General features: G+C 57.2%; 51 protein-coding genes and 2 tRNA genes (2 of these 53 only partly in view). 25 read left to right on the top strand and 28 right to left on the bottom strand.

Going from position 1 to position 57,671, the window contains the following annotated elements; genetic code table 11:
* The 9 genes from AC2FFP_RS04225 to iscR all read right to left on the bottom strand — a co-directional run.
* Positions 1 to 69, bottom strand: a tRNA-Arg gene (locus AC2FFP_RS04225) (it extends 8 nt beyond the left edge of the window).
* 66 nt (positions 70 to 135) lie between these two features.
* Positions 136 to 1,356 carry a cysteine desulfurase gene (locus tag AC2FFP_RS04220; RefSeq protein ID WP_496764836.1) on the bottom strand — a complete coding sequence of 407 codons (1,221 nt, stop codon included), beginning with the start codon at positions 1,354 to 1,356 and terminating at the stop codon, positions 136 to 138.
* A gap of 13 nt (positions 1,357 to 1,369) precedes the next feature.
* Positions 1,370 to 1,936, bottom strand: a complete 567-nt coding sequence (locus tag AC2FFP_RS04215; protein WP_496764834.1) for a Yip1 family protein — start codon at positions 1,934 to 1,936, stop codon at positions 1,370 to 1,372.
* Positions 1,933 to 2,418, bottom strand: a complete 486-nt coding sequence (locus AC2FFP_RS04210) for a YIP1 family protein (RefSeq protein WP_058271673.1) — start codon at positions 2,416 to 2,418, stop codon at positions 1,933 to 1,935. The genes AC2FFP_RS04215 and AC2FFP_RS04210 overlap by 4 nt, the downstream gene beginning before the upstream one ends.
* Positions 2,418 to 3,698 (bottom strand): SufB/SufD family protein, encoded by a 1,281-nt coding sequence (locus tag AC2FFP_RS04205; protein ID WP_496764832.1) that lies wholly within the window; start codon positions 3,696 to 3,698, stop codon positions 2,418 to 2,420. Before AC2FFP_RS04205 ends, AC2FFP_RS04210 begins: the two co-directional genes overlap by 1 nt.
* Positions 3,698 to 4,453, bottom strand: a complete 756-nt coding sequence (gene sufC, locus AC2FFP_RS04200) for a Fe-S cluster assembly ATPase SufC (RefSeq protein WP_113790584.1) — start codon at positions 4,451 to 4,453, stop codon at positions 3,698 to 3,700. Before sufC ends, AC2FFP_RS04205 begins: the two co-directional genes overlap by 1 nt.
* Positions 4,454 to 4,523: 70 nt before the next feature.
* Positions 4,524 to 6,044, bottom strand: a complete 1,521-nt coding sequence (gene sufB / locus AC2FFP_RS04195; protein ID WP_058271676.1) for a Fe-S cluster assembly protein SufB — start codon at positions 6,042 to 6,044, stop codon at positions 4,524 to 4,526.
* 17 nt (positions 6,045 to 6,061) lie between these two features.
* Positions 6,062 to 7,105, bottom strand: coding sequence for a cysteine desulfurase family protein (locus AC2FFP_RS04190; RefSeq protein WP_496880755.1), 1,044 nt, complete (start codon positions 7,103 to 7,105; stop codon positions 6,062 to 6,064).
* A 60-nt stretch (positions 7,106 to 7,165) separates the two neighbouring features.
* Complete coding sequence (gene iscR, locus AC2FFP_RS04185) at positions 7,166 to 7,624, bottom strand: Fe-S cluster assembly transcriptional regulator IscR (RefSeq protein ID WP_496843811.1); 459 nt, start codon at positions 7,622 to 7,624, stop codon at positions 7,166 to 7,168.
* A gap of 177 nt (positions 7,625 to 7,801) precedes the next feature.
* Between iscR and AC2FFP_RS04180 the strand changes: the two genes are divergently transcribed.
* The 6 genes from AC2FFP_RS04180 (at position 7,802) to AC2FFP_RS04155 (ending at position 13,676) form a co-directional block, all read left to right on the top strand.
* Positions 7,802 to 8,455, top strand: coding sequence for an alpha/beta hydrolase (locus AC2FFP_RS04180; RefSeq protein ID WP_058271679.1), 654 nt, complete (start codon positions 7,802 to 7,804; stop codon positions 8,453 to 8,455).
* On the top strand, positions 8,455 to 8,700 hold the full coding sequence (locus AC2FFP_RS04175; RefSeq protein WP_058271680.1) for a hypothetical protein: 246 nt from the start codon (positions 8,455 to 8,457) through the stop codon (positions 8,698 to 8,700). Before AC2FFP_RS04180 ends, AC2FFP_RS04175 begins: the two co-directional genes overlap by 1 nt.
* Positions 8,697 to 9,854 (top strand): HD domain-containing protein, encoded by a 1,158-nt coding sequence (locus AC2FFP_RS04170; protein ID WP_496880754.1) that lies wholly within the window; start codon positions 8,697 to 8,699, stop codon positions 9,852 to 9,854. The genes AC2FFP_RS04175 and AC2FFP_RS04170 overlap by 4 nt, the downstream gene beginning before the upstream one ends.
* 390 nt (positions 9,855 to 10,244) lie before the next feature.
* Positions 10,245 to 10,580, top strand: coding sequence for a DMT family transporter (locus AC2FFP_RS04165; RefSeq protein WP_496880753.1), 336 nt, complete (start codon positions 10,245 to 10,247; stop codon positions 10,578 to 10,580).
* Positions 10,581 to 10,656: 76 nt separating this feature from the next.
* Positions 10,657 to 12,474 carry a translational GTPase TypA gene (gene typA, locus AC2FFP_RS04160; protein WP_282168284.1) on the top strand — a complete coding sequence of 606 codons (1,818 nt, stop codon included), beginning with the start codon at positions 10,657 to 10,659 and terminating at the stop codon, positions 12,472 to 12,474.
* 437 nt (positions 12,475 to 12,911) lie between these two features.
* Positions 12,912 to 13,676, top strand: coding sequence for a hypothetical protein (locus tag AC2FFP_RS04155; protein ID WP_496880752.1), 765 nt, complete (start codon positions 12,912 to 12,914; stop codon positions 13,674 to 13,676).
* 145 nt (positions 13,677 to 13,821) lie between these two features.
* Here the strand turns inward: AC2FFP_RS04155 and AC2FFP_RS04150 are convergent, their stop codons facing one another.
* The 4 genes from AC2FFP_RS04150 to recA form a co-directional block, all read right to left on the bottom strand.
* Complete coding sequence (locus tag AC2FFP_RS04150; RefSeq protein WP_496727097.1) at positions 13,822 to 14,445, bottom strand: transglutaminase-like cysteine peptidase; 624 nt, start codon at positions 14,443 to 14,445, stop codon at positions 13,822 to 13,824.
* 366 nt (positions 14,446 to 14,811) lie between these two features.
* Entirely contained in the window at positions 14,812 to 15,099 is a 288-nt protein-coding gene (locus AC2FFP_RS04145) for a DUF1330 domain-containing protein (protein ID WP_472723800.1), read from the bottom strand.
* A gap of 1 nt (position 15,100) precedes the next feature.
* Positions 15,101 to 17,770: an alanine--tRNA ligase gene (gene alaS, locus AC2FFP_RS04140; protein ID WP_496880751.1), complete on the bottom strand. Its 2,670-nt coding sequence runs from the start codon at positions 17,768 to 17,770 to the stop codon at positions 15,101 to 15,103.
* Between the two features lie 245 nt (positions 17,771 to 18,015).
* On the bottom strand, positions 18,016 to 19,083 hold the full coding sequence (gene recA / locus AC2FFP_RS04135; RefSeq protein WP_108858591.1) for a recombinase RecA: 1,068 nt from the start codon (positions 19,081 to 19,083) through the stop codon (positions 18,016 to 18,018).
* Positions 19,084 to 19,275: 192 nt separating this feature from the next.
* On the opposite strand from recA, the gene AC2FFP_RS04130 reads away from it, so the two are divergent.
* Positions 19,276 to 19,869 (top strand): sulfotransferase family 2 domain-containing protein, encoded by a 594-nt coding sequence (locus tag AC2FFP_RS04130; protein WP_496880750.1) that lies wholly within the window; start codon positions 19,276 to 19,278, stop codon positions 19,867 to 19,869.
* Here the strand turns inward: AC2FFP_RS04130 and AC2FFP_RS04125 are convergent, their stop codons facing one another.
* The 3 genes from AC2FFP_RS04125 to guaB all read right to left on the bottom strand — a co-directional run bounded on the left by AC2FFP_RS04125 (position 19,870) and on the right by guaB (position 24,958).
* Positions 19,870 to 22,164: an ATP-binding protein gene (locus AC2FFP_RS04125; protein WP_496880749.1), complete on the bottom strand. Its 2,295-nt coding sequence runs from the start codon at positions 22,162 to 22,164 to the stop codon at positions 19,870 to 19,872. It abuts the gene before it with no gap.
* A gap of 89 nt (positions 22,165 to 22,253) precedes the next feature.
* Positions 22,254 to 23,426, bottom strand: a complete 1,173-nt coding sequence (locus AC2FFP_RS04120; RefSeq protein WP_496843802.1) for an RsmB/NOP family class I SAM-dependent RNA methyltransferase — start codon at positions 23,424 to 23,426, stop codon at positions 22,254 to 22,256.
* An 83-nt stretch (positions 23,427 to 23,509) separates the two neighbouring features.
* Entirely contained in the window at positions 23,510 to 24,958 is a 1,449-nt protein-coding gene (gene guaB, locus AC2FFP_RS04115; RefSeq protein WP_496764808.1) for an IMP dehydrogenase, read from the bottom strand.
* 217 nt (positions 24,959 to 25,175) lie between these two features.
* Here guaB and AC2FFP_RS04110 point away from each other — a divergent pair, with 217 nt between their 5' ends.
* Together AC2FFP_RS04110 and AC2FFP_RS04105 are read left to right on the top strand one after the other, a co-directional pair.
* Positions 25,176 to 27,218, top strand: coding sequence for an ASKHA domain-containing protein (locus AC2FFP_RS04110; protein ID WP_496843801.1), 2,043 nt, complete (start codon positions 25,176 to 25,178; stop codon positions 27,216 to 27,218).
* Between the two features lie 23 nt (positions 27,219 to 27,241).
* Complete coding sequence (locus AC2FFP_RS04105) at positions 27,242 to 28,099, top strand: class I SAM-dependent methyltransferase (RefSeq protein WP_496880748.1); 858 nt, start codon at positions 27,242 to 27,244, stop codon at positions 28,097 to 28,099.
* 66 nt (positions 28,100 to 28,165) lie between these two features.
* Here the strand turns inward: AC2FFP_RS04105 and AC2FFP_RS04100 are convergent.
* The 4 genes from AC2FFP_RS04100 to AC2FFP_RS04085 form a co-directional block, all read right to left on the bottom strand.
* Positions 28,166 to 28,239 (bottom strand) — tRNA-Gly (locus AC2FFP_RS04100).
* A 387-nt stretch (positions 28,240 to 28,626) separates the two neighbouring features.
* A complete protein-coding gene (locus AC2FFP_RS04095) occupies positions 28,627 to 29,688 on the bottom strand; it encodes a methyltetrahydrofolate cobalamin methyltransferase (protein WP_058271694.1) in 1,062 nt (353 codons plus the stop codon).
* A gap of 9 nt (positions 29,689 to 29,697) precedes the next feature.
* A complete protein-coding gene (locus AC2FFP_RS04090; protein WP_496764802.1) occupies positions 29,698 to 30,624 on the bottom strand; it encodes a methylenetetrahydrofolate reductase in 927 nt (308 codons plus the stop codon).
* Between the two features lie 26 nt (positions 30,625 to 30,650).
* Positions 30,651 to 30,947 carry a virulence factor gene (locus tag AC2FFP_RS04085; RefSeq protein ID WP_496764798.1) on the bottom strand — a complete coding sequence of 99 codons (297 nt, stop codon included), beginning with the start codon at positions 30,945 to 30,947 and terminating at the stop codon, positions 30,651 to 30,653.
* Between the two features lie 241 nt (positions 30,948 to 31,188).
* On the opposite strand from AC2FFP_RS04085, the gene AC2FFP_RS04080 reads away from it, so the two are divergent.
* Complete coding sequence (locus AC2FFP_RS04080; protein WP_108858582.1) at positions 31,189 to 32,301, top strand: Ppx/GppA phosphatase family protein; 1,113 nt, start codon at positions 31,189 to 31,191, stop codon at positions 32,299 to 32,301.
* Positions 32,301 to 33,017: an RlmE family RNA methyltransferase gene (locus tag AC2FFP_RS04075; RefSeq protein ID WP_058271698.1), complete on the top strand. Its 717-nt coding sequence runs from the start codon at positions 32,301 to 32,303 to the stop codon at positions 33,015 to 33,017. Before AC2FFP_RS04080 ends, AC2FFP_RS04075 begins: the two co-directional genes overlap by 1 nt.
* Position 33,018: 1 nt before the next feature.
* On the opposite strand, the gene AC2FFP_RS04070 is transcribed toward AC2FFP_RS04075, so the two are convergent.
* From AC2FFP_RS04070 to AC2FFP_RS04060, 3 genes are all read right to left on the bottom strand, one after another.
* Positions 33,019 to 33,207, bottom strand: a complete 189-nt coding sequence (locus tag AC2FFP_RS04070; RefSeq protein WP_058277992.1) for a hypothetical protein — start codon at positions 33,205 to 33,207, stop codon at positions 33,019 to 33,021.
* 97 nt (positions 33,208 to 33,304) lie between these two features.
* Positions 33,305 to 35,206 carry a multiheme c-type cytochrome gene (locus AC2FFP_RS04065; RefSeq protein WP_496880747.1) on the bottom strand — a complete coding sequence of 634 codons (1,902 nt, stop codon included), beginning with the start codon at positions 35,204 to 35,206 and terminating at the stop codon, positions 33,305 to 33,307.
* Positions 35,203 to 36,069 (bottom strand): YihY/virulence factor BrkB family protein, encoded by an 867-nt coding sequence (locus AC2FFP_RS04060; protein WP_496764791.1) that lies wholly within the window; start codon positions 36,067 to 36,069, stop codon positions 35,203 to 35,205. The genes AC2FFP_RS04065 and AC2FFP_RS04060 overlap by 4 nt, the downstream gene beginning before the upstream one ends.
* A gap of 178 nt (positions 36,070 to 36,247) precedes the next feature.
* Here AC2FFP_RS04060 and AC2FFP_RS04055 point away from each other — a divergent pair, with 178 nt between their 5' ends.
* The 8 genes from AC2FFP_RS04055 (at position 36,248) to AC2FFP_RS04020 (ending at position 44,674) form a co-directional block, all read left to right on the top strand.
* Positions 36,248 to 37,333, top strand: coding sequence for an AI-2E family transporter (locus AC2FFP_RS04055; protein WP_496727108.1), 1,086 nt, complete (start codon positions 36,248 to 36,250; stop codon positions 37,331 to 37,333).
* A 3-nt stretch (positions 37,334 to 37,336) separates the two neighbouring features.
* Positions 37,337 to 38,449 carry an acetoin utilization protein AcuC gene (locus tag AC2FFP_RS04050; RefSeq protein WP_496880746.1) on the top strand — a complete coding sequence of 371 codons (1,113 nt, stop codon included), beginning with the start codon at positions 37,337 to 37,339 and terminating at the stop codon, positions 38,447 to 38,449.
* A gap of 107 nt (positions 38,450 to 38,556) precedes the next feature.
* Positions 38,557 to 39,534, top strand: a complete 978-nt coding sequence (locus AC2FFP_RS04045; protein WP_496727110.1) for an AAA family ATPase — start codon at positions 38,557 to 38,559, stop codon at positions 39,532 to 39,534.
* Between the two features lie 17 nt (positions 39,535 to 39,551).
* Positions 39,552 to 40,499, top strand: coding sequence for a DUF58 domain-containing protein (locus tag AC2FFP_RS04040; protein ID WP_496880745.1), 948 nt, complete (start codon positions 39,552 to 39,554; stop codon positions 40,497 to 40,499).
* Positions 40,496 to 40,969, top strand: coding sequence for a DUF4381 domain-containing protein (locus AC2FFP_RS04035; RefSeq protein ID WP_496764781.1), 474 nt, complete (start codon positions 40,496 to 40,498; stop codon positions 40,967 to 40,969). Before AC2FFP_RS04040 ends, AC2FFP_RS04035 begins: the two co-directional genes overlap by 4 nt.
* A 227-nt stretch (positions 40,970 to 41,196) precedes the next feature.
* Positions 41,197 to 41,952, top strand: coding sequence for a VWA domain-containing protein (locus tag AC2FFP_RS04030; RefSeq protein ID WP_496843796.1), 756 nt, complete (start codon positions 41,197 to 41,199; stop codon positions 41,950 to 41,952).
* The gene (locus tag AC2FFP_RS04025) at positions 41,949 to 43,454 is read left to right on the top strand and encodes a VWA domain-containing protein (protein WP_496880744.1); all 1,506 of its coding nucleotides are present in this window, start codon (positions 41,949 to 41,951) and stop codon (positions 43,452 to 43,454) included. Before AC2FFP_RS04030 ends, AC2FFP_RS04025 begins: the two co-directional genes overlap by 4 nt.
* Positions 43,451 to 44,674: a hypothetical protein gene (locus AC2FFP_RS04020; protein ID WP_496880743.1), complete on the top strand. Its 1,224-nt coding sequence runs from the start codon at positions 43,451 to 43,453 to the stop codon at positions 44,672 to 44,674. The genes AC2FFP_RS04025 and AC2FFP_RS04020 overlap by 4 nt, the downstream gene beginning before the upstream one ends.
* 2 nt (positions 44,675 to 44,676) lie before the next feature.
* Here the strand turns inward: AC2FFP_RS04020 and AC2FFP_RS04015 are convergent, their stop codons facing one another.
* Entirely contained in the window at positions 44,677 to 45,330 is a 654-nt protein-coding gene (locus AC2FFP_RS04015; protein WP_496880742.1) for a Crp/Fnr family transcriptional regulator, read from the bottom strand.
* 221 nt (positions 45,331 to 45,551) lie between these two features.
* On the opposite strand from AC2FFP_RS04015, the gene AC2FFP_RS04010 reads away from it, so the two are divergent.
* The 3 genes from AC2FFP_RS04010 to cls all read left to right on the top strand — a co-directional run bounded on the left by AC2FFP_RS04010 (position 45,552) and on the right by cls (position 49,647).
* Positions 45,552 to 47,162, top strand: coding sequence for an arylsulfatase (locus AC2FFP_RS04010; protein WP_496780021.1), 1,611 nt, complete (start codon positions 45,552 to 45,554; stop codon positions 47,160 to 47,162).
* Positions 47,163 to 47,235: 73 nt separating this feature from the next.
* On the top strand, positions 47,236 to 48,210 hold the full coding sequence (locus tag AC2FFP_RS04005; protein ID WP_496764765.1) for an HAD family hydrolase: 975 nt from the start codon (positions 47,236 to 47,238) through the stop codon (positions 48,208 to 48,210).
* A 24-nt stretch (positions 48,211 to 48,234) separates the two neighbouring features.
* Positions 48,235 to 49,647: a cardiolipin synthase gene (gene cls / locus AC2FFP_RS04000; protein ID WP_496880741.1), complete on the top strand. Its 1,413-nt coding sequence runs from the start codon at positions 48,235 to 48,237 to the stop codon at positions 49,645 to 49,647.
* Here cls and AC2FFP_RS03995 read toward each other — a convergent pair.
* Complete coding sequence (locus AC2FFP_RS03995) at positions 49,644 to 50,078, bottom strand: ion channel (protein WP_109311846.1); 435 nt, start codon at positions 50,076 to 50,078, stop codon at positions 49,644 to 49,646. The genes cls and AC2FFP_RS03995 overlap by 4 nt on opposite strands.
* A 170-nt stretch (positions 50,079 to 50,248) precedes the next feature.
* Here AC2FFP_RS03995 and AC2FFP_RS03990 point away from each other — a divergent pair, with 170 nt between their 5' ends.
* From AC2FFP_RS03990 to AC2FFP_RS03980, 3 genes are read left to right on the top strand one after another with little or no spacing between them, the layout of a single operon-like run.
* The gene (locus tag AC2FFP_RS03990; protein WP_496764761.1) at positions 50,249 to 50,896 is read left to right on the top strand and encodes an ABC transporter ATP-binding protein; all 648 of its coding nucleotides are present in this window, start codon (positions 50,249 to 50,251) and stop codon (positions 50,894 to 50,896) included.
* A complete protein-coding gene (locus AC2FFP_RS03985) occupies positions 50,893 to 53,307 on the top strand; it encodes an FtsX-like permease family protein (RefSeq protein ID WP_496764759.1) in 2,415 nt (804 codons plus the stop codon). Before AC2FFP_RS03990 ends, AC2FFP_RS03985 begins: the two co-directional genes overlap by 4 nt.
* A complete protein-coding gene (locus AC2FFP_RS03980; RefSeq protein WP_496880740.1) occupies positions 53,297 to 54,337 on the top strand; it encodes a lipocalin-like domain-containing protein in 1,041 nt (346 codons plus the stop codon). Before AC2FFP_RS03985 ends, AC2FFP_RS03980 begins: the two co-directional genes overlap by 11 nt.
* Before the next feature lie 14 nt (positions 54,338 to 54,351).
* Here AC2FFP_RS03980 and AC2FFP_RS03975 read toward each other — a convergent pair whose 3' ends face one another.
* The 3 genes from AC2FFP_RS03975 to AC2FFP_RS03965 all read right to left on the bottom strand — a co-directional run.
* Positions 54,352 to 54,783: a universal stress protein gene (locus tag AC2FFP_RS03975; RefSeq protein ID WP_058271716.1), complete on the bottom strand. Its 432-nt coding sequence runs from the start codon at positions 54,781 to 54,783 to the stop codon at positions 54,352 to 54,354.
* Positions 54,780 to 57,389: a TRAP transporter permease gene (locus AC2FFP_RS03970; protein ID WP_496880739.1), complete on the bottom strand. Its 2,610-nt coding sequence runs from the start codon at positions 57,387 to 57,389 to the stop codon at positions 54,780 to 54,782. Before AC2FFP_RS03970 ends, AC2FFP_RS03975 begins: the two co-directional genes overlap by 4 nt.
* Positions 57,390 to 57,491: 102 nt before the next feature.
* Positions 57,492 to 57,671, bottom strand: the 3' end of a protein-coding gene (locus tag AC2FFP_RS03965) for a TAXI family TRAP transporter solute-binding subunit (protein WP_496880738.1). The gene runs 789 nt beyond the window's last position; 180 of the gene's 969 nt are visible here — the last part of the coding sequence; its start codon lies beyond the right edge, outside the window; the stop codon is at positions 57,492 to 57,494.

Here is a 57,671-nt window from a genome sequence, read left to right as displayed (position 1 = left end):
CTGAGAGGATTCGAACCTCTGGCCTCTGCCTTCGGAGGGCAGCGCTCTATCCAGCTGAGCTACAGGTGCCTTGGCCGTTAGCTAACCTTGTTCCGATCCGGGTGCAACTGCAAATCTTTCCGGATCGGCCAGGTTTCACGCAAACAAATCATGTGCCAATTCCAGCGCGTCGATCAGTATGTCGACCTCGTCCGTGGTGTTGTACAGACCAAAGCTTGCGCGGCAAGTCGCCGTGACACCGTAGAAATCCATGAGCGGACCAGCGCAGTGGTGCCCGGCACGAACAGCCACGCCTTTCTTGTCCAGAATGGTCGAGACATCATGTGCGTGCCCGGCCCCGTCCATCGTAAAGCTGAAGATCGCGGCCTTGTCCGGGCGTGTGCCCTGAACCTGCAACCAATTCAGACCGGTCAGTTTCTGCATAGCATAGTCGCGCAACCTGGCCTCATGAGCGGCGATATTTTCCATCCCCAGATCCATCATGTAATCCAGCGCAACACCCAGACCGATGGTTTGGACAATACCGGGCGTTCCGGCCTCAAACTTCATTGGCGGGTCGTTGTAGATCACCTGGTCCTTGCTGACCTCTTTGATCATGTCGCCGCCACCGATAAAGGGGCGCATCTCGGCCATGCGTTCGGATTTTATGTAAATCGCACCCGACCCCGAAGGGCCATAAAGCTTGTGGCCAGTAATTGCATAGAAATCGCATCCGATATCAGCGACATTGACAGGCATGTGCACGGCACCCTGGCTGCCATCGACCAACACCGGTACGCCTTTTGCGTGCGCGCCTTCTGTGATCGCTTTGACATCGACCACCGTGCCCAACACGTTCGAACATTGGGTCACTGCAACCAGCTTGGTCTTGGGACCGATCGCGTCGATCACGGCCTGCGGGTCAAGGCCACCGTCAGCGTCCACGTCGACCCATTTCAGGACGACGCCCTGACGTTCGCGCAGGAAATGCCAGGGAACGATATTGGCGTGGTGTTCCATCACGCTCAGCACGATCTCATCCCCGGCCTGCATGCGCGGCATGGCCCAGCCATAGGCGACCAGATTGATGCCTTCGGTCGTGCCTGAGTTCAAGACAATTTCATCCTCGTCCGCCGCGCCCAGAAAACGGGCGATGGTTCCGCGAACGGATTCGTATTTTTCGGTCGCCAGATTGGACAGGTAATGCAGGCCGCGGTGAACATTCGCGTATTCTTCGGAATATGCCCGTGTCACCGCATCAATCACGACCTGCGGTTTCTGCGCCGATGCGCCATTGTCCAGATAGGTCAACGGCTTGCCGTTCACTTCCCGAGACAGGATTGGAAAGTCTGAGCGGATTTTCTGCACGTCATACATGGTCTTTTATTCCCTATACGGGGCCGCCGGGCGTTAATGCGAGGACAAAGGGCACTGCAATCAAGGCAGATAACACGATGACCCCGAAGGATTTAGCAAGCGAACCGAACTGATGCGCTTCATTCAGAAAATGGAGCGTGACGTAAAGGCTGATAATCGCCGTGGCCAGCAAAAACATAAGCATCAAAAACGGCAGCACGATGGTGATGACCAGCGTGATCACCATCGCAGCGATCTGAAGGTATTGCAGCCAGATCGTCAGCGTCAGAATGTCATCGAATGTTGCACGGCCACCCAGTAACCGCCCCACGAACAGGAATGCCCCGACGCTGAGCAACATGGCGCCCGCAGATCGGACCAGACCCAGGAACACAGGCGTAGGTGGGGGTACGGATTCACCACTGGGGACGGGAATCAAGTGATCAATACCCAGTTGCACAAGGCCATTCAGCACCACAGCCAAAAAGAAAGCCAGCCATAGGAATTCACGCCCAGGCCGCATGTCCAAAAGGCGTCGGGCCGCTTGGGCGGGGTGTGTCAGGGTCAAGATCGCAAGATCGACAAAGCCAGTGGGATTCATTCTTGCCGCCTTTGCGCTTGACTGAGACCTGCCAGCCAGAACCACAGGAAAACTGCGAACCAGACGATCCCGACGAGTGTCAGGGCCGGGCCAGATCCTATGAAACCACCGACCAAACCATTCAACAAAACCAGAGGTGTTGAGGACAATAGCGCCCAGAACAGAGCCAATCTAGCGCCATAGGACGTCCCCTGACCGCCGACCAATCGGGCCGCGCCGTATGAGACAAATGCCAGCAGGTAGAAAAACAGAGGCAGAATAATGACGGTGCCCATCAAGGCACCGCCCATCAACATATCCAGTTCAAGCCCTTCGATATGCGCGCGTCGCGCAAGGCTGGGCAATTGCGCGATGAATGCCACGACGCAGAACGCCATGACAAACATCAACGCCCTGTCCTCGCGCGGGCCAAGGTCAAGAAGCCGCCGCACGACACGACCCGGCCCCCGATAAGTGGCCACGATATCCGAGGTCAAAGGCATCAGATGTGTCGCGACAGCCAGCCTTCAAGGCGGTTCACGATGGCCTCTGCCAATGCCTCATCTTCGATCTCATCGACGGCTTCGGCCAAAAATGCCAGTGTCAGCATATTGGTGGCGTCCTTAACCGAAACCCCACGCGAACGCAGGTAGAACAGCGCCGTCTCATCAATCGCACCCGAGGTCGAGCCATGTGAACACGCAACATCATCGGCATAGATCTCAAGTTCGGGCTTGGCGAGGAACTGGCTGTCATCATCCAGCAGCAAGGACTGGCTGATCTGATATCCATCAGTCTTCTGTGCGCCTTCTTTGACCAGGATCTTACCCTGGAACACGCCGGTCGCGCCGTTGCGCAGAACTTTCTTAAAGACCTGGCGGCTTTCGCAGTTCACTGCGTCATGGGTAACGAAAACCGTGTCGTCATGGTGAAAATCACCATCACCTACGCAGGCGCCTGCCACATGAGCAATAGCGTCGTCGCCGGTCAGTTCGATCACCTGTTCGTTACGTGTCAAAACTCCATTCACTGTCAGCGTGAAGGATTTAAAGACAGATTTCTGTCCCAGCCGCGTGAACATGTGTGTCGCGGCGCGACGTTCATGGTCCCTGCCCTGCGCGCGCACGTGATGCAATGTACCGCCATCGGCGATGTCGATCTCGATGCATTTGTTGAACCGCGACGCCGCAGGACCGTTTTCCAGAACCGTCACTTCAGCGCCGCTTTCGACACGGATGATGTGATGCAGCATGGCGTCCGAGGTCTCGGATGCATGGCGATAGATCAGGCTGATCGGCTTGGTCGGTTTGCCGGTGACGTGGATCGCAACGCCATCTGCGGCAAAGGCGGTATTCAAAGCAGCCAACGGCCGCTGAACCGGGGATTGCCCGCGCGATTCCAGAACGCCGTACAACTCTTTGGCCCAGTGAATATCCTTACAGCAGATATCTTCGATCCGGTCGATATTGACACCTTCCAGTTCCAGATCATCCGAGTCTTCAGCGCTGAACACACCGTCGATGAACACGATCTTCAACCGGTCGAGATTGCCAAACAGCAGCGGTTCGTCCGAGTGGAACAAAGCGGCATGCGGCTGTTCGGCCGAAATCAGCGTGTCGGGGCGCGTGTACTTCCAATATTCGTCGCGCCGACCCGGCAGACCCATTTCCAACACACGAGCCAGCGCGTCCTCGCGTGCGGCACGGGTGCACCCGGCATCGGGCATGGTCAGCGTGGCCAGCCGTGCCTCGGTCGCGGTTTGCTTTACTTCGGGCAAAGCCATCAGTTCACCTCGGCCAGGATGTCGGCATAACCGTTGTTTTCAACTTCCAATGCCAGTTCGGGACCGCCGGTTTTAACGATTCGACCGTCTGCCATTATGTGCACGACATCGGGTTTGATGTGGTCCAACAGGCGCTGATAGTGGGTGATGACCAGGAAACCACGGCCTTCATCACGCAACGCGTTCACGCCTTCGGCCACCAGTTTCATCGCATCGACGTCCAGACCCGAATCCGTTTCGTCAAGAATGCACATCTTGGGTTCCAGCATCGCCATCTGCAGGATTTCGTTACGCTTCTTCTCACCACCCGAGAAGCCGACGTTCACAGGGCGCTTCAGCATATCCGCGTCGATTTTCAGCGATTTCGCCTTGGCCCGAACTTCCTTCAGGAAATCAGCAGCTGACAATTCGTCTTCGCCGCGCGCCTTGCGCTGAGCGTTCACGGCCGTGCGCAGGAAGGTCATGTTACCAACGCCCGGGATTTCCACAGGGTACTGGAATGCCAAAAAGATACCCGCCGCAGCGCGCTCTTCCGGCTCCATCTCCAAAAGGTCCTCACCTTCCAGCGTGGCAGAGCCTTCGGTCACTTCGTACCCATCGCGGCCCGACAGCACATAGCTGAGTGTCGACTTGCCCGAGCCGTTCGGCCCCATGATCGCATGCACCTTTCCGGCCTCGACGGTCAGGTCGACACCTTTAAGGATTTGCTTTTCTTCTTCCTCAAGTTTCACGTGCAGGTTTTTGATTTCCAGCATTTTTTGTCCTTTTGCGTACCGCAAGGGGCCATCCGGCCCCGATATGTTCTGAATTCAGAGAAATGCGGGGTTAACCCACTGATCCTTCAAGGCTGATGGCCACCAGCTGCTGCGCTTCCATGGCAAACTCCATCGGCAACGCCTGCAGGACGTCCTTGCAGAACCCGTTGACGACCAGGGCCACGGCCTCTTCCTCGTCCATGCCGCGCTGACGGCAGTAGAACAGTTGATCGTCATCCACTTTGGATGTCGTCGCCTCATGCTCCACGCGCGATGAATTGTTGCGAACCTCGATATACGGCACCGTGTGAGCCCCGCATTTATCACCGATCAGCAAGCTGTCGCACTGGGTATAGTTGCGGCTGTCCTTCGCCTTCGGGTGCATCGAAACCAGACCACGATAGGTGTTCTGCGCTTTACCCGCGCTGATCCCTTTGGACACGATGCGCGACTTGGTGTTCTTGCCCAGATGCACCATTTTGGTGCCGGTATCAGCTTGCTGCATGTTGTTGGTAATGGCGATCGAGTAAAACTCACCCTGGCTTTCATCACCGCGCAGGATGCAGGACGGGTACTTCCAGGTCACGGCGGATCCGGTTTCCACTTGGGTCCACATCACCTTGGACCGGTCACCCCGGCAATCAGCGCGCTTGGTCACGAAGTTATAGATACCGCCTTTGCCGTTTTCATCCCCGGGGAACCAGTTTTGAACGGTCGAGTATTTCACCTCGGCATCTTCTTCGATGATGATCTCAACAACGGCGGCGTGCAGCTGAGCTGTATCGCGCTGCGGTGCGGTGCAGCCTTCCAGATACGAAACGTAAGAACCTTTGTCCGCGATAATCAGCGTGCGTTCAAACTGACCCGTATTTTCCGCGTTGATGCGGAAATAGGTGCTCAGCTCCATCGGGCAGCGTACACCTGGCGGGATGTAGACAAACGAGCCATCCGAGAACACGGCCGAGTTCAGCGTGGCGTAAAAGTTGTCCGAGACGGGGACCACTGTGCCAAGGTATTTTTTGACCAGTTCAGGGTGTTCCCTGATCGCCTCTGAGATCGAACAGAAGATCACACCGTGTTTGGCCAGTTCGTCCTGAAAGGTCGTGCCAACCGAAACCGAGTCGAACACCGCATCCACGGCCACCTTGCGACCCTCGGCGGGCATATCCTCGGCACCTTCAACGCCGGCCAGAATCATCTGTTCTTTCAGCGGGATACCCAGCTTTTCGTAAGTAGCCAGCAGCTTTGGATCGACCTCGTCCAGCGACTTCGGCTTCTCCTCCATCGACTTGGGACGGGCATAGTAATACTGGTCCTGGAAATCGATCTTGGGATAGTGGACCATAGCCCAGTTCGGCTCATCCATCTTGGTCCAGCGTTCGAAGGCCGCCAGACGCCATTCGGTCATCCATTCGGGCTCTTCATTCTTTTCCGAGATCAGCCGGACGATATCCGGGTTCACGCCCTTGGGCGCGTACTCCATCTCGATATCGGTATCCCAACCGTATTTGTAGGTACTGACCTCGCGTACCGCATCCACGGTTTCCTGATCGACACCCTCTTTTACCTGGGTCTGGTCCAAAGCGGCCATATGACACCTCCGTCAGATCACGCAGCGCGCGCGCGATGCTTCTTTTCTTTTTCAAGCCACGTTTCGGCGAAACGCAGCACATCTTCTTCAGTGGTCAAAGGTCCCAGAGACACGCGGATCGCGCTTGCTGCTGTGACCTCATCAAAACCCATCGCGGTCAGCACCGCGCTTGCCCGGACCTTGCCGCCGGAACAGGCAGAACCTGCACTGATAGCGAAGCCTGCCAGATCCATCTGCATGACCTGCGTTTCGCCCTTCCAGCCGGGGGTTGCGAAACACGAGGTATTCGGAAGGCGGTCCTGACCTTTCCCGACAAAAATAGTAGATTTAGAACCAGCCTCAAGGGCATTTTCTAGAATATTTCTAAATTCACGAACCTGTTCCCAGATACCATTTGAAAGATCCCGCGCCGCAGCTTCAGCTGCCGCCCCGAACCCCGCGATTCCAATGACATTTTCGGTACCTGACCGACGACCCATCTCTTGCCCACCGCCTTTGATCATTGCAGGCAGTTCGGTGCCACGTTTCATCACCACCGCGCCAATCCCTTTCGGGCCGCCCAGCTTGTGGGCCGAAATCAGCGCCATCTGGACGCCCAGCCAGTTAAAGGCCACCGGCAACTTGCCAAAGGCCTGTGTCGCATCCGTCACGGCCAATCCGTTTGGCAAAGATTGGACAATCCCCGTCTCGGAATTCGCCAATTGCAGGGTCGACTGCTCGGGGTTTGACACATCCACCTGACCGGATTGCGACGTGAGCAAGTCTTCGTTGATCCATGATCTGATCGCGTCATGCTCAATCGCGGACCCGTGCAAATCACGATTGCCCAATGTCAGCGCGGCCCCTTCGGTCGAACCTGATGTAAATACAACGTCTGCCCCATCCGCACCAAATGCGGCTGCAACCTGCGCCCTTGCCCGTTCGATCAGAGCCTTGGCCGCGCGGCCTTCGGCGTGAACGGATGAGGGGTTCCCGCACAAATCCATCGCTGCCACCATGGCCTCACGCGCCTCGGGGCGCAGCGGTGTTGTTGCGTTATGATCCAGATAAATACGATTCATGGATACATCTTTTCGTCGTCGCAAAGCGGGGAAGAAACCCAAGAGGCAAACAGCATTAGATTACTCATCAACGATGGAAAACAGACTGGGAACTGCCGGGCACGGTGCCAGATCGTTCTTGATTACATCTGACAAGCACGTCTGGTGCAAAAAGACGTAGACGTGCGCACTAAGACCTTCCCAAAGACGGTTGGTCAATGACTGCGCCCGGCTGCCCGAGGATGCCCCAGATGCACCAGCACCTTTTTGCAGCGCGTCCACGGTTTCATCCACCGCCGCCAGAACTTCGACCACCCGAATCTCGGAAGCAGGCCGCGCCAAACGATACCCGCCGCCCGGTCCACGTACGGACGAAACCAGTTCGGCCCGGCGCAATTTGACGAAAAGCTGTTCAAGATAAGGAAGCGAGACATCCTGACGTTCGGAAATTTCGCTAAGCGTCACCAAGCGGTCCGAGGGCTGTAGAGCAATATCAGCCAGTGCAACCATCGCGTAACGACCCTTTGTCGAAAGCTTCATTGTCTTTCCCTCGTGGCAGGTTATTAGCGAAAACATTGACGCCGCCGCCGCCAGTGCGTATCTCCGACAGGCAGCGCCTTGCGCAAAGCATCATAATTAGAACCGTTCTAAAGTGCCTTACGATTACCGTCAAGTATATCATGGCATCAGGAAGAAAAAGACAGGACCAAAGCACACATGCCCGAGGTGATTTTTCCCGGACCCGAAGGCCGCCTGGAAGGCCGCTACCACCCGCAAAAGGAAAAAGACGCACCGATTGCCATCGTGCTGCACCCGCATCCACAATTCGGCGGGACCATGAACAACAAGGTGGTCTATAATCTGCACTATGCGTTTTACAACATGGGCTTTACCGTGTTGCGCTTTAACTTCCGCGGCGTGGGCCGCAGCCAAGGCGAATACGATCAGGGCATCGGTGAGCTGAGCGATGCAGCGTCAGCGCTGGACTATCTGCAGTCGATGAACAACAACTCCAAGCACTGCTGGGTTGCCGGTTTCTCGTTTGGTGCCTGGATCGGAATGCAGCTGCTGATGCGCCGCCCCGAAATTACGGGCTTTATCAGCGTGTCGCCCCCAGCCAACATGTATGACTTCTCGTTCCTGGCGCCCTGCCCGTCCTCTGGCCTGATCATCAACGGCTCTTCCGACCGTGTGGCCCCGCCCGCCGACACAACGTCGCTGGTCAACAAGCTGCACGAACAAAAGGGCATCACCATCACCCATAACGAGGTTGAGGGTGCTGATCACTTCTTCCAGGACCGTCACATGGACACGCTGATCACCGATGTCAGTGACTATGTGAAGCGTCGCCTGACCGAGAACACGCGCTAATGTCGAATACCATCACAACACTTGCGGCCAAACTGGCCGAGGACACAATGAAGGTGATGGACGAAACCGGCAATGATCGTTTCTTTGTCGAGGTGGGAGAGCTTTTGGGCGCCTCCTCCCAGACCTTGGAAGAGGCCTTTTTGACCGAAATGCGTGTACGCATTGCTGAACGCAAAGCGCGCAAGTTTGTCATCGACGCACTGACCAAACATCGATCCCAGGTGAAAGCGATTGAAAAGAAATGACTGAAAGACTGTCCGCGCAACTTGAATTCCTGAAACGCGCGGACAGGCTGAAGTCGGTCGATCGCGCCAATGCGCTCCTGGATCGGTCCCGCCCTGAAAACTCTGCAGAACACAGCTGGCACCTGGCCTTATGGGCATTGACGATGGAGCCGCTGGCGGGTGACGACGTTAACATTAACCGCGTCATACGCATGCTGCTGTTGCACGATCTGGTCGAGATCATCGTCGGCGATCACCCCATTCACCTGGAAACCGATTGGAACGCCGTGGAACGCGCCGAGCGCGCGGCGGCGGACGAGTTGTTTAGTCTCTTGCCGGACGATCAGACGTCTGCGTTTCAAGCCCTGTGGGAAGAGTTCGAGGCCGACACGACGCCGGACGCGAAATTCGCCAAGTATCTGGACCGATGCCAACCGCTGTTTCAAGTCTTGTGTTCGCCAACCCCCAACCCGGATCATGTTGAAGTAGCGCGGGAAAACCTCTGCAGTGGTCGCGCCGCGTATTTGGCACTGGAATTCCCCCAAGCACACGCTCTGGCCAGCGCCATGCTGCACGCGCAGTCAACGCCCGAAACTGCGTTTTCTGAACGGCTGGCTTTTCTGATTGAGGCAGACCGCCTGAAGTCCGTTTACCGCGCCTCGCGCCTGTTGTCTGACGATCGGTTTGAGAACTCGGCCGAACATTCCTGGCACATCATGCTGTTTGCTTGGGTTTTGGCGGAATACGCGCAGCCCGGTGTATCGCTGGACCAAGTCCTGAAAATGCTTCTACTGCATGACATCGTCGAAATTGATGCCGGAGATCATCCCATCCACGGACAAGTCGACCACGCCGCACAAGAAGCCGAGGAAAAGGCAGCAGCCGACAGGTTGTTCGGGTTGTTGCCCGAGGCACCGCAACACGCCTTCCGGACGCTATGGGAGGAGTTCGAGGCGGCCGAGACGCCAGACGCGCGATTTGCCAAGGCGATCGATCGGTTTCAAACCCCGATCGGAAACCTTGAAACAGGTGGCGGATCCTGGGTCGATTACAACGTGACCTTTGCCCAGATCGAACGCCGTGTGGGAACGCCGATCAATCGCGGCGCACCAGCGCTTTGGTCATGGTTGCGACCGCAACTGAGCACGTATTTTTCAGAAAACACTGTCGGTTGAGCCAATAGAAAAAGGGGCACAAAGGCCCCTTTTCCAATCGTTCCGGCAGGCACTTAAACCTTAAAACTTTCAAACCGCTCAACACCACTGGCTGCGTTTATGTCGACGGACCCCCCGCCCGCAAGCCACCCAAGCGCCACTATGAATGCCGAAGCAACGATCACGGATATCGCAAATTTCGTCATTGAAAACTCATAAAAGAAAACTAAAAACCACCCATTTCATATCAGAATTTTTCTCTTTGAAATAGTATGGTTATCCTGACCTCTTGGGTGGGCAACGCCGGTGCTTCCGGCACCGAACTTTTCCCGATATCCATTCAAATTCCCCTTGTCGGGAATTGGGAATTTGTGGTCAACCTCCCCAACTGCAACTGAATCGAGACCTGCCGTGCCCAAAGCCTATCTCATCCTATTGCTGGCGGTTTTCGCCGAAACAATTGGCACAACGGCGCTGCAGGCCAGCCAGCAGTTCAGCCGGTTTTGGCCCTCTGTTTTGGTTGTCATGGGTTACGGAGTTGCATTTTACCTGCTGGGCCTCACCCTTAAATTTATGCCGGTCGGCATCGTCTATGCCATTTGGTCAGGCTTGGGGATCGTTCTGATCGCCATCATAGGCTTCATTGTTTTTGGTCAGCGCCTGGACTGGCCTGCGGTGCTCGGTTTGGCGATGATATTGGCCGGAATCCTGATCATTCACTTGTTTTCCAGCACAGCGGGCCACTGACGACCGGTTAGGGCTGGCCTATTCGGTCAATCCGCGTTATGCGCGCGGCAACTTCCCGTTCAAAGGCTGACCTCTCATGGACCTGCGCAATATCGCAATCATCGCTCACGTGGACCACGGTAAAACGACCCTGGTGGATGAGCTGCTCAAACAATCCGGTGCGTTCCGGGAAAACCAGGCGGTGGCCGAACGCGCCATGGATAGCAATGATCTGGAGCGCGAACGCGGCATCACCATCCTTGCCAAAGCGACCTCGGTCGAATGGAAAGGCACCCGGGTCAACATCGTTGACACCCCCGGCCACGCCGATTTCGGTGGCGAGGTTGAGCGGATCCTCAGCATGGTCGACGGTGTTGTCCTGTTGGTGGACGCCGCCGAAGGCCCGATGCCGCAGACCAAATTCGTGACGTCCAAGGCGTTGGCGCTGGGCCTGCGTCCCATCGTAGTGCTGAACAAGGTCGACAAACCCGACGCTGAACCCGACCGTGCACTTGATGAATGCTTTGACTTGTTCGCCAACCTCGGCGCTGACGACGATCAGCTGGATTTTCCTGCCATGTATGCCTCAGGCCGTTCTGGCTGGGCAGATATGGAGCTGGACGGGCCGCGCAAGGACCTGACCGCCTTGTTCGATCTGATCGTCGATCACGTCCCTGCCCCAAAACAGGTCGAAAACAAAGAAGAACCCTTCCGCATGCTGGCCACGACGCTGGGCAGCGATCCGTTCATCGGTCGCATCCTGACCGGTCGTGTGGAAAGCGGCACTTTGAAAGCCGGCGACAACCTCAAGGCGCTGAGCCGCGATGGCACGCTGATCGAAAACTTCCGCGCCTCGAAAATTCTGGCGTTCCGCGGACTGGCCCAACAGCCAATCGATGTCGCCGAAGCCGGTGACATCGTCACCATTGCAGGCATGAGCAAGGCAACCGTGGCCGACTCGTTGGTTTCGCCCCAGGTTGACGAAGCCCTGCCCGCACAGCCCATCGACCCGCCGACCATCACCGTGACCTTCGGCATCAACGACTCGCCGCTCGCCGGTCGGGACGGCAAAAAAGTTCAGTCGCGTGTTATCCGCGACCGCCTAATGAAAGAGGCCGAGTCGAACGTCGCGATCCGCATTTCCGACACACCCGGCGGCGATGCCTTTGAGGTCGCTGGCCGTGGCGAATTGCAGATGGGCGTTCTGATCGAGAACATGCGCCGTGAAGGGTTTGAGCTCAGCATCTCGCGTCCACAGGTTCTGTTCCGCGAAGAAGATGGTCAGCGCATGGAGCCCATCGAAGAAGTCACCATTGACGTCGACGATGAATATTCAGGCTCGGTGATCGAAAAGATCACTGGCGCGCGCAAAGGTGAACTGGCCGAAATGCGCCCGGCCGGCGCGGGCAAGACCCGTATTATCGCGCATGTACCGTCGCGCGGATTGATCGGATATCACGGCGAGTTCCTGACCGACACACGCGGCACCGGTGTTCTGAACCGTGTGTTCCACGGCTGGGCGGCCCACAAAGGCCCGATCCCGGGTCGTCGTGCGGGGGTTCTGATCTCGATGGAAAACGGACAGGCCGTGGCTTATGCGCTGTGGAACCTGGAAGAGCGCGGCCGGATGTTCGTTGCCCCGCAAACCGACGTGTATCAGGGCATGGTCATCGGCGAACACTCACGCGATAACGACCTTGAGGTGAACCCGCTCAAAGGCAAGAAACTGACCAACGTGCGCGCCAGCGGTTCCGATGACGCCGTGCGCCTGACACCTCATATCCAGTATTCTCTGGAAGAGGCGATTGCCTATATCGATGATGACGAACTGGTTGAGGTCACTCCAAACGCCATTCGACTGCGCAAGCGTTATCTTGACCCGCACGAGCGGAAACGGATGGCAAGATCGGCCTGAACCGGTCTGTGACATTGTTTACATAATCTAAACAATGTGCCGTTCGTGGCAGAATTAATTCTAGAATTACCATCTAAATCAAAAGAAAGCCCGTCTTACTGACGGGCTTTTTCTTAAGTTTTTCATACAGTTTCACCAATAGGTTGCAAATCTACTGGGGTTTATCGCTGTTACTCGACCAACAATTGAGGCAAAGTACGGATGTATTTTTGTCCAAACTGTGGCACAATTACTTTGTTAATAGGTGTTGGTAATGAGTTTAAAGGAGTAGCGCTATGCGCGTAAGATCCCGATTATATTCGTTTGTATTTTTATCCGCGACATTCCCACTGATGGCAACAAGCGCGGCTCATGCAGCTGAAGTTTGCAAAGTCAAAACAGCCCGGCAATCTGTATCCACCGAAACGCTTTGTAGTTGCAAAGTCGTCGACAAGCGGATGCTGCGCTACATTCAGCGCCGGGCCGACTTTGAGGATATCTTGGCCCGCACATCGCAAGCCTGTCCTCTGTTCGCAGCGATTTTGACTGATATCCCGACGGCAACCGTTGCAAGGAACCGCACCAGCGACGGCGATGACAGAAGCTCTTCAAGTGGTAACAACGGTTCGTCCGAAAGCAGCGGCGGTGCCGGAGTATCCGGCACAAGTGGTGAATCCGGCGATGGTGGTGATGGCGGCAGCGGCAATGGCGGCGGAAGCAATGGCGGCGGCAACGGTGGTAGCAACGACGGTGGCAACGGTGGCGGTAATTCCGGCAGCGGTGACGGCAACGGCGACAGCAATGGCGGCGAAAACTCCGGCAGCGGTGATGGCAATGGCGGTAGCAACGGCGGCGGTAACTCCGGCAGCGGCGACGGCAACGGCGGCAGTAATGGCGGCGGAAACTCCAGCAGCGGCGATGGTAACGGTGGCAGCAATGGCGGCGGTAACTCCGACAGCGGCAGCGGTAATGGCGGCAGCAATGACGGTGGAAACTCCAATAGCGGCGACGGCAATGGCGGCGGCAATGGCGACGGCAACGATGGCGGTGGCAGCGACGGAAGCGGTGGCGGTGCCGGTGGTGGCGGTGCCGATGGCAGCGGTGGCGGCGACGGCGGCGGTGGCAGCGACGGCAGCGGCGGTGGAGCCGGTGGCGGTGGCAGCGACGGAAGCGGCGGCGGTGCCGGTGGCGGCGGCGCCGATGGCAGCGGCGGCACACTCTGACGCGATCAACCGCAAAGCAGCCTGAAATTTTTGGCGACGCCTTGAAAAACGCCGAAAACGTCTCGACGTTCGGCCTGACAAACAAAGGGGCGACTATCGTGTCGCCCCTTTTGCCATGCATAGCCTGATAGATCAGTCGATATTTTTAACTTCTTCCGTACACACCAACCCAATGGCTGGGTTTCGCCGGATCCTGCATCCGAAGGAACAAATACCGCGTGGCCGACCAGGGTTTGATCCGGTTGGTCAAATTGTCCAGCACCAAATCGCCCTGAGCGGAGCGATAGACAAGAACTGCATGTGCATTTCGGCGCGTATCCAACACTGTCGCAATCAGCAATTTGTTTGGATCAACGCCTGCCCTGATCAGATCTCTTTTCTTCAAAAGAGCAAAATCCTCGCAATCCCCGCCGCGCGTTGTCGGCAAAGCCCACCGCTCGGTGGTGCGGTATTGCGTCTGATCCGTAACCGCGCGCGTCGTTGCGTTGACCTGACGGTTGATCCGCTCAATGATCTGCATTTCCTGTTGGGACGTCATGCGTACTGACGTCTTGCTTGAGCACGCCCAAGCGTACTGTCGGCACAACTGCTGCGCACCGGAAGGCGGAGGGGACGCCGCAAGAGTACGGATGAAGTTGCCCTCGCTCGCATCCGCCTGAGACGCGAAAACCGCGGCCCCGTAAACCAAAGCAGCAATCCCCACTGCCCGACCTGAAAATGTCTTCAACCGCCCGAGAGCGGCCTTGAGTCCGATATCTTCCGATTTCATGCCCGTACCTCGATCCCTGTCTACGCAACGATTGACGACAAGCAGGACCGTATTCGATTAGAAAAACCTAATGGTAAACGGTAGCGCTTGTACAATCTTTGGCGAAAGTGAAGGGGAAAAAAGGCGGAAATTCGTCACTCAATATGACCATTTCGCGCAGGAATTGAGAAAAAAGCGCCACAATCTAGGCGGGAAGATACCTAATAACTCTCATTCCAATAAAATAAGATACTGGAATCACGAAGATTCCGATTGGGTGGAAAACTGCCACAATACGGTTCACTTCACTTGTGAACAGTTCGGCTGAATTTCGCCCATGAATGGATCTGATTGGCAGAAAACCCGCGGATCAGACTTGGCTTATTCTTATTCGGTAATTTCTACAACCACCAGTTCACGCTCACTTGCGCCGCGCGCGTGGTCCAGGGCCTGCTGGTACTCCGGTGAATTATAGCACTCGACCGCGGCCTCGACGGACGGAAACTTGGCGACCACATTGCGCGGACGCTCTTTGCCTTCCAGTTGGACATAACGTGCAGCGCGGGCAATAAACGCCCCGCCGTGCTTGGCAATCGCAGGCCCTGCGAGTTCTGCGTATTTCGCATATGCGTCCGCATCCGTCACGGTGACGTGAGCAATCCAGAGTGCTGCCATCTTATCCTCCCAAAACCTGTTCTGCGGCCTTGATCGCCGCATCTGCGTTCGACGCGTCCTTGCCACCGCCCTGCGCCATGTCGGGGCGTCCACCGCCGCCCTTGCCGCCCAGTTCTGAGACGGCCGCACGAACCAGATCGACTGCCGAAACCTTGTCGGTCAGATCGGCCGTCACACCGGCCGCAACAGCAGCCTTACCGCCCGCATCCGCGATCAGCAGAACGGCGCCGGACCCCAGACGGCTTTTGTGCTCATCAATCAACGCCGGCAAGTCCTTGCCCGATACGCCGTTCAGCGCCTGCGCAAGGAAAGCGACCCCGTTCACCTCACGCGCTTCGCCGCCACTCTGCCCGGCCCCGCCGGCCATGGCCAGATCGCGGCGCAGCTGCGCCACTTCGTTTTGCAGCGATTTGCGTTCGTCCAACAGTGCTTTGACGCGGCCAACAACGTCATCTGGCTGCGCCTTGAGTTCTGATGCGATCTGACCCAGACGCTGATCCTGCTGGGACAGATGCCGCAGCGCCTCGTCACCGGTCAGAGCCTCGATCCGGCGTACGCCCGCGCTGCTGGCGCTGTCGCCCAGAACCACAAAAGTACCGATGTCACCAGTCTGACGTACATGGGTGCCGCCGCACAGTTCAATCGACCAGGTCTCGCCATCCTGACCTTTACCGGTCGGAGCTTTGCCCATGGACACGACACGGACTTCGTCGCCGTATTTCTCGCCAAACAGCGCCTGTGCACCCAGTTCGCGCGCATCATCAGGGGTCATGATCCGCGTTTCGACAGTCGAGTTCTGACGGATGAAGTCATTTACATCGCGTTCGACCTTTTGGATCTCATCCGCACTCAGCGCCTTGGAATGGCTGAAGTCAAACCTCAACCGGTCAGCCGCGTTCAGCGAGCCGCGCTGTGCAACATGATCGCCCAACGTTTCACGCAACGCCTCGTGGAGCAGGTGCGTGGCCGAGTGGTTTGCGCGAATTGCCGTGCGCCGCGCATGGTCGACCTCAAGCTCGACCGCGTCACCTTTGGACAAAGCGCCCTGATCAACGGTCACTTTGTGGGCATAGATTTTGCCATCAGCGAATTTTCTGGTGTCTTCGACCCGCGCCATGTCATCGCGTTCTTCCAAACGCCGGATTTCACCAGTATCACCGATCTGACCGCCAGCTTCGCCATAGAACGGTGTCTGGTTGACAATCACCCAGCCAGATCCGCCTTTTTCAATTGTGTCGACCAACGCACCGTCAACCACCAACGCAGCAACCTGCCCTTCGGCCTTTTCCGTGTCATAGCCCAGAAAATCCGTAGCCCCGGCAGTATCCAGCACATCAAACCACACTGCCTGATCTGCAGCTTCACCCGAACCAGCCCATGCCGCACGGGCCTTGGCTTTTTGTTCGGCCATGGCCGCGTCGAACCCGTCCGTGTCCACGGAACGACCCTTTTCACGCAGGGCGTCCTGCGTCAGGTCCAGCGGAAACCCATACGTGTCGTACAATTTGAATGCCGCATCACCCGGAAGTGCCGCGCCCTCGGGCAAGCCTGCAACTTCATCATCCAGGAGTTTCAGACCACGATCGAGGGTTTGCTTGAACCGCGTTTCCTCCAACAGGAGCGTCTCTTCGATCAATGGCTGCGCCTGTCCCAACTCAGTGTATTGCGCGCCCATCAGCTGCACCAGACTTGGCACCAGCTGATACATAACCGGATCTTTCGCCCCCAGAAGATGCGCATGACGCATTGCGCGACGCATGATCCGGCGCAGCACATAGCCACGCCCGTCATTGGACGGCATCACGCCATCAGCGATCAGGAAGGAAGTCGCGCGCAGGTGGTCCGCAATTACCCGGTGGTGCACATTCTGGTCGCCATAGGGGTCAACCCCGGTGGCATGAGCAGACGCTTCGATCAATGTCTTGAACAGGTCGGTGTCATAGTTGTCATGGCTGCCCTGCAGCAGCGCGCCAATCCGTTCCAGCCCCATGCCGGTGTCGATCGACTGCATGTCGAGTTCGACCATCGAGCCGTCTTCGAACTGCTCGTTCTGCATGAAAACGATGTTCCAGATTTCGATGAACCGATCGCCGTCTTCGTCGGGCGATCCCGGAGGGCCACCCCAGATGTGATCGCCATGGTCGTAGAAAATTTCGGTACAAGGTCCACATGGACCAGTTGGACCCATCTGCCAGAAATTGTCGCTGGTGGCGATGCGGATAATCCGGTCTTCGGGAACGCCGACCTTTTTCCAGATCTCGAACGCCTCGTCATCCGTGTGATACACCGTTGCCAACAAGCGGTTCTTGTCGATGCCGAATTCCTTGGTGATCAACTCCCACGCAAACGGGATCGCCTCGTGTTTGAAGTAATTGCCGAAGGAAAAGTTTCCCAGCATTTCAAAGAATGTGTGGTGCCGCGCGGTATAGCCAACGTTATCGAGGTCATTGTGCTTACCGCCGGCGCGCACGCATTTCTGTGCCGTCGTGGCGCGCTGATAATCACGGGTTTCAACACCGGTGAACAGGTTCTTGAACTGCACCATGCCCGAGTTCACGAACATCAAAGTCGGGTCATTGCGCGGAACCAGCGGGCTGGACGCGACAATTTCATGCCCCTGTTTGGCAAAATAATTCAGAAAGGTTGAGCGGATTTCGTTCAGCGTGGGCATATGGCTCTCTCGGCGCGCAATCTCAGTGTTCTGAAATGGTTTATCCCCGTACCCAAGGATAGTCCACAAAGATAAATCGGCCTTGATTTTGAAGGGCTAGAAAACCCCTCAACAAGATCCGTACACACCAATAATGCAAGATCACCGTTTACAGAACGGGTTAAGGCGGCCACGCGGACCGCCTTGTTTCGAGTATTCTCAATTCATGCAAAACCGGGGGATTTTTGCGGCCCCCAATTGGGCTGTTACGCCTCGAGGATGTCATCTTCCTCGGCAGAACCGGGTGGCATGTCGAACTCCAGGCCGTGCGCGGCCCGAATCTTGTCTTCGATATCCAGCGCAATGCGGCTGTTGTCGCGCAGGTATTGTTTGGCATTCTCACGCCCCTGCCCGATCCGTTCGTCGCCATAGCTGAACCACGAGCCCGATTTCTCGACCACTCCAGCCTTGACGCCGAGATCCAGCAACTCACCCATCTTGCTGATGCCTTCGCCATACATGATGTCGAATTCCACTTGCTTGAAGGGCGGCGCCACCTTGTTCTTGACCACCTTGACGCGCGTCTGGTTGCCGACAACCTCATCACGATCTTTGATCGCGCCAATCCGGCGAATATCCAAACGAACCGAGCTGTAGAATTTCAGCGCGTTACCACCGGTCGTGGTTTCGGGGCTACCGAACATTACGCCGATCTTCATCCGGATTTGGTTGATAAAGATCACCATGCAATTCGAGCGGCTGATCGAGCCCGTCAGTTTACGCATCGCCTGGCTCATCAATCGGGCCTGCACGCCAACGCTGCTGTCGCCCATGTCGCCTTCGAGCTCCGATTTCGGCGTCAAAGCCGCAACTGAGTCGACGACAACCATGTTCACCGCGCCCGAACGAACAAGCGTGTCGGTGATCTCTAGCGCCTGTTCACCTGTGTCAGGCTGCGAGATCAGAAGCTCATCCAGATCAACACCCAGTTTGCGGGCATATTGAGGATCCAACGCGTGTTCGGCATCCACGAATGCGCACACACCACCGCGTTTTTGCTGTTCTGCAATGCAATGCAGCGTCAGCGTGGTCTTACCCGAGCTTTCCGGGCCATAAATCTCAACAATCCGACCCATCGGCAGACCACCAATACCCAGCGCGATATCCAGGCCCAAAGACCCGGTCGAGCTTGCATCAATGTCCTGCTTGGCATCCTCGCCCAGCTTCATGATCGAGCCCTTGCCGAACTGCCGTTCGATTTGCGCCAGCGCGCTATCAAGCGCCTTTTGCTTGTCTGCGTTTTTCTTGTCGCTCATTGTCAGAAGATCCGCCATTGTCCTGTCGCCTTCTCTTTTGTCACACCCATGATCGGGCGGCAATCACTGCTTTGTTCGCCTCTTGTTCCTTATGGGACCAAAAAGAGAACATTTCAACTAAAACTTACAATACTTACTGTTCGGCAATTGTGTTAAAGAGTCGTTTACGCCAATCTGCGACTACAAAATCAAGCTGCGAAGGGCGAATAAATGCTTGTTTTCTATAAAGAACGCCTTGCGTTTCTGGCAGTTCCAAAAACAGGCAGCACGGCCTATCACACCGCCCTAAGTGCGCGGGCCGACTTTGTCGTCACCGGCCCGCCCGAATTGAAACATGCGCCTGTTCGCCGCTATGATAGGTTTTTTCAGAACATTTTTCGCAAAATGTATGACACCGAAATGGAAATCATGGCCGTCGTGCGCGAACCTATCGACTGGCTCGGCAGTTGGTACAAATACCGCAGCCGGGACGACCGCATCGGGCACCCGCATTCAACCCGCGACCTGAGCTTTGATGATTTTGTTCAGGGTTACATGCAAAACCACCGCCCGGAATTTGCAGATGTCGGCAGTCAAAGCCAGTTTTTCCGCACCCGTAACAACGGTTTCGGTGCGATGCATGTTTTTAAATACGAAAATCAAGACAAGATCCTGAACTTTCTGCAGGACCGGTTGAACATGGAAATCACCCTGCAGCGCGAGAATGTCTCACCAAAGCGCGACCTATTCTTGTCGCCGGAAACGGAAAAGAAGTTCCGCAAACACCACGCCGCCGAATTTTCCTGCCACGAAACGGCGCTTTAGTCAGTTTAGTTGGTTAAACACAGCCTGGGTCAACTGCGTCAGAGAGAACGGCTTGGGCAAAAAGGTGGAATTCGCAACCTCGGGGCCTGAATCACCAAAGGCGCCTTCGGTATAGCCAGACATAAAGATCACCCGCACGTTCGGTCGGGTCTCCATCGCTTTGCGCACCCAGGTTGGCCCGTCCATGCCGGGCATGACCACGTCTGTCACGAAAGCATCCACATGCACCGACCCATCCTCCAGCAGGTGCAGCGCCTCTTCGGCGGATCCGGCTTCGAGCACGGTGTAGCCCTTCAATCGCAATGCACGTGTGGCAAAGGCCCGAACCGGGGCCTCATCCTCGACCAGCAGAACTACGCCTTCACCCTGCCGGGACGTTGGGTTTTCCGGAAGGCTGGCGATGTCCTGGTCAATTTTCTGCGGTGCGGTTGAAACCGGCAGATACACGGTAAATTCGGTTCCCTTGCCCTGAATGCTATCGACAAAGATGAACCCTCCGGTCTGCTTGACGATGCCGTAGACCGTCGACAATCCAAGACCGGTCCCCTCACCGGTGCGCTTGGTCGTATAGAATGGCTCAAACACTTTTTGCAGCTTGTCTGCGGGAATGCCTGTGCCGCTGTCGATCACTTTCACGGTGACGTATTCGCCGGGTTGAACCGTTGCACGATCCCGCCGGAACGGTTCAGTCAGAGAAATAACCTCAGTCTCGATGCGCACCTCGCCACCTTCGGGCATCGCGTCCCGTGCGTTCACAACCAGGTTCATAAACACCTGTTCGAGCTGCCTTTTGTCTGCGCGCACAGGCTTCAGCACGGGATCATGGCTTAACGTCAGGCGAACCTTTTCGCCCACCAAGCGGTTCAAAAGATGGATCAGGTCGGAAATTGTGTCGCGCAGGTCCAGAACCTCGGGCTGCAAAGTCTGCTTTCGCGAGAATGCAAGAAGTTGACTGACCAACGCCGCGGCCCGGTTGGCGTTCTGGTTGATCTGAACCAGGTCACCATAGTTCGGATCATTCTGATCATGCCGCAGCAGCAATAGATCGCAATGCCCCGAAATCGCAGTCAGAAGGTTGTTAAAATCATGAGCCACGCCGCCCGCCAATTGCCCGACAGCCTGCATCTTTTGCCCCTGCACGAACTGAGCTTCCAGTGTCTTCAACTCGGTCGCATCATTCAGGACGGCGATCAGACAAGTCTGTCCCTTGCACGTCACTCCGTTCAGTGTGACCTGCACGAAAACTTCTTTGTCCTGACGTGACAGGCGAAGAAATTCCGACCGGGGAACGGCATTCTCTTCGGTCGCGGTGCGGGTCAACCAATCCAGGATGGGATAGCCGAGCCCGTGCATGATTTCGGCCACATTCGACTTGCCCGGCTGGATCTCTCCGATCAGCTTGATCGCCATCCGGTTCGCATCCAGAATTTCGCCTTCGGGTGACAGACACATCACCGGCACTGGCAACTCAGCGAACGGGGCATCGCCCCCGGATGGACCCGCAGATTTCATCGGCAACAAAAGCAGATCGCGCACAGTGCCCGAGCGGGACAGCTCAGACACGGTCACAGGCACCCGCCCGTCCGAAGTTTCAGCCAGCGAGATTTCACCCGGTTGCGGGATGTCATTGGGAAATATCTTACCCATAACGTCGGGCCTGTGACCGATCATGGCCTCTGCCATTCCATTCACGCGCAGAATTGCCCCATTGCGACCCTCTGTCAGCACTGGAACAGGGGCGTCATCCCATTGCCCGCCTTCAATTAGATGAAACCGCCAGCAGAACACATCCTGCCCCACGCTGAAAACCGAGATCGGGATTGTCGAGCCAACGGTCACGATATCTTCGCGGGCGCGTTCGTGGATTTCTGCGATGGATTGCAGGCGCAGCAGGATCGCTGCGGGGTTAGCGAATTTGGATTTCAGGCAATGCTGCAATCGCGCACCCGGAAAAGCATTTATCTGCGCCCTTGCCCGCGTGTTCGCGCTCAGAATATCGCCATTTGCGTTGGCGATCACCGTCGGACACAAGTCCTGTTCGGTGAAGACGGCCATCACTTCTGCCGAATTGCGTGCCGTCCGTTCGGCCGTGAACCCCCGAAAAACAACAAGAAGACCGGCGGATAACAGCGAGACGCCAGCAACAACAAGCCCCGTATTCCAGGCGGTCGGTAACACGTCTGTCAACGGTGTTACGCTCAGCAATGTGCCCAGAACAACGAGCGGTACAAGGCGCGAGAAGGCCGGCGTTTTTCGCGAGGTCGGTTCAGAAAAGATCTCTGCAGTGTCGGACATTAACAACTCAGGTCAAAAGGCTTTGTCACACTCAGCCCGAATTTGGTTAACGCCTCCTTAAGGACAGCGGAAACTTCTACCCAAGGTTGTTATTCAATGACGTGATATCGCGTCAAGTGCGACGTAAAGAACCCGTCTACACCGTGTGTCACAAGCCACGACTTTCGCAGCGTTTCGGTCCAGTCGGGATTCAGTTTCAGAAATCCGTCGACAATATCGCCGTTTTCGTCATCCAACATGGAACAGGTTGCATAGGTCAAAATTCCACCCGGTCCAACCAGTTGAGCGGCGGAATTCAGGATGTCGGACTGAAGTACATTTAGCGCGTGCAACCCCTTTTCCGACAGTGACCATTTACCTGCCGGGGCACGCCGCCACGAGCCGCTGCCCGAGCATGGCGCATCCGTCAGGACAATATCGAACGGCGCCTGACGGGCCACATCTTCCGGCTGCAGGCAGGTAACACGCACACCGGCCCGTTTCGTCCGCGTCGGCAGATCGCGCATGCGCCCTACGTTCACATCATGCGCAAAGACCTCGACACCCGAATGGGCCGCCAGAGCCAAGGACTTGCCGCCACCGCCTGCGCAATAATCCAGAACACGCAGACCTGGCTGGAGATCGAGCGCTGCGACCACGGCTTGGCTGGCTGCGTCCTGCAATTCAACCAGACCTTCGGAATAAGCGCGGCTTTGGGCAATTTTCCGGGCCCCTTCAGTGACCTCTAGGGCGGTTTCACACGCCGGATGGTCCTGCGCGCTGATCCCATCAACGGTCAAAGCAGCAATCGCACCAGCACGATCGGTTTTGGCAAGATTAGCACGCAAATGAACAGGTGCACGGGTTTGCAATACCTGTGCCGCCGCCTCTGCCTGATCCCCGAGCGACGTTTGAAAGCGCGGCCAGAGCCATTCGGGGATGTCGCACCGCTCGGCATCCGAGCTGAACGCGCGCGGTGCATCGGCGGCGGTTAACGGCTCTGGCGTATATCGTTCGCCTGTAAACAGCGCCTCTGGATCACCGCCGGTTGACCGGATCGAACCGATCATCAACCCGCGCCCGGTTTCTGCCCCGCCCAAGGCCGAGAAGGACCGTTTGCAACGCAGCGCTTCGAAAACGTGATCGCGCACGGCGGCCCGGTCTTTCGAGCCCGCAAACCGGCTGCGGCGCGCCCATCCTGTCAAAGCCTTTTCAACCGGTGCCCCTGCGAGGATATCATCAAGGATTTCAATCGAAGCCTGAACACGCGCTGCTGGGGTCATAAGATATTTCCGATTTCTCTGCCAAACCCAAAAAACGCAAAACGGCGCCCGCGTTGGAGCGCCGTGCTGCAAACTCTGTTGCGTCACATTACCCGGTAGTTCGGGCTTTCACGCGTGATCTGAACGTCATGCACATGGCTTTCTTTCAGGCCAGCGCCGGTGATTTTGACGAAGTTACAGTTCTTGCGCATTTCTTCGACCGTTGCACAGCCGGTATAACCCATCGCCGCGCGCAGGCCGCCGACCAGCTGGTGAACTACTGCACTGGCCGATCCCTTGTAGGGCACCTGCCCTTCGATCCCTTCGGGAACCAGCTTGTCGCTGGCCGCGTCTTTCTGGAAATAGCGATCCGCCGACCCGCGTGCCATGGCGCCAAGGCTGCCCATACCACGATAGGATTTGAACGAACGGCCCTGGTACAGGATCACCTCACCCGGGCTTTCATCCGTTCCCGCGATCATCGAGCCAACCATTGCACAGGACGCGCCTGCGGCAATGGCCTTGGCGAAATCGCCTGAGAATTTGATGCCACCATCGGCGATGACCGGAACATCTCCGGCAGCCGTCGCGCAGTCCATGATCGCTGTCAATTGGGGTACGCCGACGCCTGCAACCATCCGGGTTGTGCAGATGGAGCCCGGCCCTATGCCAACCTTGATTGCATCCGCACCGGCATCGATAAGCGCCTTGGTGGCCTCGCTCGTCGCTACATTGCCCGCAATGATCTGGACCTCGTTTGAGAGTGTCTTGACCCGCCGCACCGCGTCCAGAACGCCCTGCGAATGCCCATGAGCAGTGTCGACCACGATGATATCAACGCCCGAATCCACCAACTGTTCGGACCGTTCGAAACCAGAATCACCAACAGAAGTCGCCGCAGCGACCCGCAGGCGTCCCAGCCGGTCCTTACAGGCGGTCGGGTTCAGCACGGCTTGCTCGGTATCTTTCAGGGTCAGCAGGCCTGTAAGCTTGCCCTCACCATCGACCACCAGCAGTTTTTCGATCCGGCGGGCTTTCATAAGGCTCTTGGCCTCTTCCAGATCTGCAGGTTCCTGCAGCATCGCCAAATTGTCCGATGTCATCATCACGTGAACCGGCGTCTCGTCCGAGGTCGCAAAGCGCATGTCGCGATTGGTCAGGATACCCACGACGCGCCCGCTTTCATCGACGACCGGGAAGCCGGTAAAGTTATAGCGCTGCACCAGCGCCTTCGCGTCCGCCAGCGTTTGGTTCACGCTCAGCGTGACCGGGTTGTACACGATGCCCGACTCAAATCGCTTCACGCGACGAATCTCTCGGGCTTGCTCTTCGACCGTTAGGTTCTTGTGAACAACGCCGATACCGCCTGCCTGCGCCATTGCGATGGCCATGCGCGCCTCGGTCACCGTGTCCATGGCCGAGCTGAGCAGCGGGATGTTCATCGTGATTTCACGCGTCACACGCGTGGTCGTATCCGCCGTCGCCGGCAGCACCGACGAGGACGCCGGAACCAAAAGAACATCGTCAAAGGTAAGTGCCTCACGAATCTGCATCTGTTAACCCCATGCAAAAGCCCGTTTGGCGGTGACCCTATTACATGGATTTAACCTAAGGAAAAGCCCCTGACCTAAACTAGTTTGTCGTTGCGGGCAGATGCCGCAGCAAAAAACGACGCTAGACGTACAAAACGTGCCGCTGATTGGCCTTTCACTTTGCGCACAAACCCATATCTTGCGCGACATACGCGCGAATACAAAAGGCAGGCCAAACATGACCACCGACCCCCTTGTCGTCTTTACCCCGTCGGGCAAACGCGGGCATTTCCCCGTGGGTACTCCGGTTCTGACCGCTGCACGGCAGTTGGGTGTTGATCTGGATTCGGTCTGTGGCGGTCGCGGGATTTGCTCGAAGTGTCAAATCACGCCCAGCTATGGCGAGTTTCCCAAGCACGGCGTGTCCGTCTCCGAAGGCGCATTGAGTGAATGGAACGCGGTCGAACAGCGCTATGACGACAAGCGCGGTCTGAAGCCGGGTCGTCGCCTGGGATGTCAGGCGACAGTCCAAGGCGACGTTGTGATCGACGTCCCACCCGAAAGCCAGGTCCACCGTCAGGTTGTCCGCAAAGCCGCCGCGGCGCGTGCCATCACAATGGATCCGGCGACACGGCTGTATTTCGTTGTGGTAGAAGAGCCGGACATGCATTCGCCCACTGGTGATCTGGAACGGCTTGAACGCGCCCTGCGCGAGCAGTGGAACATTGAGGCCGTCACCGCTGACCTGTCCCTGATGTCCAAACTGCAACCCGTTCTGCGCAAAGGCAAATGGGAAGTCACGGTCGCCGTTCACAAAGGCCACAAGGACGAGGTCGCCCGCGTGGTCGAAATCTGGCCCGGTCTGCACGAACATGGGCTGTACGGACTGGCCATCGACCTCGGCTCAACCACAATCGCGGCCCACCTTACCGATCTGGAAACAGGTGAGGTCAAGGCGTCTTCCGGCCTGATGAACCCGCAGATCCGCTTTGGCGAAGACCTTATGAGCCGAGTTTCCTATTCGATGATGAACCCCGGCGGTGATAAGGAGATGACCAAAGCCGTGCGTGAGGCGATCAACGATTTGACCACCTCAATTTCTAAGGAAGCCGGGATTAGTTCCGAACTGATCGTGGAAACGGTGTTCGTCTGCAACCCGGTGATGCACCACCTGCTGCTGGGACTGGACCCGGTTGAGTTGGGTCAGGCCCCCTTTGCGCTGGCGACATCGGAAAGCATGTCCCTGCCCGCGCGGGAGATGGACCTCACAAATATGAACCCGCGCGCTCAGGTTTATATCCTGCCCTGCATTGCGGGCCATGTCGGCGCCGACTGCGCCGCGGTGGCACTGTCAGAAGAACCGGGAAAGTCCGAAGACCTTGTGCTGATCGTGGACGTGGGCACAAACGCAGAAATCTTGCTCGGCAACACCAGCCGCGTTCTGGCCTGCTCTTCGCCCACAGGTCCGGCGTTCGAAGGCGCCCAGATCAGCTCCGGCCAACGCGCAGCACCCGGCGCCATTGAGCGTATCGAAATTGATCCGGTCACCAAAGAACCCCGTTTCCGCGTGATCGGGTCCGAGAAATGGTCCGATGAAGAAGGCTTTGATCAAGAGATTGCCACAAGCGGCATCACAGGCATCTGTGGCTCGGGCATCATCGAAGCGGTCGCCGAGATGCGTATTGCCGGGCTATTGGACGAAAGCGGGCTGATCGGGTCTGCAGAACAGACCGGCACCACCCGTTGCGTCCCCGAAGGCCGCACCCACGCCTATCTGATCCACGACGCCAGCGCCAAGGGCGGTCCGCGCATCACGGTCACGCAGGGCGATATCCGCGCCATCCAACTGGCCAAATCCGCGCTCTATGCCGGTGCACGCCTGTTGATGGATGAAATGAACGTCGACACGGTGGACCGCGTTGTGCTGGCCGGGGCGTTCGGCGCACATATTTCGACCAAGCACGCGATGGTTCTGGGTATGATCCCCGATGCGCCCTTGAACAAAGTCTCAAGTGCAGGCAACGCGGCTGGCACCGGCGCGCGGATTGCCTTGTGCAACATTGGTGCCCGGTCCGAGATTGAGCGTGTCGTGCGTGAGATCACCAAGGTCGAAACGGCCATTGAGCCGAAATTTCAGGACCATTTCGTTGCCGCCAATGCCATCCCGCACAAGACGGATCCGTTCCCGGAATTGTCGCAAGTGGTCACTCTGCCCTCGCCCTCCTTCAATGCCGGTGGTGGAGAAGAAGGCTCTGGTCGCAGACGCCGCAGACGGTCATAGTCACTCCTGACAAAGGGGGCGGCATGCAAATCGCAAACGAGGAACAGGCTGAATATTGGGGGAAATCCCCGTCCGGAGCCAAATGGCTGACCTATGAGGACCAGCTGGATCAACTGATGGCCCCGGTCCTTGATCTGGTGCTAGAACGTGCCGGATTAAAACCCGGCATGCGTGTTCTGGATATCGGCTGCGGTACGGGCGCAAGCGCGATCGCCGCCGCACATGCCGTGGGGCCAGATGGCCATGTTCTGGCTGCCGATGTCTCGCAGCCATTTCTGAACCGCACATCGGCACGGGCATCCGATGCCGGATCGCAAAACATCACGTTCCAGTTCGCCGACGCCCAGACCTACGCCTTTGAAGCAGCAGACCGAGACGCCATGATCTCGCGATTTGGGGTCATGTTTTTTGAGGATACGGTTGCCGCCTTTACCAACATTACCCGCGCGCTTAAACCCGGCGGCACGATGACCTTTGCCGCCTGGGGGCCATTGCCCGAAAACCCATGGTTCAGAATGCCCCATATCGCGGCCACGGAACGGCTGGGCACGCCGCCCAAGGTCGACCGGAATGCACCGGGCCCCTTGGCGTTTCATGATCGTGAGCGTGTTACCGGGTTGCTGGAAAAGGCAGGTCTAAGCAATATTCGCGCCGATTCTGTTAACCTGATGTTGGACTTTCAAGGCTCTTTGCTGGATTGCGCCGCCCTATGCACCCGCGTTGGCCCCGCCGCCCGTGTTATTACCCATTTCGACGGTAACCCCGACGACGTGACTGCGATCCAACACGCCGTCGCCGAAGCGTTTCACCCCTTTGCCAAAAATGGTGCGGTGCACATCCCGGCTGATATCAACCTATTTCAGGCGCGTCGCCCGGAGTAAATGACCACAGACACAACCACACCCAAAGCGCTGATTTCTAAGCTTTTCCGATGACAAATTGAGTTCTGGAGCGGGTAGCGGGAATCGAACCCGCGCGTTCAGCTTGGGAAGCTGACAGGCTACCATTACATCATACCCGCCGCGTTTTTCACCGATATCACCAGAGGCTTATCGACTTCAAGAACCCATCATCGGAAAAGCGGCACCGCCTTGTTCCGTCCTGACACACCCCATCCTTCGAACAGGACATCGCACCTGGTTCCGTGAAATAGAAATATCTTCTGCCTCAACGCCAGTTGCGCTTGCAGATCGACCAGCTCCACGAAGTATTCTTTTTTTCCAAACGCTTGCTTAAGTCAGAGTCTGCCTGTGTTGGGCGACGATGTTGGCTCATCTTCGTACGTGACGGGTATCGCGATATCGCCACTAATCTAGCGATCTTGTCAGGTTCCGGCGGCGATCAGCACCAATACGAAAAAAGGCCGGACACATGGTCCGGCCTTTGTTCACTGGAACAAGTGATTGGATCAGGCGCGACGACGACGCCCGCCACCACGACGGCCACCTACAGCGCCCGCTGCGCCGGCCTCTTCCGGGGATTTGTTGAACCGAATCCACTCGCCACCATGCGGGTCATTATTGGTCAGCAGGTTGGCGGCACGGATGGCTTCCATTTCCTTACCGGCGCGCGGTTTGGTCGAACCCAGACCGAACAGCTGACAGAAGGTTTCGTCATCCATGTCCGCAGGCAGAATGATCCCCTTGGCTTCGACCTCGGCCTTTTTCTCGGCCAGCTTTTTGGGACCCACAGGCAGCGCCACCGGGTTCATGATTGCCGACGTCATGCCTGCGCCCATTGCCATCGGCAGGAACGCATTGTTGATGCCGTGGCGGTTTGGCAGACCAAAGGACACGTTCGAAGCACCACAAGTGGTGTTAACGCCCAGTTCTTCGCGCAGGCGACGGACTAGCGCAAAGACCTGCTGACCAGCGGTTGCCATCGCGCCGATGGGCATCACCAGCGGGTCAACTACGATGTCATGCGCCGGGATGCCGAAATCGGCGGCCCGCTCAACAATCTTCTTGGCCACTTCGAAGCGCACATCGGGATCTTCGGAAATACCGGTGTCATCGTTCGAGATCGCAACAACCGGCACGTTGTATTTTTTGACCAGCGGCAGAACCAGTTCCAGACGATCTTCTTCGCCGGTGACCGAGTTCAGCAACGGGCGGCCCTCGGCAGCTTCAAGACCAGCTTCCAGTGCGCCGGGAACGGACGAGTCGACACATAGCGGAACGTCAACCAGACCCTGCACCAGCTCGACGATCTTACGCATCAGTGGCGGTTCGGTCTCGTTCGGGTTGGGGTTCGAGTTGTAGACAACGCCCGCATTGATATCCAGAACGGTCGCACCGGCCGCAACCTGCGCAATGGCGTCCTTTTCAACGGTTGAGAAATCGCCGGCTTCCAGCTCGGCCGCCAGTTTCTTACGGCCCGTCGGATTGATCCGCTCACCGATCACGCAGAACGGTTCGTCAAAGCCCAGAACGGCAGTTTTTGTTTTTGATTCTACGACTGTACGCGTCATGTCCGTTCCTTAGGAGTTTACAGGCTTTGCCGAAGCGCCGCCGTTATTGATGGCCCAGTTGGCGTTGGTCTTGATGCCGCCAAGCGGGAAGAAGTGTACATTGGTGATGTTGAAATCCGGGTTGGCCGCTTTGTGGTTGGCCAGTTCGGTGATCACATCGGTCGGCTCATAAGGCAGCAGCAGCTTCGACACATCCATCGCACGCTTTTGCAGGACCTTCAGCGACGGGCCAACACCGCAGGCGATGGCGAATTTGATTAGGGTCTGCAGCTTGGCCGGACCCGCGATACCAATATGGATCGGAATATCAATACCAGCTTCTTTCAGACTGTCGGCCCATTCGATGATCGGTTTGGCTTCAAACGCAAACTGCGTTGCCAGCGCCATTTCGGCATTCGTGGTTTCGCTGAATTTCTGCTTCCAGCGCAGGGCGTCGTCGACATTCTTCGTCGAGCCGTCGGGGTCGATGTCCTTGTTGCCCTCGGGGTGACCTGCGACGTGCAGGCGCTTGAAACCCGCCTTGTCGAACAAACCGCTTTCCAGCAACTGCATCGAGCTGTCGAAATCGCCGTGCGGGTTGGTAACACCACCGGCCAGCAGCAATGCCTGATCAACGCCCGCCTCGCCCTGATACATGGAAATCCAGTTTTCCAGCGTGGCGGCGTCCTTGATGATCCGCGCAGGGAAGTGCGGCATCACCGGATAACCTTCGTCAGCGATCCGCTTGGCGGTCTTGACCATATCCTCGATCGGAGTGCCTTCGATATGGGCGATGTAAACGCGCGTGCCTTCGGGCAGCAACGCGCGGAAATCTTCGACCTTTTCGACGGTGCGCGGCATCACCTCGATCGAATAGCCTTGCAAAAAGGCTTCGACGGTCGGGTTTACAGGGCCGTTTTCGACCGCATCACGTTTCTTGAAGTTCAGCAAAGCCATTGCGGCCTCCCATAGATGTCTCGGGCTCAAGCCCAACCGTCATTGGAGATCAGGGCTTTGATGCGGTCCTGATCGTATTCCGTTTCCAAACGCGTGGCTTCGGCCTCGGCAATCTCGGACGGGTCGCCGTCGACTGCAAAGGGGGCCGCCTTGCGCCATTCGGCCAGATAGGCATCGCTGTCCTTGGCGTTCACCTTCATGGCCGCGCGGTCGATGGCTTGTTCGAACCGTTCCTCTAATTGCCGCTTAGCGCCACGACGGCCTTTGCCGACGATGACTTGGGCGGGAATATCGCGCCAGTAAACAATGGTGACGTCAGGCATTGCGTTTGATTCCTCCTAACCAGATGGACCGGTTCTAAACGTCTATGTGGGGGCAAGTCGGTCGATTTTCGACACAAGGCGCATTTTCAGCGACGTTTTTGCCCGCGATGGGATACCAGGGTTGTAACGAAGACTGAACCAAACGCGCATATCAAAATTCTCATCACTTTAATGAGCGTCTTGCACGACGCACACGCCCGACCTATGGTCGGGGTAACTCGAAAATCGGAGGGCGTTTAATATGGCGCCCAAGCGTCCCAAAGGTGCGGGCGCGTTCCCGAAGGCGGTCGAAAGCCCCGCGCCGGCAAGACCCGATCCAGATGCGTTATATGCGGCGCTGGATTTGGGGACAAATAGTTGCCGCATGTTGATAGCCCAGCCCAAGGGCAGTGGGTTTCATGTGGTAGACAGTTTTTCCAAATCCGTGCAGTTGGGCGCGGGTTTGGAACGGACCGGACGTTTGTCTCGGTCTTCGATGGCGCGCACCATTCAGGCGCTGCGCATCTGTCAGCAAAAGCTGAAACGCAACAAGGTCAGGCGCATGCGTCTGGTCGCGACCGAGGCGTGCAGGCGTGCCAAAAACTCACGCGAATTTATCCGACAGGTCAAACGCGAAACCGGACTGACGCTTGAGATCATCCAGCCCGAGGAAGAGGCACGCTTGGCCGTGATCTCTTGTGCACCTCTGGTATCCACCAAGACCGAGCAGTTGCTGGTCGTGGATATTGGTGGCGGATCAACCGAACTGGTGTGGATCGACATCTCATCCGTACCGCGCCGGGACCGCCCCGCCGCGATCATGCGGCTGCACCATGGGTTTCACACGACTGACAGCCCCTTCCCTGCGGCAAAAGTCGTCGACTGGATCAGCGTACCCCTGGGTGTTGCAACCCTGCGCGATCAGTTCAACGACGTCGAAGATGACTCCGCTCGCTTTGCCCTGATGAGCTGGTTTTTCGAAGAAAACCTTGCCGATTTCGCACCTTACAAGGACGAGCAAGCCCGCCTCGGGTTCCAGATCGTCGGTACCAGTGGCACGGTTACAACCGTTGCGGCTTCTCACCTTGGACTCAAGCGCTATGACCGGACCAAGGTCGATGGTTTGCGCATGACCAGCGATCAGATTGACAAAGTCATACGAGGGTATCTAGAACTCGGCCCTCAGGGTCGCCGACGTGATCCCCGGATTGGGGATGACCGGCAGGCGCTGATCATGTCCGGCTCGGCCATTTTGCAGGCGCTGTTAAGATGCTGGCCCACCGATCGCCTTTCAGTGGCAGACCGGGGGCTGCGCGAAGGCCTGCTTTATGCGCAGATGAGTGCGGACGGCGTACTGGAAGACGGACCGTTCTGATGGCGAAGACACCAAGTGGCAAAAACAACTCGGGGCGCGGGCAGCGTGACCTGAAGGTCAAGGTAAAGACTGCACGCGGGCGTAAGCTCAGCTCGACCCGTTGGCTCGAGCGGCAGCTGAACGACCCCTATGTGAAACGTGCGCAGGTCGAAGGGTACCGTGGGCGCGCAGCGTTTAAGATATTGGAGCTGGACGAAAAGTACCGGTTCCTCGTGCCGGGTGCACGTGTCGTCGACCTTGGCTGTGCGCCGGGTGGATGGTTGCAAGTCGCGGTCAAACGAGTGAATGCGCTGGGCGAACGTTCCGGCAAACGGATAGGCACAGTTCTGGGTGTCGACCTGCAAGAGGTCGAACCGGTCGCAGGTGCCGAGGCACATGTGCTGGACTTCATGGAAGACGATGCCGACGACAAGGTCAAAGAGTGGCTGGGCGGCAAGGCTGACGTGGTGATGTCGGACATGGCCGCGTCGTCATCTGGGCACAAGCAAACCGACCACATGCGCATCATGGCTCTGTGCGAAACGGCGGCCTATTTCGCCTTTGACGTACTGGAAGAAGGCGGCACGTTTGTTGCCAAGGTTCTGGCCGGTGGCGCCGAAGGCGATCTGCAAAAGCTGCTGAAGCAGAAATTCGACAAGGTTGCGAATGTGAAACCACCCGCGTCGCGTTCGGACAGTTCCGAGAAGTTCGTTGTCGCAACCGGGTTCCGGGGCTAGATCAGTCGTCCAGCGAAATCCGATCCTCTGTCAGCACCTGTTCGCGCAGTGAAGCGGCGGCAATACCTTGTATCAACAACGCTTCGCCGTGATTGATGTATTCCGGTGGTCGGGCCCGCAATTCCTCGATCCGTTGCGACAAAGCCAGTGGCTTTTTCAGCTTGGACGTGTGGACCGGTTTGAGAAACATGTGTCACCTATAAGCTGGGGCAATTCTTGCCTCAGCTTGATCGGTAACTATGAAATTTGCCGGGAAAATGACGGAAACCGGGCCAAGCCGTGCCGTTTCAGCGGCCCAGTTGTTGTTTCAACTGCAAAAGGTTCGGGTCCTCTGGGATGATCCCTAACCCCTGCTCCAGAACATCGCGTGCGGCCTGAGGCCCACGATTGATCTGCGCCAGTTGCACCAGCATTGGCCAGGCTTCGGCGCGTTGCGGGTCCAGCGCAACGACCTCTTGAAACGCCCGCTCGGCAGCTGGAGCATTGCGGAACGTCAGGGCCATACCGCCAAGCACGAGATGCGTTTCAGGAAAATCCAGACGGTTGGAAATCGCCGACTGCCACTCGGACATGCCCTGCCCCGACAATTGCTGTTGTTCCGCAGTCAGGGCCTGCGGCGGAATGTTCAGAAACTCTTTTGCCGCCGAAATGCGGACGTTTCGCAACGGGTCGGACAGCAGCGGCTCAAGCCGTTGGATTTGATCGGGCAAGCTGGCCTGACGCTGCAACGGCGCTGCGTTTGCGCGAACCAGAGCGTCCTCGTCCTCCAAAAGCCCAGCCGTTCTGGCCGCTATATCAACGGACCCAAAAGGTTGAAGCAGATAGGTGGCCGTGGCGCGCACGATACCGGGTTGATCACGGTCGGTCGCAATGTCCAGAAGTTCCTCCGGCCCATCCGCGCGACCCAACGCTTCCGCCTGAAAGGCCGTCCCGAAATGCGGCTTTCGATGCGCGCTGTCGGGGAACCAGCCTTCGATCTGCTGGGCGGCCCATGTCTGATCCTGATCCGAATGGCAATCGGTGCAGGCGTCCTGCCCAAGCCCCAAATCGGGACGAGGAACACGGAAACTGTGATCGCGCCTACCGTCGACACCCATATAGACACGCTCGATCATATGGCAGGACTTGCACTGCGCACCCTCGCTATTCGCTGGGTGATTGTGATGTTCCGGCACATCGTACTCTTTGGCAGCCAGAGTTGGAAACTTGGGATTCGCGGCAGGCGAGTGACACTGCGTACACACCCCGTTTCCATCTGCCCTCAGACTTGCGCTATGCGGCTCGTGACAATCCATGCAACCTACGCCGCGGTCATACATCTTGGATTGCAGGAACGAGCCATAAACATAGACTTCATCCAAAATCTGACCGTCCGGGTGGTACAGCCCGGGACGCAGGACTGCCAGATTATACGCGTCATGATAAGGCGTTCCGGGCAGCGGATTGCCGTCTCCATGCGCCTCACGGCGGGAATGACAGCCGGCACATTGCTGGATCTCAGCCTCGGTCTGCCCTTTACCCCAATCCATCAGGAACCCGGTATCGCCCAGACCCTGCGGCAGACTTTGTCCCCCGACCCAATCGATATGCGCAGAACCCGGGCCATGGCAGCTTTCGCACCCTACCCCGATCTCGGCCTGAACCGAGTCGTATGTTCTGGTTTCAGCGTTGTACTTTTTCTCAAAACCGGTCGCGTGACATTCCGCACACCGCGCATTCCAGTTCTTGTAAGGTCCGGTCCAGTGCAACCCGTCATCAGGGGGTAAATCCTGATCGGGATAGAGGTGAAACCACTGCTTGTTCTCGGTATCCCAAACAACATCGAAACTCTGCAACCGGCCGGGTTCTGTTTCGAACAAGTATTGCTGCAACGGTTCAATGCCGACGACGGAATGTACGCCGTATTCGGTGGTCACCCCGTCCTTTTCCGTGACTTTCGCACTCAACGCGCCTTCGGTGTCGTTGAATTCAACCGACATCCCGTCATGGTCGAATTGCGTTCCGTCAAAATCGGCAACTACAGCCCCGTCTTCAACCTCTGTCCAGGACAGTGCGTGGTGGGATTTGGACCATGCCGCCGCCTCGTCCTTGTGGCATTCGGCACATTGATCCGACCCGACATAGGCCGGAGACTGGCCAAAGGCGGCCACAGGCACAAACAGCCCGACGCACAACGTCAGAAATTTCACTGAGAACCCCGATCCTGATTGTCTTCCAGATCCATCAAAGCGCCGTTGTATTCGGCACCAAGGATCAGAATTGCCGCGCACAGGTACAAAAAGATCAGCGCCGCCATGACGCCCGCCAAACCCGCATACGTGGCGCTGTAGCTGGCGAATTGCGCGATATAGATCGAGAACCCCCACCCGCCGGCCGCCCACAAGGCCAACGTCAGAACAACACCCGGCAGTATTTGCATCAGCCTGTGCCGCCGCGTTGGCAGGATCAGATGCGCCAACAGGACAGTGCCCGCCGGAACCGCGACCGTGAAGGTCCAGCGCAACCTGTCCACCGACAACCAGTCCGAGACATTCACATCAGTCTTCTCGCTCACCAATTGGGTGTATGCAGGCAAAACGACTTCGACCGCTGCAATGCCTAGAATGGCAACACCACCAACAATCACCAGCCCCAGGCACAGCAACCGGGTTTTCCAGAACGGCCAAACGTCGCTGTCGTGATAAGCCTGGTTCATCGCCGCCCGCACCGCCATCACGCCGTTCGAGGCGAAGAAGATCGCCAAAAGACCACCCAGCGTTATAACACCCGAGCCGGATTCCTGCAGAACGGCCCGCAATTCAGCCACGATCGGCCCCGCGACGTCTTTGGGCCACGCCCCAAACACAAGCTCGATCAGTTCGTCGGTGACATAACCCTGAGACAACGACCCCGCCAAAGCCACAGTGAACAACACAAATGGAAACAAGGCCATCATCAGAGACATGGCGACGTGGCTGCTCATCACGAACCCGTTTTTGTTGTTGAACCGCCCTACGGCCAGCCACAGGGCTTGAAACGGTTTACCAACGAAAGGAATCACACGTGCATTCATGCGCTCAGCCTAACCCGCCTCGGCTTTGCTCTGAAATGGCAAATCCCTTCAGAACGTAAATTATCTGGCCCAAATGTTTGGGCACATTGCAGAATCTCGACCAGCGGTGCAGGATCATCTTCCAGAGCGACCACCAATCGTTGTAACGTGCCACGCGGCATCACAGGCGGGCTAAGCGATGACTTTGGAACCTGATCAGAACACGGGCGGCCCGCGGCTAAGGCTGTCGGTTGTCCGCGATACGACAATTGTTGCCACGCTGATTGTGCTGGGACTTTACGCCGGCTCGGCTTTTTTGATCCCGCTGACCATGGCTTTGTTGATCAACGTTTTGATTATCGCTCTGAGCGACCGGGTAATCTCAATGGCGCGGGTGCCCGTCTGGCTGGCCAACATCGCCGCAGTCACAGTTGTTTTGGCTGGTTTGTTCGTGATCATGTACATCCTCGGCAGCCAGGCGACGCAGTTCGCCCGATCCATCAGCACGTATGAAACCCAATTCGACGGCGCCGTGAACCGGGTCACGGGGCTGGTTGGCAATGACGTCACCACGTTTATCCGTGACAATCTGGTCAGTATCGATATGTCCTATGTCGCGCGTGTGTTGCTCAGCAGTGCAACATCGTTGCTGAACCAGTTTTTCCTGATCAGCCTGTACGTGGCCTTCCTGATGGCCGAGCGTCTGGCGTTTCGCAAAAAGATACAACTGGCCGCGGGCAACCCCGAAACCGGGGCCGAATTCACCACAATTCTGGATGCGATCACATTCAGCCTGCAGCGCTATGTCGGGGTAAAAACCTTCATCAGCCTGGTCACCGCGGGCATCAGTTACTCGGTCTTCAAGGCCCTTGGACTTGAATACGCCGAAACATGGGCCGTGCTGACATTTGCGCTGAACTTCATCCCGTCCATCGGGTCGATCATCGCCGTGATCTTTCCGGCCATGATTGCCCTGGTTCAATATGAAACGATCGGGCCTTTCCTGATCATCGTGCTTGGCTGCGGCACAATCCAGTTTCTGATTGGCAATTTTGTGGACCCCGCCTTGCTGGGCCGGTCGCTGAACATGTCGACGTTTCTGGTCATCCTCGCGCTGACGTTCTGGACTACGGTCTGGGGGCTGATCGGTGCGTTCCTGAGTGTTCCTTTGACTGTCTGCATTCTGATCATCTTCAGCCATATCCCTGCGCTTAGACCGGTGGCAATTCTGATGTCTCTTGATGGCCGCCTTGGTGATGACAACGTGCCTGCGCGGACCCAGTAACCTGTGCATACCCCGATTTTCATAGGGTCCGAAATCTATCGCCATTCGACCTATGGTTCAAAACACCCGCTGGCTATCCCGCGCGTCTCCACCGTCATGGACCTGTGCCGCGCGCTGGGCTGGATCAATTCGAAAAATTACAGGGTCAGCCCACGCGCAAAACCCGACGCGCTGCACCGCTTTCACACGCCGGACTACATAGAGGCGCTGCAGGCCGCGGAAAGAGCTCAATGCGTCTCGGATGACGTACGCACGACCTATGCGCTGGGCACTCTGTCCAACCCGGTTTTCCCCGAGATGTACCGACGACCGGCTACAGCGGCCGGAGGATCGATGCTGGGCGCTGAACTGATCCGCGACGGCGGCATCGTGTTCAATCCTGCCGGCGGAACACACCACGGCTTGCCCGACCGTGCCAATGGCTTTTGCTATCTGAACGACCCGGTGCTGGCGATCCTGACACTGTTGCGAATGGGCCTGGACCGGATTGTCTACGTCGATATCGACGCCCATCACTGCGACGGGGTCGAGGCCGCCTTTCAGGGTTCAGACACGGTTCGGATGATCTCCATTCATGAAGCCCGCCGTTGGCCGTTCACCGGCAGGCTTGATGATGACGCGGATGGCGCGGCGTTCAACCTTCCGGTGTCCAGAAACCTCAACGATGATGAATTTGACGCCATTCTCGACCAGCTTATCCTACCTGCCACCGCGGCCTTCAAACCGCAGGCCCTTGTCATTCAATGTGGTGCCGATGCGGTTGCCGAGGATCCGTTGTCTCGACTGGCGCTGTCAAACAACTCTCACTGGAAGGCCGTTGTCGCGCTGAAGGGCATTGCGCCCCGGGTTCTGGTTCTGGGCGGCGGCGGGTATAACCCATGGTCGGTTGGCCGCTTGTGGACCGGTGTTTGGGCCACATTGAATGACTTTGATATCCCCAATGCGCTGGGCGTGGACGCACAGGCCATCCTTAAAGCCCTGAACTGGAGCCGGGCAGCCGGTCGAAACCCTCCGATCCATTGGCTTCAAACCCTGCGTGACACACCAAACAACGGTCCTATCCGGCCAGAACTAAATGAGGACTTGCACCGGCTGACGGCGCGGATTTCACAGTAGATCGGCGACACAAAGGCTGCTAACATTCCGCTGTTACAGGACATTTTCTAATTACCGCACAAAGTAAAAATTCAGTTTCAATAACTGACGCCGATTGGACCCGCCAAATGAATGCACTTAATCAGATAAATGATCTTAAAGCCCGCATGGGACAATCGATCATCGGGCAGACTGACGTGATCGACCGATTGCTGATCGGGATGTTGGCCAACGGAAACTTGCTGATTGAGGGGCTTCCCGGTCTGGCCAAGACCCGCGCGGTCAAGGCAATGGCACGTAACCTAGACGCACGTTTCAGCCGGATTCAGTTCACTCCGGATCTGCTGCCATCCGACGTTACGGGGACCGAGGTGTTTCAGCAGACCGATGACGGTGGCACATTCCGTTTCGAGCCAGGCCCCATCTTCGCCAATATCGTTCTCGCGGACGAAATCAACCGCGCGCCCGCCAAGGTTCAGGCTGCGTTGCTTGAAGCGATGGAGGAACGGCAGGTAACCGTCTCGGGAACCACGCATAAAATGGAACCGCTGTTTATTGTGATGGCGACCCAGAACCCGATTGAACAGGAAGGCACCTATCCCTTGCCCGAAGCGCAGATGGACCGGTTCCTGATGCACGTTCAGATCACTTACCCTCCGGTCGAGGATGAGGTTGAGGTGATCCGCTTGGTTCGCGGGGAAGAGATTTCTGCGGGCAAGGGCGCATCCAAAGATACACCACCAGCAATCCCTCGGGACGCTGTTTTTGCTGCACGGGCCGAAATCGGCCAGATCCACGTATCCGACGCAATGGACCGCTACATGGCCGATCTGGTGCAGGCCACGCGAACGCCCGGCGCGCTCAGTGACGAGCTGGCCAGCTGGATCGACATAGGAGCAAGCCCACGCGCCTCGCTGGCATTGGACAAATGCGGTCGCGCGCATGCCTGGATGAACCAACGCGACTATGTCGACCCCGCCGATATTCGCGCCATCGCACATGATGTATTCCGCCACCGCATCACCCTGAGCTTCGAGGCACAAGGAAGCGCCAAATCGGCGGATGATGTGATTTCGGAAATCCTGCAGCTTGTTGCGCTGCCCTGAAACCAAAGGAACGCCGCGTGTCCCAGACCGCCGCATATCCCGACGACCCACGCATATACGTTGATGCGGACCACCTGTTAAAGCTGGGTCCAAAGTCCCGCGCGATCAGCCTGTTGCCTCGCCAACCTGCCCGTTCGATCCTAAACGGCCGGCATGCCTCACGCTTGCGGGGGCGCGGCCTGAACTTTGAAGAACTGCGAAACTACTTGCCCGGGGATGACATCCGTACCATCGACTGGAAAGTGACCGCGCGCACCGGAGAGCCCCATGTTAGGGTCTATACCGAGGAACGCGACCGCCCCGCCCTTTTGCTTGTGGACCAGCGCGTTTCGATGTTTTTCGGCACGCAAGTCAACATGAAATCGGTCATCGCAGCCGAAGCCGCAGCGATCGCTGCACACCGGGTGCTGGGGCAAGGCGACCGGGTCGGTGGGATCGTCTTTGGCGATACTGATGTGGCCGAGCACCGACCCCAACGCCGACCCGCTGCACTGACGCGGTTCCTGTCATCGGTGGGCGCACTGAATTCAAACCTACGTGCAACGCTGCGGGATGAACCAACCGTGGCGTTGAATGATGTACTGAAACAGGTCGCGCGGATCGCGCATACCAATACTTTGGTGTGTGTCTTTTCCGATTTCGATGGGCTGAACGAGGTGTCAGAGAAACTACTTAGCAGACTTTCTGCCTCGAATGACCTAATATTGTTCAATATTTCTGACCCCAGTTCGCGTGAACTTGCCCCGAACCTTCAGCTTACGGTGTCCGATGGCGACCGTCAGATTGAACTCGACAGCTCGGACCCCGACTTGTCGAACCGAATAAGAACAGCGCTGGAAGATCGACTTGCTCAACTGCAGACGTGGTCGCGCCGCTATGGGTTTCCGGTCGTGCCTCTGACCACGGCGGAGCCGACGCTCGACCAGTTGCTCAAGCTATTTGGTCATCCCGGAGGCCGAAGATGAGCGTCGATGTCGAAGGCAAATCACTGGTTGACCTGCTGGACATGCTGGAACCTGCCCCGGTGCCCGAGCCTATTTCCATGGTGCCCCAAACCTGGGGGTGGAGTGTTTTGGCCTTAATCCTTGCTGGGCTTATCATCCTTAGCGTTTATGCCTTTCTTCGCCACCGACAGTTTAATGCATACCGACGTGAAGCGTTGATCGAATTGGCCGCGTCAGACAATGACGCCGCAAAGATAGCCGAGATACTCCGCCGCACGGCTCTGGCTGCATATCCACGTCGGAAAGTCGCTGCATTGCATGGAGAAGAATGGACAAACTTCCTAAACCAAACCTCTGATAATGTTACCTTTACTGATGGCGCTGGCCGCCAACTTTTGGAAGCACCATACAGAGATGTAAAAGCCGATCCTGATCTGGAAATCCTCGCGCGAAATTGGATCAAGTCCCATAAGCGGGAAAGGACAGCGTGATGTTCTCCTTTGCCGCGCCTTGGGTTTTTCTCCTGCTCCCGTTGCCATTTTTAGTGTATCGGCTTGCCCCACCGTATCGCGAAAAAAGCAGCTCGATCCGCATCCCATTCTTTCGCCATGTCGTACAGGCCGCTGGAGTTGAACCCAAGTCAGGATCCGTCATTCCCCGCCGAGCACGGTTTCAGTCCGCCACAATCGCATTAATCTGGCTTCTCTTGGTAGCAGCCATGGCCCGCCCCGAAAAACTTGGTGAACCATTGGTTATCGAAAAGTCGGCGCGCGACGTGGTGCTTGCCTTGGACATTTCAGGATCAATGGACCAGCGGGACTTCACAACAACGGACGGCGCTCCAAAGCAACGACTGGCCGCGGTTAAGGATGTGCTGCGTCAATTTATTGCCGAACGCCAAGGCGACCGGATGGCTTTGATCATCTTTGGTACTCGGGCCTTTGTTCAAGCCCCTTTCACCGAAGATCTGAACAGTTTGAATGGGTTCCTGGATCAAACTCAAGTTGGCATGGCCGGTCCCAATACCGCGTTGGGGGATGCAATTGGTCTGGGCATACGCACCTTTGACTCCAGCGAGGTCGACCAGCGCCTGATGATCGTTTTAAGCGACGGGGCGGATACGTCCAGCCGCATGACGCCGGTAAATGCCGCAGCAATCGCGGCCGAGAAAGGCGTCGTCATCTACACGATCGGCGTTGGTGATCCAGACGCCTCGGGCGAGGACCGGGTGGATCTGGATGCCTTGAAGGACATTGCAGACCGTACGGGCGGCGAATACTTTTTTGCAGACGACGAAGAGGCATTGGCTGACACATACGCACGCATTGACGAACTCAATCCCCGCGTCGTGGAAACACAAAGCTATAGACCACGTGAAAGCCTTGCACATTACCCGCTTGCGTTGGCATTGCTGACAATGCTCGTCACTATGACCGGTCAACTTGTAATCCAGCGGCGCCGAGGTGCAGCATGAGCGACGCGTTGGCGGATTTCCATTTCTTGCGAGCCTCTTGGCTGCTGTTCCTCATCCCTATTGCGATACTCTGGTGGGTGATGCGGCCCAAACCCAATTCGCACTCCCAATCCATAACCGGCATCGCGCCGCACCTTGCCGCCGCCCTGACCCTGGGGGCAGAAAACAAGAAGCGTGTGTACCCGCTAGACGTCGCGATGATCGCAGCAATCTTTGTCACCTTAGCCGCGGCCGGACCGACATGGTCACGGGCCCCGAACCCTTTGGTCGCGGACACGGCACCGCTGGTAATAGCACTGAAGGTCACGGACAGTATGAAGGACCCGGACCTGCCACCATCCCGGCTGGATCGGGCCAAGTTCAAAGTGACTGATCTTATCAATGCACGTGTCGGAGCACAGACGGCGTTGATTGCCTACGCCGGAACCCCACACAGCGTTGCTCCCCTGACCGAAGACGCCAACATCCTGCGCCCGCTTTTGGAGGGCCTCGCGCCAGCAGTCATGCCAAAACAAGGGGATGCAGCCGCAGACGCACTGACCCTTGCCGAAACGATCCTGAACGACAGTGATACACCCGGCGCAGTCCTGTTTGTTCTGGACGATCTGGACCCGTCTCAACTCTCTGCTTTTGAGAACACAACCGTGCCCGTGTTTTTTCAGACAATGCTGCCGAACGGTCAAAACATCGCTCAGTTAAGTGATCTGAGGACCGCGACGGTTGTTCCATTCTCTAACGATGAACGTGATATCAATCGCTTAGAGCGTCAAATTCAATCCGCTTACACTGCGGCGCTGGACGACGATGATCGATTGGACTGGCAGGAGAGAGGGTGGATGTTGGCCTGGCCCGCCGCGTTTTTGTCGTTGCTTTGGTTCCGGCGCGGTTGGGTGATCCGTTTGTTGTTGCTGGCAGTGATTTTTGCGGCTCCATCAGGACCCGCAAAAGCCGATGGTTGGCGAGATTGGTTCCTGACCCCGGATCAACAGGGACAGATTGCGATGAACCAGAAACGCTACGTTCAGGCGGCAGAGCTGTTTGGAGACCCATACCACAGGGGGTATGCACAGCTGAAAGCAGGTCAGTACCCCGAAGCCGCGGCAGTCTTTGCCGAACTGGACACACCCGAGGCTGCCTTTTCCGAGGGAATGGCGCGCATTCGAAACCGCGAGTACAGGCCGGCCATAGCAGCGTTTGAAACAGCTTTGGAGCGTCGACCAGACTGGTCCGAAGCGCAGCACAACCTGGAAGTTTCCAAAGCTATCCTCGACTTCGTTGAAACAACCCGGGAGCAGTCGGACACAGGCGAAGAAGCGGGCATCGGGGCCGATGACACAGTCTTTGACAATGAAGCCGGGCGCGGCGAGGACACGACCATTCAGGCCCCGACCGAAGGTGCGCAGGCTATGTCTGCCGATCAGTGGATCAGCACGATCGACACAGATATGCAGGACTTTCTGCGAAATCGCTTCCTGTTGGAAAATCAGGAGCAGCAGCAATGAGATACCTCATATTCCTCATGCTGTTTTTCCCGCTACAACTGGGCGCGCAGACAGGTGTTCAACCGCAGGTCACAGCCGAGGCACCGACCGATCCGGTTACTGTCGGGCAACCGGCCATCGTACGGATAAAAGTACTTGTCCCCACTTTCATGCCGTCCCCGCCGGTTTTTCCGTCGCTCGAACAAGAAAACATGCTTGTTCGCCTGCCTGAGCGTGCTTCCGGCCCAATCAGCGAAACTGTGGATGGCGAGACCTGGTCCGGTGTTCAACGCAGCTACCGTCTGTATCCGCTTCAGGCTGGGCCGATTGAATTCGGCAAGCAAGAGGTTGTGGTGACCTTTGCCGATCCCGAAACGAATGCTCCAACGACGGTCAGTGTTCCCTTGCCCGAAATGGCCTTGAACGCCGTTGTACCAGAGGGCGCTCGCGATCTGGACCCGCTGATCCTGGCCACGGGGTTCACGGTCGACCAGCAGATCGACGGATCAACCGAAATGGAAAACGGGGGTGCCATCACTCGACGCCTGACTGCCAAAATTGCCGGCACGACGCCCCTTCTGGTGCCTGAATTGATCCCCGACATGCAGGACCCGCTTCTGAGCGCCTATCCGAAAGAGCCACGTATTACCGAAAGTGAAGACCGGGGTGTTCTGTCTGGCCAGCGCGTTGATGAGATCGTCTATCTTGCGCAACAAGGTGGCCAGACCCAACTGCAGCCTATCACGATCCGGTGGTACAATCTGGACACCAATCAGGTTGAGAACATTGATATCGGTGCAGTTGAACTAACGCTTGCGCCACCGGAGTGGCAACCGCCGGATGCAGATACGATTTTCAGGCTGCTCGCCTTGGCGGCCACGTTGACGCTGGTTATTTGGGGCTTGGTACGGTTCCTTGGTCCGCGTGTCAAAAAATGGAAAAAAGCGCGGCGGGACAGATATCAGAAATCTTCGGACTTTGCGCTAGATGCATTGAGGAAAGCCTTGCAAGCGCATGATATCTCAATGTCTTATTCCGCCTTGGAGTTGTGGAAACTGCGCAGCGATACCCCCGAAAAAGCAATTGGCCTGGAAGAGCAACTGGCTAGGATTGGGGCCGCAAGATACTCATCCCGCACCGGCTCAATACCTGAGGCTTGGGCTGCGGCATTGTCCGAACTCAAGGTTATGAAACGAGCGGAACACCGCGCTCGGAACCCGCTACCGCCGCTTAACCCGTAGGGTCAGCACTGGCAGGCGGCGATCAACTTGCGCCTATCCTTAAGCCGTACGCGGCCATACCCAAGTTCGATCAATCCCAGCTCTACCAAGTTGTGCAATTTACGGTGTAGCGTAGGCAACGACACTGCCACCATTTCGGCCAGTTCATCCTGTGACACGACGATCCACCCATCGGATTTTGAGGCCCCTTCATCCAAGTGCAAAAGGCGCAGAACCAACCGTTTTTCCGCCCCGGTCACTGCCAAATTTGCCATGATGCGCAGCGCAGTTTGCATGTTCTCATGCGATAAAGCATAGAAATCACGAACATATTCGGGGTTGTCACGAACAAGTCGGTCCAGCCGCCGAGACGGAAAAAACAATGCCCGCGTTTTCTGTGTCGCAACAACACTTACCAGTCGGTTGGATTCGGCGAACAACGCAAGATCACCGATCCAGAACCCGCCACCCTGTCTGTGGACAACGAAGTCCTGTCCATCATCCGCAGGTGCAGTGATTTGAACGGAACCCTCTAGAACCGCAAAGACCCCGTTGGCGGGATCTCCGTAGTTATACAGCGCCTCACCCTCATCGAAAGATTTTGCGACCCCGCATGCAAGTAAATCCGATTGAAACCTTGCGCCTCGCGCCCCGAACCACCCTGAGGCAAGCAGCATCTGTCGGTCACGTGGGTTTTCAAACATTAGTATTCATCAATCTCATCATATGATAGGTTTCCGAGCATTGTCATAGCCTAAGGTAAGGCTATTCGATTCTCGACGTAATGTGAATTTTTCCTACCGGGAATCAATACGTTGTTGGCGGAAAAGATAATCGCCGCCATCAATTACTTTTAGATCAACGGATCATTAAGATCCGGCCAATTCAGGAGTAGACCATGTCACCACCCCTATTGATTGCAGATAGTTGGCGCGGCACATTGCGCAAATTCGCCGTAGCTACCGTCGCGGTTGCGCTGGCCCTGCCCGCCTGGGCACAGGATCAAAAGCCCAATATTCTTGTGATCTGGGGCGACGACATCGGACAATCCAATATCTCGGCCTATACGATGGGCCTGATGGGATACCAGACGCCGAACATCGACCGTGTCGCGAAAGAAGGCATGATCTTTACCGACTATTATGGTGAACAATCCTGCACCGCCGGTCGTTCATCTTACATTATGGGCCAGTCTGTTTTCCGTACGGGCCTGTCGAAAGTTGGCCTGCCGGGTGCTGATCTGGGAATGCAGGTCGAAGACCCGACCATTCCGGGATTGCTGAAGGACCACGGCTATGTGACCGGTCAGTTTGGTAAGAACCACCTTGGCGACAAAGATGAGCATTTACCGACAAACCACGGTTTTGATGAGTTTTTCGGAAATCTCTACCACCTGAACGCCGAAGAAGAACCAGAGAATGAAGACTATCCGGGCGATGCGGTTCTGGCCGATGGTCGCACCTTCCGTGAAGCCTATGGCCCGCGGGGCGTGATCAAATCCAAAGCGGACGGAACCATCGAAGACACCGGCCCGCTGACCAAGAAGCGCATGGAGACCGTTGACGATGAAACCGTCGCAGCCGCGATTGACTTCATCAAGCGGGCACACGAGCAAGGTCAGCCTTTCTATGTCTGGTGGAACGGCACGCGTATGCACTTCCGTACCCACGTCAAAGATGAAATGCGCCAACAGGCCAACGAGATCTTTGGTGGCGTTGCTGACGAATACACCGCTGGCATGATCGAACATGACATGCATGTCGGGCAATTGCTGGACCTGCTGGACGAGCTTGGCATCGCGGACAACACCATCGTGCACTATTCGACCGACAATGGTCCGCACATGAACACATGGCCGGATGCTGCTGCGACGCCGTTCTGGGGTGAAAAGAACACCAACTGGGAAGGCGGTTGGCGCGTTCCGTCAATGGTTCGCTGGCCTGGTCAGATCGAAGCGGGCTCGATCACCAATGAGATCGTGCACCACATGGACTGGCTGCCGACATACCTGGCGGTTGCTGGCGACCCGGACATCAAGGAAAAGCTGAAAACTGGCTATAGCTCGTCCGGCATGGGCCGTGACTACAAGGTGCATCTGGATGGATATAACATCCTGCCCATGCTGACCGGCGAAACAACCGAAAGCCCACGCGCCGAGATTTTCTATTTCTCGGATGATGGTGACCTGACGGCTCTGCGCTATGACGACTGGAAGCTGATCTTCCTTGAGCAGAAAGCATGGGCGACCCTGCGTGCATGGATCGAGCCCTGGACCGAGCTGCGTATTCCTCTGATCGTGAACCTGCGTCGTGACCCTTATGAGCGCGCCTATCGCACCTCCAACACATATTATGACTGGTTGTTGGATCGGGCATATTTCCTGGTTCCGGCACAGGAATACGTGGGCAACTTCCTGGCAACCTTCCAGGAATTCCCGCCGCGCCAGAAAGCGGCAAGCTTCAACCTGGATCAGGTCATGGACAAGCTGACGACACCGACAAACAACTAAGTCGTATCTAAAATCCAATCGGGCCGCCCCTTAAAAGGCGGCCCTTTTCATCTTGAAATTGAACGAGAAATTCATGCGACATTTTGTTCTAAGCGCCCTGCTGTCCTGTGTCCCTCTGTCCCTGCTTGCGGACCCTCTGCCCAGTTGGACCGAGACCGAAAGCAAAGACAGGATCATCGAGTTTGTCGCCGCCGTGACCGACCCACAGCGCCCGGAATACGTGACGCCGGCTGAAAGGATCGCCGTTTTCGACAATGACGGCACGCTTTGGGCCGAACAGCCTGTGTATTTTCAACTAATCTTTGCGATGGACCGGCTAGCTCAGATGGCTGAGGATGACCCCTCGATCCTGACTACGCCCGTTTTGCAGGCCGCAGCGACAGGCGATCTGAAGACGGTCGCGGAAGGTGGTCATGATGCTTTGATCGAGGTGTTGAATGCCTCGCACTCAGGTGTCTCAGTGAATGATTTCCAAGCTTCCGTAGCCGACTGGCTGGAAACCGCCCGCCACCCGGAAACCGACCTGCCCTTTGACCAGATGACCTATCAGCCGATGGTCGAGTTGCTGCGGTATCTGCGAGACAAAGGGTTCAAGACCTACATCGTCTCCGGCGGTGGAGTACACTTTATGCGCGTCTTCGCCGAAGACGCTTATGGCATTCCGCCCGAACAGATTCTGGGTACATACATGGACACCACTTATGACAGCGCGGAAGGCGAACCGGTTATCACCAAAGCCGATGGCATCGCTTTTGTGGACGACAAAGAAGGCAAACCGATCAACATCGAGAGGACGATCGGCAGACGCCCGATTCTGGCCGGGGGAAATTCGGATGGCGATTTTGCCATGTTGGAATGGACCACGGCAGGCGATGGGCCACGGTTGGGTGTTTTGATTCACCATACCGATGCAGAACGAGAGTGGGCCTATGACCGGGAAAGCTCAATCGGCAAACTGGTCGATGGATTGGACAAAGGGCCAGACATGGGTTGGGTGATTGTAGATATGGCGCAAGACTGGTCGCGCATCTACACTGGGGCGAACTGAACCACCACGGAGCCCGATAACCCTATGTGGACACTGCTTGTTTCCGCCTTCGTCTTTGCGCTTTATACAACAGCAGTTTTCTTTTCTGTCCGCGCGGCCCAAACCGCGCGGACACCTCAGGGCGCGGTCGGTTGGGTGGTCTTCCTGATCTCGGCCCCGATGTTTGGCGTGCCGCTTTACCTGTTTTTGGGACATCATAGATTTCGGGGTTACCGTATCGCGCGCAAGGAAAGTCAGCGCGTGGTTCAGGGGATCAAGACTTTCGCCGACTACTCAAAACCCGATGCCGACAAATTGCTTATCAACCCCAAACCGTTCGAGGCGCTGGCGCATATGCCCGTGTCGCGCGGCAACGGGGCAGAGCTGTTGGTCGATGGCCAGGCCACCTTCGATGCGATTTTTGAGGCGATTGATGCGGCCAAGACTTACGTCCTGATCCAGTTCTATATCGTTCGGGCCGATGCGCTGGGTCAGAAGCTGAAAGACAAGTTGATCAAAGCAGCCAAACGCGGAGTCAGCGTCCGGTTCATGATGGATGCCGTAGGCAGTTACGCCCTTTCCAATGACTACATCGAAGAGATGCGCGAGGCCGGTATCGCGGTTTCGGATCCAAAAGAACAACGCGGACCAAAATTCCGTTTCCAATTGAACTACCGCAACCACCGCAAAACCGTGGTTATCGACGGCGAAACGGGATTTATCGGCGGTCACAACATCGGGGTCGAGTATCTGGGCGAAGACCCGCATTTCGGACATTGGCGCGACACCCATGTCAGGTTGACCGGCCACATAGTCCGGCAATTGCAGTTGATCTTCATCGAAGACTGGCATTGGGCGCATGAAGAAGATCTGATCGACCAGTTGGATTGGGCCGGGTCCGAGGCGGATCAGGATATCAACGCATTGCTGGTCGCAACAGGCCCGGGCGATGAAACCGAAACCGGGTCGATGATGTTCTTCGCCGCCATCACTGAGGCACGGAACCGGATCTGGATCGCATCGCCGTATTTCGTACCCGACATCGATATCATGACCGCCCTGAAACACGCAGCTTTGCGTGGTGTCGATGTTCGTATTCTTGTGCCCGACGCCATTGATCACCGCCTGCCGTGGCTGGCGGCTTTTGCCTATTTTGATGAAGTTCGCGCCTGTGGTGCACAAGTCCTGCGTTACACGCACGGGTTCATGCATCAAAAAGTCTTCGTTGTGGATGACTCACTGGCCGCAGTGGGCACGACCAATCTGGACAATCGATCATTTCGGTTAAATTTCGAGGCAATGGCCCTGTTCTTTGATCCCCAGACAACCGCCGCAGTCGATGCGATGCTGCAAGACGATTTTGCCAAAAGCTATGAGCTGACGCGCTATCTGGAACAGCAACCCGTGCATATACGTCTCGGCGCTCCGCTGGCGCGACTATTCTCGCCCATCCTTTAGGCCATGAACCTTTCCTGGAACACCCGGGTCATAAGGGCGACCATATAGGCCGTGGACAACCCAAAGGCCAACAGGCCTGTAACTGCAGCAAATGTACCGAAAATCCGCAGGTCTTCGCCCAAGACGATGTCGCCGTAGCCAAGCGTTGTGAACGACACCAGCGAGAAATACAGCGCCGTGTTCCAGTCGGGCAGTACATCGCCGAACACCCAGACGATGGCCCAAATCCAGACCTGAATGGTGTGGGTCGCGACGATAAAGGCCAGCGCGGTTGCAATTGGTCCGGCCGTTGCCAAAATTGCACCTCTGGCTTCCCAACGCTCGATCAGCCTGTTGATGGCTAGCGTGCACATTGTCAGAAGAAAGATTTCGACCAGAAAGCAAAGCCCGAGAAACGTGCTGCCCCAAAGGATCTGCTGTGACAAGGTCATGTTTTCGCATCCTGAATTGTACCGACGACGGATCGCCTCACAATGACCTGCACTTTCGGCTGAGACAACCCGATCACCCATGTTCATAGTGCGGCGAAAGGAACCTATGACGTGTCAGCGCTGGACAGTTGGCGAAACTGTTGCAAATCCTTGTGAAAATGAGGGCGAACATGCTTGTAGTATTCGACAAGGTTCAGAAATCCTATCCCGGTGGTCGGCCGGTCCTGCGCGACGTGTCGTTGTCGCTGGATCGCGGCCAAACGCTAGCCCTGACCGGCGAAAGCGGCAGCGGTAAAAGCACCTTGCTGAACCTTGCTGCTGCATTGGACACTGTGGACAGCGGGGAAATCACACTGGACGGGGTAGCCCTGTCGCAACTGGATGATCCGGGCCGTGCCGCCCTGCGCCGTACGTCCTTGTCGTTGGTGTTTCAGCAATTTAACTTGATCCCATCTTTGACAGCAGGTCAAAACCTGTCGTTTCATGCCCGGTTGGCCGGATGCCACGACCCCGATTGGTGCGCCCATCTGGCCCAGCGGCTGGGCCTTTCCGATCTGCTTGATCGATATCCCGAGAACCTGTCGGGCGGGCAACAACAGCGCGTTGCCATCGGTCGTGCCATGGCCGCACGGCCCAAATTGCTGCTGGCGGATGAACCTACGGGAAACCTGGACGAAACCGCCAGCGCCACCGTTCTTGAACTGATGTTGGCTCTTGTCGCAGATACCGGGGCCGCGCTGCTTTTGGTCACCCATTCGCACGAGATTGCGGCCCGTTTGGATCGGCGTGTGCATCTGTCTGGCGGGCTTATCGCATGACGCTGACCGTCATTCAGGCGCTGGCATCTCATTGGCGGGCACACCGGCTGCAACTGGCGACCCTGCTGATCGGCCTGGCCCTTGCAACCGGTCTTTGGTCTGCGGTGCAGGCCATCAATGCCGAGGCTCGTGCCAGCTATGACCGGGCCGCAGATCAACTGGCGCTAGGTCGGTTTGACGAATTGCACAACCCCTCCGGCCCGATCCCCCTGTCGCGTTACGTCGAGCTGAGGCGCGCGGGCTGGCAGGTTGCAGCGGTACTGGAAGGCCCATTTCGCGTTCAGGGTCAGACCTTACGGGTCCTTGGCGTTGATATGGTGGCCTATCCCGCCCTGCCCGCTGTCACACAGATGGAACAAAGCGGCACGCCACCCAACCCTGCCGATATGTTGACTGCGCCGGGGCGATTGCTGACGGCTCCGGTTTTGGAGCCGCTATTGGCCGGCCAGACCGGTTTGCCTCCGATCCTGATCAGCGATGCCTTACCGCCCGATCTGATCCTGACCGACATTGGTGTGGCCGAGTCGTTACTGAAGAAGCCGGGAGAGATTTCGCACCTGATCATTTTACCGGATCAGCCCGGTTCAATTCCACCGCTGTCGACTATTGCCCCCGAACTGGAGCGGGTCCCGGCACAGGAACAACTGGATACCGCACAACTGACCGACAGTTTTCACCTGAACCTGTCCGCCTTTGGCCTGCTGTCCTTTGCGGTGGGACTGTTCATCGTGCACGGAACCGTGGGCCTGGCCTTTGCCCAACGGCGCGGCATGATCCGGACCGTGCGCGCTTTGGGCGTTTCGATGCGGCGGCTGGTTTGGCTGATCATGGCTGAGCTTTCCGTGCTGGCGATTGTCGGCGGAGTACTCGGTTTGGTGCTTGGCTTTTTCCTCGCAGGCGCGCTGTTGCCGGATGTGGCTGCAAGTTTGCGTGGACTTTACGGCGCACCTGTCAGCGGCCAGATATCATTGCAACCACAATGGGCACTGTCCGGGTTGGCGATGGCCTTGGGTGGCACTTTTCTGGCCAGCGGACACGCCTTGTATCGCCTGTCGCGAATGCCGATTCTAAGCGGCGCAGGCTTACAGGCCTGGCGCAGCGCGGCTTCGGGCAGCTGGGTCGTCGCCCTTGCCGGTGTCGCCGCTATTGTCGGTGGCATTCTGACCCTGTTGTTGTTCGGAGGGTTGGTGGCCGGTTTCGTCATGGTCGCCGGGATGCTGGTCGGGTCCGCGTTGGTATTGCCCTATGCCTTGTCGCGCGTCCTGATCCTGTTTCAGCGTTCAGCGAAAGGGCCGATCGCCCAATGGGTCTGGTCGGACATGCGCGCTCAATTGCCGGGCCTATCTTTGGCGCTGATGGCCTTGTTGCTGGCGCTTGCCGCGAATATCGGTGTGGGCACAATGGTTTCCAGCTTTCGGCTGACCTTTACTGGCTGGCTGGATCAGCGCCTGACATCCGAGCTCTACGTCACGGCCACCACCGATCAGCACGGTCGGAACATCGCGGAATGGCTGAACCCGCAGGTAGATGCCATCCTGCCGATCCGAAGCGTTGAACTGGCGCATTCGTCGGGACCCTTGTTTCTCTATGGTATCATCGACGATCAGACTTATCGTGAGAAATGGCCGCTTATCAGCACCTCGGAACGTGTTTGGGACCGGGTCCACGACGGAACCGCTGTGCTGATCAACGAACAACTTGCCCGCCGGGAAAACCTTTGGCCTGGCGACTCTTTGGCCATCACACCTGCCGACACGATGACCATCGCAGGTGTCTATTCGGACTATGGCAACCCAACCGGTCAGGCCATCGTTTCTATGGCCCAACTTGATCAGATCGCGCCCGGCGCTGAGGCGCGCCGGTTTGGCATTCGTGTCGCGCCTGACAGGACCACAGAGCTGGCCCAGGCCTTGCGCGAGCAGTTTGACCTGCCCCGCCGAGCAGTCGTCCAGCAAGCCGCAATGAAGGCGCAATCCATGCAGGTGTTCGAAAAGACATTCGTTGTGACCTCTGCCTTGAACATCCTGACGCTGGGGGTTGCAGGGTTCGCCATTCTGACCAGTCTGCTGACATTGTGGACCCAGCGCCTGCCCCAGATTGCGCCCATCTGGGCACTTGGCCTGACCCGTGCAGAACTGGCCCGGCTTGAGCTTTTGCGCAGCGTGCTGCTGGCCGCCTTGACCGCCTTGCTGGCTCTGCCGCTGGGGTTGGCTTTGGCGTGGACCTTGCTGACGGTCATCAACGTCGAAGCGTTTGGCTGGAGGCTGCCGATGTACCTGTTCCCTGTCGACTGGGTCTATCTGTTGGGTCTGACCCTGCTTGCGGCAACCGTTGCCGCGGCCCTGCCTGCCGCCCGTTTGCTGCGCCTGCCGCCTGCGGATCTACTGAAGGTGTTTGCCAATGAACGTTAGGATCTGGCTGATCGTCTTGCTGCTGGCCGTGCCGGGCATTGCCCGCGCACAGGGATACGCAGGCCTGGGCGGCTCGGCTGAAGGGTTCACTGTGCCCCAGCCGGAGTATGCGTTTCAATTCCCGCAGGATCATGGCCCCCACCCGGACTACCGGATCGAGTGGTGGTATCTGACAGCAAACCTGAAAGGTGTAGACGGGCGTGATTATGGCATCCAGTGGACGCTGTTTCGGTCGGCCCTGAAACCGCATGAGGTCGAGGGGTGGCAAAGTCCGCAGATATGGATGGGCCATGCTGCGGTGACCACGCCCGACAAACACTATTTCGCGGAGCGACTGTCGCGCGGCGGTATCGGTCAGGCAGGGGTTACGGCAGCGCCATTCGAGGCGTGGATCGACGAATGGCACATGCGCGGGTCAGACCCAAACGTGGTCAGCCTTTCTGCGAACGGCGCGGATTTCGGCTATGACCTAAAGCTCGAAGCCAACGGGCCGTTCGTGTTTCACGGCGAGAACGGATATTCGGTGAAATCCGGCGACGGGCAAGCCAGCTATTACTATTCCCAGCCGTTTTACGAGGTACAAGGCGTTTTGCGGCTGCCAGATGGCGACGTGGCGGTCACCGGACAAGGGTGGCTGGACCGCGAATGGTCATCACAACCTTTGGCCGCAGATCAAAGCGGCTGGGACTGGTTCTCGCTCAGCTTTGACGATGGCGACAAGATGATGGCCTTTCGCCTGCGGGGCGAACGCAGCGATTTCACCGCGGCCACGTGGATCACCGCCGATGGTACGACAACCGCAATTCCCGACAGCTCTGTTGCGTTCGAGCCGCTGACAACCGCGCCCGTTGCTGGCCGCGACATACCTGTCCGATGGCGTGTCACATTGCCTGACCGGGATCTGGACGTCGAGGTATCAGCGCTGACACCCGACGCGTGGATGGCCACCCGGTTTAAATACTGGGAAGGTCCCGTCCAGATCAGCGGCAGCCATTCCGGACGGGGATATCTTGAGATGACAGGGTACTGATCCGCCCAGCTTTCTTAGCGCACCACGTAGACAGAGACGTCTGAATGCCGCACGACCCGTGCAGCATTCGGGCCCAGCAGATAGTCTTTCAAGTCGGGTTTGTGCGCGCCGATCACGATCAGATCGCTACCAGCACTGTCCGCAGTTTTCAGGATTTCCTGATAGGCAGTACCCGTCGCGACCACGTGGCGGATCTTTTCATTCCGATCCGCCCCCAGTGTGGACACACACATCTCGGCCAGTTTGGTATGTGCCTCTTCCAGAGCCTTGTCGTGAAAATCACTTTCGAAAAAGCCAGACACCCAGCTTTCCCCGAAATCCGGCAGGACCGTCACCACATCCAGTTGAGCACCTTCCTGATCGGCCAGCTTCGCAGCTTTCTTTAGGACATGCGTATCAAGATCGCCGTTGCTGATATCGACGGCACAGAGAACAGCGTTTGTCATGCGGTCACCTCTTGTCTTGCGGCGCGGCCGCGCTGAAGGAAAGCGATCAGTCCCAGCAAGAGCATTGCCGGAATGTAGATCAACTGTTTCGGTGGCTGGCTGGCTGGCAAGCTGACCGAAGTCAGGCGCACTGCCTCATCCCCGTAGTAATCGAAGATATCCAGGTCGTCCGCGACGGGTGTCCCGAACAGCGGCTCTTCCAGTTTGACCAGCCCGTCTTCCTCAAGCAGCAGCAGGCCCATCGCGTCGACACGCGCTTGGCCGCCCTCTTCGCTGCCAACGGGAACAACCACGGTCGTGTCCGTCATCTCAAGCGTGTCAAAGTCCGGCCCGCTGATGACCATACGCACCTCGGTACCCGGAGGGGTTTCGCCGATGGTTTCCACAAAAGCAGCAGGCTCGACCGAGGTAAACGGTGGCGCGATGCGGTTCATGAAGAAGTCGGGCCTGAACAGCGCGAACGCCACAAGGATCAGTGCGATGCTTTCATAGATCCGACTGCGGGTCAGGAAGTACCCCATTGTCCCGGCCGTGAAGACGAGAATGGCGATTGTCGCAAATATCGCCACCGTTATCCCCTCGACCCACGTCACATCAATCAGCAACAGGTCCGTGTTGAAGATGAACACGAACGGCAAGGCCACGGTGCGCAGGCTGTAAAAGAACGCGATAAACCCTGTCTTGATTGCGTCACCACCGGATACTGCGGCGGCCGCAAAGCTTGCCAATCCAACCGGCGGGGTCACGTCTGCCATGATCCCAAAGTAAAAGACGAACAGGTGCACCGCGATCAAGGGAACGATAAGACCGCTTTGCGCACCCAGCTCAACAACCACACCCGCCATCAGCGAACTGACCACGATGTAGTTTGCGGTGGTCGGCAGGCCCATGCCCAGGATCAGGCTCAGCAGGCCGACCATAATCAGCATCAGGATCAGGTTGCCGCCAGACAGGAACTCAACCAGGTCGGCCATCACTTGTCCGACACCCGTCAGGGTCACGGTGCCCACTATGACGCCGGCTGTTGCCGTTGCCAGCGCGATACCAATCATGTTCCGCGCGCCGTCGATCATGCCCTGCCAAAGGTCAGCGACGCCATCAATGAACGTGTTGTAGACGTTGCTTTGCCCGCGGAATATCGCCTTGAGCGGCCTCTGCGTCAGCAGGATCACGAACAGCAGCGTCGTGGCCCAGAAAGCCGACAGACCTGGTGACTTCTGCTCGATCATCAGGAAGTAGACTAGCACGATGATCGGCAACAGGTAGTGCAGCCCAGCCTTGTAGATATCGGCAATGACCGGCAGGGTCACTTCTTTGGCGTTTGGATCGTCCGGCTCAAGATCCGGCACCTGAGCGGCCAGATACAGCAGTGCCACGTAGATAGCACAGACAATCAGGCTGAGGACCAGCCCAGCGGATGACGGCACCCAGTTTGTCACCGCTTCGACCGGGAACTGAGAACCGTAGCACAGCCCGGCAAAGACCAGGAAGAAGGACAACATACCGACAACCGTGCGCGCCAGCTTTACGTCGCGGTCGCCCAGCGTAGGCATATTCCGCTTCACGGCCTCAAGGTGCACGATGTAGACCAGCGCGATGTAGGAAATCGCGGCAGGCAGGAAGGCGTGGGTGATCACCTCGACATATGAGATGCCGACATATTCGACCATCAGGAAGGCCGCAGCCCCCATCACGGGCGGCATGATCTGTCCGTTCACGGAGGAGGCAACCTCGACCGATCCGGCCTGTTCACTGCTGAACCCGACGCGCTTCATCAGCGGGATGGTGAATGTACCGGTGGTCACAACGTTGGCGATGGACGAACCCGAGATCAGGCCGGTCGCGGCCGAACCGACAACAGCTGCTTTGGCCGGACCACCACGCAGGTGGCCAAGGGCGCCGAATGCCATCTTGATAAAGTAGTTCCCTGCCCCAGCCTTATCCAGCAAGGCCCCAAACAGCACGAACAGGAAGACGAATTTGGTGGAGACACCTAAGGCAATACCGAACACGCCCTCAGAGGTGATCCACATGTGGCTCATCGCCTTTTTCAGGCTTGCGCCTTTCCAGCGGATAACTTCGGGCACCCAGTCGGATGAACCGAAGAAGACATAAACCAGAAAAATCGTCGCAATGATCGCCATCGCGGGGCCAAGCGCGCGACGCGCGGCCTCGAACAACAACAGCAGACCAACAAGGGCGACCCATTTGTCGGTGTCATCCGCAAGACCGCCTGCATCGACGATCTTGTTGTAAAAGAAATAGCCATACAGCGCGACAAACGCGCCCAGCAGCCCCATGATCCAATCCTGAACCGGGATATAGTTGCGCGGGCTTGATTTCAGCGCCGGATAGGCTGCAAAGGCCAGAAACAACGCAAAGGCCAGGTGAAACTGCCGCGCGTTGTTCACAGCGCTGCCGGGCAGCACATAGTTCGCAAGTGGCGAGGCCAGGACGACCTGAAAGATCGACCAGATCGCGGCCACAACGGCCAGGAATATCCCGACATTACCGACCGGATTACGTCCACCCGCATCGGATGAGGCCACAAGATCCTGTAGCTCTTCTTCGGATAGCGGACGATTGGATTGTGTGTCGGAACTCATGAAATGTCTCCCCGTCGCGGCCATTTTTGGCCTTCTGAACCACCCGATTTGTTCGGGTTTTGGTTGCAGGGCGCCCGTTGGGCACCCTACTTTAGGTCTGGCTTACTGAACCCAGCCTTTTTCTTTGTAGTATTTCTCGGCACCCGGATGCAGCGGAGCCGAAAGGCCATCTGCAATCATCTCTTCGGGCTTGAGGTTGGCAAATGCAGGGTGCAGCTTTTTGAAGTCGTCGAAGTTCTCGAAGACCGAGCTGACAACCGCATAAACCGCGTCATCCGACAC

This window comes from Ruegeria sp. YTSC004 (assembly GCF_059609805.1).
Note: the sequence above shows the minus strand (reverse complement) of the source record. Positions and strands in the feature narration are given on the sequence as shown.

Bases quoted from the DNA above. Each gene is read 5' to 3' on its own strand.
- AC2FFP_RS04220 (WP_496764836.1), bottom strand. From the start codon at position 1,356: ATGTATGACGTGCAGAAAATCCGCTCAGACTTTCCAATCCTGTCTCGG.
- AC2FFP_RS04215 (WP_496764834.1), bottom strand. From the start codon at position 1,936: ATGAATCCCACTGGCTTTGTCGATCTTGCGATCTTGACCCTGACACAC.
- AC2FFP_RS04210 (WP_058271673.1), bottom strand. From the start codon at position 2,418: ATGCCTTTGACCTCGGATATCGTGGCCACTTATCGGGGGCCGGGTCGT.
- AC2FFP_RS04205 (WP_496764832.1), bottom strand. From the start codon at position 3,698: ATGGCTTTGCCCGAAGTAAAGCAAACCGCGACCGAGGCACGGCTGGCC.
- sufC (WP_113790584.1), bottom strand. From the start codon at position 4,453: ATGCTGGAAATCAAAAACCTGCACGTGAAACTTGAGGAAGAAGAAAAG.
- sufB (WP_058271676.1), bottom strand. From the start codon at position 6,044: ATGGCCGCTTTGGACCAGACCCAGGTAAAAGAGGGTGTCGATCAGGAA.
- AC2FFP_RS04190 (WP_496880755.1), bottom strand. From the start codon at position 7,105: ATGAATCGTATTTATCTGGATCATAACGCAACAACACCGCTGCGCCCC.
- iscR (WP_496843811.1), bottom strand. From the start codon at position 7,624: ATGAAGCTTTCGACAAAGGGTCGTTACGCGATGGTTGCACTGGCTGAT.
- AC2FFP_RS04180 (WP_058271679.1), top strand. From the start codon at position 7,802: ATGCCCGAGGTGATTTTTCCCGGACCCGAAGGCCGCCTGGAAGGCCGC.
- AC2FFP_RS04175 (WP_058271680.1), top strand. From the start codon at position 8,455: ATGTCGAATACCATCACAACACTTGCGGCCAAACTGGCCGAGGACACA.
- AC2FFP_RS04170 (WP_496880754.1), top strand. From the start codon at position 8,697: ATGACTGAAAGACTGTCCGCGCAACTTGAATTCCTGAAACGCGCGGAC.
- typA (WP_282168284.1), top strand. From the start codon at position 10,657: ATGGACCTGCGCAATATCGCAATCATCGCTCACGTGGACCACGGTAAA.
- AC2FFP_RS04155 (WP_496880752.1), top strand. From the start codon at position 12,912: ATGCTGCGCTACATTCAGCGCCGGGCCGACTTTGAGGATATCTTGGCC.
- AC2FFP_RS04150 (WP_496727097.1), bottom strand. From the start codon at position 14,445: ATGAAATCGGAAGATATCGGACTCAAGGCCGCTCTCGGGCGGTTGAAG.
- AC2FFP_RS04145 (WP_472723800.1), bottom strand. From the start codon at position 15,099: ATGGCAGCACTCTGGATTGCTCACGTCACCGTGACGGATGCGGACGCA.
- alaS (WP_496880751.1), bottom strand. From the start codon at position 17,770: ATGCCCACGCTGAACGAAATCCGCTCAACCTTTCTGAATTATTTTGCC.
- recA (WP_108858591.1), bottom strand. From the start codon at position 19,083: ATGGCGGATCTTCTGACAATGAGCGACAAGAAAAACGCAGACAAGCAA.
- AC2FFP_RS04130 (WP_496880750.1), top strand. From the start codon at position 19,276: ATGCTTGTTTTCTATAAAGAACGCCTTGCGTTTCTGGCAGTTCCAAAA.
- AC2FFP_RS04125 (WP_496880749.1), bottom strand. From the start codon at position 22,164: ATGTCCGACACTGCAGAGATCTTTTCTGAACCGACCTCGCGAAAAACG.
- AC2FFP_RS04120 (WP_496843802.1), bottom strand. From the start codon at position 23,426: ATGACCCCAGCAGCGCGTGTTCAGGCTTCGATTGAAATCCTTGATGAT.
- guaB (WP_496764808.1), bottom strand. From the start codon at position 24,958: ATGCAGATTCGTGAGGCACTTACCTTTGACGATGTTCTTTTGGTTCCG.
- AC2FFP_RS04110 (WP_496843801.1), top strand. From the start codon at position 25,176: ATGACCACCGACCCCCTTGTCGTCTTTACCCCGTCGGGCAAACGCGGG.
- AC2FFP_RS04105 (WP_496880748.1), top strand. From the start codon at position 27,242: ATGCAAATCGCAAACGAGGAACAGGCTGAATATTGGGGGAAATCCCCG.
- AC2FFP_RS04095 (WP_058271694.1), bottom strand. From the start codon at position 29,688: ATGACGCGTACAGTCGTAGAATCAAAAACAAAAACTGCCGTTCTGGGC.
- AC2FFP_RS04090 (WP_496764802.1), bottom strand. From the start codon at position 30,624: ATGGCTTTGCTGAACTTCAAGAAACGTGATGCGGTCGAAAACGGCCCT.
- AC2FFP_RS04085 (WP_496764798.1), bottom strand. From the start codon at position 30,947: ATGCCTGACGTCACCATTGTTTACTGGCGCGATATTCCCGCCCAAGTC.
- AC2FFP_RS04080 (WP_108858582.1), top strand. From the start codon at position 31,189: ATGGCGCCCAAGCGTCCCAAAGGTGCGGGCGCGTTCCCGAAGGCGGTC.
- AC2FFP_RS04075 (WP_058271698.1), top strand. From the start codon at position 32,301: ATGGCGAAGACACCAAGTGGCAAAAACAACTCGGGGCGCGGGCAGCGT.
- AC2FFP_RS04070 (WP_058277992.1), bottom strand. From the start codon at position 33,207: ATGTTTCTCAAACCGGTCCACACGTCCAAGCTGAAAAAGCCACTGGCT.
- AC2FFP_RS04060 (WP_496764791.1), bottom strand. From the start codon at position 36,069: ATGAATGCACGTGTGATTCCTTTCGTTGGTAAACCGTTTCAAGCCCTG.
- AC2FFP_RS04055 (WP_496727108.1), top strand. From the start codon at position 36,248: ATGACTTTGGAACCTGATCAGAACACGGGCGGCCCGCGGCTAAGGCTG.
- AC2FFP_RS04045 (WP_496727110.1), top strand. From the start codon at position 38,557: ATGAATGCACTTAATCAGATAAATGATCTTAAAGCCCGCATGGGACAA.
- AC2FFP_RS04035 (WP_496764781.1), top strand. From the start codon at position 40,496: ATGAGCGTCGATGTCGAAGGCAAATCACTGGTTGACCTGCTGGACATG.
- AC2FFP_RS04030 (WP_496843796.1), top strand. From the start codon at position 41,197: ATGGCCCGCCCCGAAAAACTTGGTGAACCATTGGTTATCGAAAAGTCG.
- AC2FFP_RS04025 (WP_496880744.1), top strand. From the start codon at position 41,949: ATGAGCGACGCGTTGGCGGATTTCCATTTCTTGCGAGCCTCTTGGCTG.
- AC2FFP_RS04020 (WP_496880743.1), top strand. From the start codon at position 43,451: ATGAGATACCTCATATTCCTCATGCTGTTTTTCCCGCTACAACTGGGC.
- AC2FFP_RS04015 (WP_496880742.1), bottom strand. From the start codon at position 45,330: ATGCTGCTTGCCTCAGGGTGGTTCGGGGCGCGAGGCGCAAGGTTTCAA.
- AC2FFP_RS04010 (WP_496780021.1), top strand. From the start codon at position 45,552: ATGTCACCACCCCTATTGATTGCAGATAGTTGGCGCGGCACATTGCGC.
- AC2FFP_RS04005 (WP_496764765.1), top strand. From the start codon at position 47,236: ATGCGACATTTTGTTCTAAGCGCCCTGCTGTCCTGTGTCCCTCTGTCC.
- cls (WP_496880741.1), top strand. From the start codon at position 48,235: ATGTGGACACTGCTTGTTTCCGCCTTCGTCTTTGCGCTTTATACAACA.
- AC2FFP_RS03995 (WP_109311846.1), bottom strand. From the start codon at position 50,078: ATGACCTTGTCACAGCAGATCCTTTGGGGCAGCACGTTTCTCGGGCTT.
- AC2FFP_RS03990 (WP_496764761.1), top strand. From the start codon at position 50,249: ATGCTTGTAGTATTCGACAAGGTTCAGAAATCCTATCCCGGTGGTCGG.
- AC2FFP_RS03985 (WP_496764759.1), top strand. From the start codon at position 50,893: ATGACGCTGACCGTCATTCAGGCGCTGGCATCTCATTGGCGGGCACAC.
- AC2FFP_RS03980 (WP_496880740.1), top strand. From the start codon at position 53,297: ATGAACGTTAGGATCTGGCTGATCGTCTTGCTGCTGGCCGTGCCGGGC.
- AC2FFP_RS03975 (WP_058271716.1), bottom strand. From the start codon at position 54,783: ATGACAAACGCTGTTCTCTGTGCCGTCGATATCAGCAACGGCGATCTT.
- AC2FFP_RS03970 (WP_496880739.1), bottom strand. From the start codon at position 57,389: ATGAGTTCCGACACACAATCCAATCGTCCGCTATCCGAAGAAGAGCTA.